The organism is Curtobacterium sp. AB451 (assembly GCF_050585845.1).
In the GTDB taxonomy this organism is placed as follows: Bacteria; Actinomycetota; Actinomycetes; order Actinomycetales; family Microbacteriaceae; genus Curtobacterium.
The window spans coordinates 1-57671 of the sequence record NZ_JBOBQG010000005.1; the positions used below are offsets into that span (position 1 = coordinate 1).

At 72.0% G+C, this 57671-nt stretch carries 50 protein-coding genes, 2 tRNA genes and 2 pseudogenes (1 of these 54 running past the window's edge); 10 read left to right on the forward strand and 44 right to left on the reverse strand.

Annotated features, from left to right (window positions below; translation table 11 throughout):
* Positions 1 to 100: 100 nt before the first annotated feature.
* From ACQXVK_RS12730 to ACQXVK_RS12755, 6 genes are all read right to left on the reverse strand, one after another.
* Positions 101 to 580 (reverse strand): DUF3145 domain-containing protein, encoded by a 480-nt coding sequence (locus ACQXVK_RS12730; protein ID WP_083295326.1) that lies wholly within the window; start codon positions 578 to 580, stop codon positions 101 to 103.
* Positions 581 to 748: 168 nt separating this feature from the next.
* Positions 749 to 1549 (reverse strand): DUF1684 domain-containing protein, encoded by an 801-nt coding sequence (locus tag ACQXVK_RS12735; protein ID WP_430853781.1) that lies wholly within the window; start codon positions 1547 to 1549, stop codon positions 749 to 751.
* Positions 1546 to 2682 carry an AI-2E family transporter gene (locus ACQXVK_RS12740; protein WP_402262308.1) on the reverse strand — a complete coding sequence of 379 codons (1137 nt, stop codon included), beginning with the start codon at positions 2680 to 2682 and terminating at the stop codon, positions 1546 to 1548. The genes ACQXVK_RS12735 and ACQXVK_RS12740 overlap by 4 nt, the downstream gene beginning before the upstream one ends.
* A gap of 55 nt (positions 2683 to 2737) precedes the next feature.
* Positions 2738 to 2812: transfer RNA gene (locus tag ACQXVK_RS12745), tRNA-Ile, on the reverse strand.
* A 13-nt stretch (positions 2813 to 2825) separates the two neighbouring features.
* The gene (locus ACQXVK_RS12750) at positions 2826 to 4037 is read right to left on the reverse strand and encodes a glycosyltransferase (RefSeq protein WP_022906382.1); all 1212 of its coding nucleotides are present in this window, start codon (positions 4035 to 4037) and stop codon (positions 2826 to 2828) included.
* A 113-nt stretch (positions 4038 to 4150) separates the two neighbouring features.
* The gene (locus ACQXVK_RS12755; protein WP_022906383.1) at positions 4151 to 5062 is read right to left on the reverse strand and encodes a DMT family transporter; all 912 of its coding nucleotides are present in this window, start codon (positions 5060 to 5062) and stop codon (positions 4151 to 4153) included.
* Between the two features lie 39 nt (positions 5063 to 5101).
* On the opposite strand from ACQXVK_RS12755, the gene def reads away from it, so the two are divergent.
* Entirely contained in the window at positions 5102 to 5677 is a 576-nt protein-coding gene (def, locus tag ACQXVK_RS12760) for a peptide deformylase (RefSeq protein ID WP_430853782.1), read from the forward strand.
* Between the two features lie 165 nt (positions 5678 to 5842).
* On the opposite strand, the gene ACQXVK_RS12765 is transcribed toward def, so the two are convergent.
* The 12 genes and pseudogenes from ACQXVK_RS12765 to dusB all read right to left on the reverse strand — a co-directional run bounded on the left by ACQXVK_RS12765 (position 5843) and on the right by dusB (position 20149).
* Positions 5843 to 6331 carry a hypothetical protein gene (locus ACQXVK_RS12765; protein WP_430853783.1) on the reverse strand — a complete coding sequence of 163 codons (489 nt, stop codon included), beginning with the start codon at positions 6329 to 6331 and terminating at the stop codon, positions 5843 to 5845.
* Positions 6332 to 6576: 245 nt separating this feature from the next.
* Positions 6577 to 6649 (reverse strand) — tRNA-Asn (locus ACQXVK_RS12770).
* 100 nt (positions 6650 to 6749) lie between these two features.
* Entirely contained in the window at positions 6750 to 7724 is a 975-nt protein-coding gene (locus ACQXVK_RS12775) for a D-isomer specific 2-hydroxyacid dehydrogenase family protein (protein ID WP_430853784.1), read from the reverse strand.
* 131 nt (positions 7725 to 7855) lie between these two features.
* Entirely contained in the window at positions 7856 to 8788 is a 933-nt protein-coding gene (locus ACQXVK_RS12780; protein WP_022906387.1) for an ATP-binding cassette domain-containing protein, read from the reverse strand.
* Between the two features lie 148 nt (positions 8789 to 8936).
* Positions 8937 to 10673 carry an ABC transporter ATP-binding protein gene (locus ACQXVK_RS12785; RefSeq protein ID WP_430853785.1) on the reverse strand — a complete coding sequence of 579 codons (1737 nt, stop codon included), beginning with the start codon at positions 10671 to 10673 and terminating at the stop codon, positions 8937 to 8939.
* Positions 10670 to 11665, reverse strand: a complete 996-nt coding sequence (locus tag ACQXVK_RS12790; protein ID WP_402262289.1) for an ABC transporter permease — start codon at positions 11663 to 11665, stop codon at positions 10670 to 10672. Before ACQXVK_RS12790 ends, ACQXVK_RS12785 begins: the two co-directional genes overlap by 4 nt.
* Positions 11666 to 11667: 2 nt before the next feature.
* A complete protein-coding gene (locus ACQXVK_RS12795; protein ID WP_402263789.1) occupies positions 11668 to 12333 on the reverse strand; it encodes an ABC transporter permease in 666 nt (221 codons plus the stop codon).
* Between the two features lie 183 nt (positions 12334 to 12516).
* Positions 12517 to 12774: pseudogene (locus tag ACQXVK_RS12800) on the reverse strand (ABC transporter permease); the annotation flags it as partial.
* An 84-nt stretch (positions 12775 to 12858) separates the two neighbouring features.
* On the reverse strand, positions 12859 to 14475 hold the full coding sequence (locus ACQXVK_RS12805) for an ABC transporter substrate-binding protein (RefSeq protein WP_430853786.1): 1617 nt from the start codon (positions 14473 to 14475) through the stop codon (positions 12859 to 12861).
* A 1026-nt stretch (positions 14476 to 15501) separates the two neighbouring features.
* Complete coding sequence (dnaG, locus tag ACQXVK_RS12810; protein WP_430853787.1) at positions 15502 to 17430, reverse strand: DNA primase; 1929 nt, start codon at positions 17428 to 17430, stop codon at positions 15502 to 15504.
* A gap of 248 nt (positions 17431 to 17678) precedes the next feature.
* Complete coding sequence (locus ACQXVK_RS12815; protein WP_402262280.1) at positions 17679 to 18980, reverse strand: deoxyguanosinetriphosphate triphosphohydrolase; 1302 nt, start codon at positions 18978 to 18980, stop codon at positions 17679 to 17681.
* Complete coding sequence (gene dusB / locus ACQXVK_RS12820; RefSeq protein ID WP_402262277.1) at positions 18977 to 20149, reverse strand: tRNA dihydrouridine synthase DusB; 1173 nt, start codon at positions 20147 to 20149, stop codon at positions 18977 to 18979. Before dusB ends, ACQXVK_RS12815 begins: the two co-directional genes overlap by 4 nt.
* Positions 20150 to 20196: 47 nt before the next feature.
* Between dusB and ACQXVK_RS12825 the strand changes: the two genes are divergently transcribed.
* On the forward strand, positions 20197 to 20679 hold the full coding sequence (locus ACQXVK_RS12825; protein WP_430853788.1) for an aminoacyl-tRNA deacylase: 483 nt from the start codon (positions 20197 to 20199) through the stop codon (positions 20677 to 20679).
* A gap of 184 nt (positions 20680 to 20863) precedes the next feature.
* Here the strand turns inward: ACQXVK_RS12825 and ACQXVK_RS12830 are convergent, their stop codons facing one another.
* The 4 genes from ACQXVK_RS12830 to ACQXVK_RS12845 all read right to left on the reverse strand — a co-directional run bounded on the left by ACQXVK_RS12830 (position 20864) and on the right by ACQXVK_RS12845 (position 24472).
* Entirely contained in the window at positions 20864 to 21034 is a 171-nt protein-coding gene (locus ACQXVK_RS12830; protein WP_430853789.1) for a hypothetical protein, read from the reverse strand.
* The gene (locus tag ACQXVK_RS12835) at positions 21031 to 21765 is read right to left on the reverse strand and encodes a DsbA family oxidoreductase (RefSeq protein ID WP_430853790.1); all 735 of its coding nucleotides are present in this window, start codon (positions 21763 to 21765) and stop codon (positions 21031 to 21033) included. The genes ACQXVK_RS12830 and ACQXVK_RS12835 overlap by 4 nt, the downstream gene beginning before the upstream one ends.
* A 156-nt stretch (positions 21766 to 21921) precedes the next feature.
* Positions 21922 to 23307 (reverse strand): glycine--tRNA ligase, encoded by a 1386-nt coding sequence (locus ACQXVK_RS12840; protein WP_430853791.1) that lies wholly within the window; start codon positions 23305 to 23307, stop codon positions 21922 to 21924.
* A 115-nt stretch (positions 23308 to 23422) separates the two neighbouring features.
* Entirely contained in the window at positions 23423 to 24472 is a 1050-nt protein-coding gene (locus tag ACQXVK_RS12845) for an aminotransferase class V-fold PLP-dependent enzyme (RefSeq protein ID WP_430853792.1), read from the reverse strand.
* Positions 24473 to 24543: 71 nt separating this feature from the next.
* Between ACQXVK_RS12845 and ACQXVK_RS12850 the strand changes: the two genes are divergently transcribed.
* Entirely contained in the window at positions 24544 to 25461 is a 918-nt protein-coding gene (locus ACQXVK_RS12850) for a LysR family transcriptional regulator (RefSeq protein ID WP_430853793.1), read from the forward strand.
* Positions 25462 to 25542: 81 nt separating this feature from the next.
* On the opposite strand, the gene ACQXVK_RS12855 is transcribed toward ACQXVK_RS12850, so the two are convergent.
* The 7 genes and pseudogenes from ACQXVK_RS12855 to ACQXVK_RS12885 all read right to left on the reverse strand — a co-directional run bounded on the left by ACQXVK_RS12855 (position 25543) and on the right by ACQXVK_RS12885 (position 33790).
* Positions 25543 to 26340 carry an isoprenyl transferase gene (locus ACQXVK_RS12855; RefSeq protein WP_402262263.1) on the reverse strand — a complete coding sequence of 266 codons (798 nt, stop codon included), beginning with the start codon at positions 26338 to 26340 and terminating at the stop codon, positions 25543 to 25545.
* A 200-nt stretch (positions 26341 to 26540) separates the two neighbouring features.
* Positions 26541 to 27263: pseudogene (gene recO / locus ACQXVK_RS12860) on the reverse strand (DNA repair protein RecO); the annotation flags it as partial.
* A 240-nt stretch (positions 27264 to 27503) separates the two neighbouring features.
* A complete protein-coding gene (gene leuA / locus ACQXVK_RS12865) occupies positions 27504 to 29273 on the reverse strand; it encodes a 2-isopropylmalate synthase (protein ID WP_402262260.1) in 1770 nt (589 codons plus the stop codon).
* Between the two features lie 277 nt (positions 29274 to 29550).
* On the reverse strand, positions 29551 to 30951 hold the full coding sequence (locus tag ACQXVK_RS12870) for an FtsX-like permease family protein (protein ID WP_430853794.1): 1401 nt from the start codon (positions 30949 to 30951) through the stop codon (positions 29551 to 29553).
* Positions 30948 to 31700: an ABC transporter ATP-binding protein gene (locus ACQXVK_RS12875; RefSeq protein WP_430853795.1), complete on the reverse strand. Its 753-nt coding sequence runs from the start codon at positions 31698 to 31700 to the stop codon at positions 30948 to 30950. The genes ACQXVK_RS12870 and ACQXVK_RS12875 overlap by 4 nt, the downstream gene beginning before the upstream one ends.
* Before the next feature lie 171 nt (positions 31701 to 31871).
* A complete protein-coding gene (locus tag ACQXVK_RS12880; protein WP_430853796.1) occupies positions 31872 to 32546 on the reverse strand; it encodes a response regulator in 675 nt (224 codons plus the stop codon).
* Entirely contained in the window at positions 32543 to 33790 is a 1248-nt protein-coding gene (locus ACQXVK_RS12885; RefSeq protein WP_402262251.1) for a sensor histidine kinase, read from the reverse strand. Before ACQXVK_RS12885 ends, ACQXVK_RS12880 begins: the two co-directional genes overlap by 4 nt.
* 127 nt (positions 33791 to 33917) lie before the next feature.
* Between ACQXVK_RS12885 and ACQXVK_RS12890 the strand changes: the two genes are divergently transcribed.
* Positions 33918 to 35981 carry an acyltransferase family protein gene (locus ACQXVK_RS12890; RefSeq protein WP_430853797.1) on the forward strand — a complete coding sequence of 688 codons (2064 nt, stop codon included), beginning with the start codon at positions 33918 to 33920 and terminating at the stop codon, positions 35979 to 35981.
* A 59-nt stretch (positions 35982 to 36040) separates the two neighbouring features.
* Here the strand turns inward: ACQXVK_RS12890 and era are convergent, their stop codons facing one another.
* From era to hrcA, 8 genes are read right to left on the reverse strand one after another with little or no spacing between them, the layout of a single operon-like run.
* Positions 36041 to 36979, reverse strand: coding sequence for a GTPase Era (gene era, locus ACQXVK_RS12895; protein WP_430853798.1), 939 nt, complete (start codon positions 36977 to 36979; stop codon positions 36041 to 36043).
* Positions 36976 to 38298: a hemolysin family protein gene (locus ACQXVK_RS12900; RefSeq protein WP_430853799.1), complete on the reverse strand. Its 1323-nt coding sequence runs from the start codon at positions 38296 to 38298 to the stop codon at positions 36976 to 36978. The genes era and ACQXVK_RS12900 overlap by 4 nt, the downstream gene beginning before the upstream one ends.
* 4 nt (positions 38299 to 38302) lie before the next feature.
* Positions 38303 to 38764, reverse strand: coding sequence for an rRNA maturation RNase YbeY (ybeY, locus tag ACQXVK_RS12905; RefSeq protein WP_022907665.1), 462 nt, complete (start codon positions 38762 to 38764; stop codon positions 38303 to 38305).
* Entirely contained in the window at positions 38761 to 39900 is a 1140-nt protein-coding gene (locus ACQXVK_RS12910) for a PhoH family protein (protein ID WP_430853800.1), read from the reverse strand. The genes ybeY and ACQXVK_RS12910 overlap by 4 nt, the downstream gene beginning before the upstream one ends.
* Positions 39890 to 40243, reverse strand: coding sequence for a histidine triad nucleotide-binding protein (locus tag ACQXVK_RS12915; RefSeq protein WP_022905722.1), 354 nt, complete (start codon positions 40241 to 40243; stop codon positions 39890 to 39892). Before ACQXVK_RS12915 ends, ACQXVK_RS12910 begins: the two co-directional genes overlap by 11 nt.
* A 50-nt stretch (positions 40244 to 40293) precedes the next feature.
* Complete coding sequence (locus ACQXVK_RS12920) at positions 40294 to 41031, reverse strand: 16S rRNA (uracil(1498)-N(3))-methyltransferase (protein ID WP_430853801.1); 738 nt, start codon at positions 41029 to 41031, stop codon at positions 40294 to 40296.
* Positions 41031 to 42146 carry a molecular chaperone DnaJ gene (gene dnaJ, locus ACQXVK_RS12925; RefSeq protein WP_022905725.1) on the reverse strand — a complete coding sequence of 372 codons (1116 nt, stop codon included), beginning with the start codon at positions 42144 to 42146 and terminating at the stop codon, positions 41031 to 41033. The genes ACQXVK_RS12920 and dnaJ overlap by 1 nt, the downstream gene beginning before the upstream one ends.
* 30 nt (positions 42147 to 42176) lie before the next feature.
* A complete protein-coding gene (gene hrcA, locus ACQXVK_RS12930) occupies positions 42177 to 43193 on the reverse strand; it encodes a heat-inducible transcriptional repressor HrcA (protein WP_022905726.1) in 1017 nt (338 codons plus the stop codon).
* 107 nt (positions 43194 to 43300) lie between these two features.
* Here hrcA and ACQXVK_RS12935 point away from each other — a divergent pair, with 107 nt between their 5' ends.
* The gene (locus ACQXVK_RS12935; RefSeq protein ID WP_022905727.1) at positions 43301 to 43699 is read left to right on the forward strand and encodes a DUF4870 domain-containing protein; all 399 of its coding nucleotides are present in this window, start codon (positions 43301 to 43303) and stop codon (positions 43697 to 43699) included.
* Between the two features lies 1 nt (position 43700).
* On the opposite strand, the gene hemW is transcribed toward ACQXVK_RS12935, so the two are convergent.
* On the reverse strand, positions 43701 to 44918 hold the full coding sequence (hemW, locus tag ACQXVK_RS12940; RefSeq protein ID WP_430853802.1) for a radical SAM family heme chaperone HemW: 1218 nt from the start codon (positions 44916 to 44918) through the stop codon (positions 43701 to 43703).
* A gap of 28 nt (positions 44919 to 44946) precedes the next feature.
* On the opposite strand from hemW, the gene ACQXVK_RS12945 reads away from it, so the two are divergent.
* A complete protein-coding gene (locus tag ACQXVK_RS12945) occupies positions 44947 to 45648 on the forward strand; it encodes an HAD family hydrolase (RefSeq protein WP_430853803.1) in 702 nt (233 codons plus the stop codon).
* Positions 45649 to 45765: 117 nt separating this feature from the next.
* Here the strand turns inward: ACQXVK_RS12945 and ACQXVK_RS12950 are convergent, their stop codons facing one another.
* Complete coding sequence (locus tag ACQXVK_RS12950) at positions 45766 to 47154, reverse strand: cation:dicarboxylate symporter family transporter (RefSeq protein WP_022905729.1); 1389 nt, start codon at positions 47152 to 47154, stop codon at positions 45766 to 45768.
* Positions 47155 to 47328: 174 nt separating this feature from the next.
* On the opposite strand from ACQXVK_RS12950, the gene ACQXVK_RS12955 reads away from it, so the two are divergent.
* Both ACQXVK_RS12955 and ACQXVK_RS12960 read left to right on the forward strand, forming a co-directional pair.
* Positions 47329 to 48846, forward strand: coding sequence for an ATPase (locus ACQXVK_RS12955; protein ID WP_430853804.1), 1518 nt, complete (start codon positions 47329 to 47331; stop codon positions 48844 to 48846).
* Positions 48843 to 49526 (forward strand): response regulator, encoded by a 684-nt coding sequence (locus ACQXVK_RS12960; protein WP_022905731.1) that lies wholly within the window; start codon positions 48843 to 48845, stop codon positions 49524 to 49526. The genes ACQXVK_RS12955 and ACQXVK_RS12960 overlap by 4 nt, the downstream gene beginning before the upstream one ends.
* A gap of 27 nt (positions 49527 to 49553) precedes the next feature.
* Here ACQXVK_RS12960 and ACQXVK_RS12965 read toward each other — a convergent pair whose 3' ends face one another.
* A complete protein-coding gene (locus ACQXVK_RS12965) occupies positions 49554 to 50201 on the reverse strand; it encodes a DUF1990 family protein (protein ID WP_031261340.1) in 648 nt (215 codons plus the stop codon).
* A gap of 132 nt (positions 50202 to 50333) precedes the next feature.
* On the opposite strand from ACQXVK_RS12965, the gene ACQXVK_RS12970 reads away from it, so the two are divergent.
* Positions 50334 to 50822, forward strand: a complete 489-nt coding sequence (locus ACQXVK_RS12970; RefSeq protein WP_430853805.1) for a hypothetical protein — start codon at positions 50334 to 50336, stop codon at positions 50820 to 50822.
* Between the two features lie 12 nt (positions 50823 to 50834).
* Here the strand turns inward: ACQXVK_RS12970 and lepA are convergent, their stop codons facing one another.
* Together lepA and ACQXVK_RS12980 are read right to left on the reverse strand one after the other, a co-directional pair.
* Entirely contained in the window at positions 50835 to 52682 is a 1848-nt protein-coding gene (gene lepA, locus ACQXVK_RS12975; protein ID WP_022905734.1) for a translation elongation factor 4, read from the reverse strand.
* Positions 52683 to 53805: 1123 nt separating this feature from the next.
* A complete protein-coding gene (locus tag ACQXVK_RS12980; protein WP_430853806.1) occupies positions 53806 to 54990 on the reverse strand; it encodes a pyridoxal phosphate-dependent aminotransferase in 1185 nt (394 codons plus the stop codon).
* Positions 54991 to 55181: 191 nt separating this feature from the next.
* On the opposite strand from ACQXVK_RS12980, the gene rpsT reads away from it, so the two are divergent.
* Entirely contained in the window at positions 55182 to 55442 is a 261-nt protein-coding gene (gene rpsT / locus ACQXVK_RS12985; RefSeq protein ID WP_022905736.1) for a 30S ribosomal protein S20, read from the forward strand.
* Positions 55443 to 55840: 398 nt separating this feature from the next.
* Here rpsT and holA read toward each other — a convergent pair whose 3' ends face one another.
* A complete protein-coding gene (holA, locus tag ACQXVK_RS12990) occupies positions 55841 to 56860 on the reverse strand; it encodes a DNA polymerase III subunit delta (protein WP_022905737.1) in 1020 nt (339 codons plus the stop codon).
* Positions 56861 to 56869: 9 nt separating this feature from the next.
* On the reverse strand, positions 56870 to 57671 hold the 3' portion of the coding sequence (locus tag ACQXVK_RS12995) for a ComEC/Rec2 family competence protein (protein WP_430853807.1). 1733 nt of this gene lie beyond the right edge of the window; only the last 802 of its 2535 coding nucleotides appear in the window; its start codon lies off the right edge, out of view — the gene reads right to left on this strand; the stop codon is at positions 56870 to 56872.

The following is a 57671-nucleotide window of genomic DNA, read 5'->3' on the forward strand; positions in this document are numbered from 1 at the left end:
AGCGCGCGGCCGCCGGGCGGCGCGCGTGCGCGGGCCGACGCGGACGCACGAACGCCGCCCCGAGGGACGGCGTTCGTGACGGAGGGAACGGTTCGGCAGGTCAGCCGACGCGGTGCAACCAGACCACCGGGTTGCCCTCGGCGGCGTGGCGGAACGGCTCGAGCTCGTCGTCCCACGCCTGGCCCAGCGCCAGTCGGAGCTCGCGGTGGAGTTCGAGCGCGTTGCTCCCGGCGACCTCCATGGCGTAGCGGACGCGGTCCTCGGGCACGACCATGTTGCCGGTGACGTCGGTCTGCGCGTAGAACACCCCGAGGTCCGGCGTGTGCATCCAGCGGCCGCCGTCGGACTCCGACGTGGGCTCCTCGGTGACCTCGTACCGGAGGTGCTCCCAACCGCGCAGGGCCGAGGCGATCGCGGCGCCCGTCCCGACGGAACCCGTCCAGGTGAACTCGGTGCGACGCGCGCCGTCCTGTGCGGGCTGGTCGAGCCACGAGAAGTTCACGGCACGACTCATGGCGCGACCTGCCGCCCATTCGACGTGCGGGCAGAGCGCGCGTGGTGCGGAGTGCACGTAGAGCACCCCGGTGGTCGTTCCGTTCACGATTCCTCCGATTCGTCAGGTGCGACTTCCCCATCGACCTGAACTGGAGGTTCTCGTTCGGAACCATCGATATCCGATTGTGATGTCCTTGCGGACACGCCCATTATGCAGCCTGCACGCTGGGAACGCCAGGTACCGCGGCGGGACTCAGTGGAAGACGTGTCCCGCGGTGTCGAGGGGATGCCGCTCCCCCGCGGTGACCGACACCGGCATGCGGTTCTCCGCCGGCGGGATCGGGCAGGCGAACTGGTACGAGAACGCGCACGGCGGCAGGACCAGCAGGTTCCAGTCCAGCGCGACGTCGGCAGGCTCGCCGGGGTCGTCGAGGTACAGGAACCGCCCCATCGAGTAGGTGCTCCCGGGGTCCTCCTCGGGGAGCGCGCTCGTGGCGTCCTGCACGATGAGCTGCAGCCGAGGGACGCCGTGGAAGGGCGCCGACCGCACCGCGAGCAGCCGGACGGCCGCGCCGTCCAGCGTGGTCTCGACGTGTCCCGCGACCTCGAGCGGATCGCCGGCGGCGTCGACGACGCTCGCCGCGCCTCCTGGCTCACCCGGCGTGTACCTGCCGGACGTGACCCAGGCGGCGGACTGCTCGAAGCGCGCGATGCGGTCGAACCGGGCGATCGCGTCCGATGCCTGGTCCCACACCCGCAGGGTGCCGCGGGAGACCGTGCCCGCGAGCCCGTCGGGGAACGCGACGGTCGAGGGGACGACGGCCTCGTCGCCGGCGACGAACGCGGTCCCGTCCACGGAGTCGCCGTCGACGAGGACCCCGTCGTCCGGGACGGCGGTGACCGTGAGCCCTCCGGGCGCCGGCGCCCACTGCCCCGGCACCGGCCACACCGGCTGGGCGTGGTCGACGCGCTGGGCGTTCACGAGCGCGAGCGGACCCCGGGCGCTCGTCGCCCACCGGTCGCGACCGGCGGCGTGTTCGGCGAGGTCGGTCACGACTGCTCTTGGCGGGGGTAGATGACCTTCTGGACGATGATGATCACCGACGCCGCCACCGGCAGGGCGACGAGGGCGCCGAGGACTCCACCGATCGTGCCGCCCGCGACCGCGGCGATGACGACGAGGGCGCCGGGGACCTGGACCGCCCGGGACATGATCCGCGGCGAGATCACGTACGCCTCGACCTGCATGTACACGAGGTAGTAGATCGCCGCGGCGAGGGCGGTCGCCGGCGACGCGAACAGGCACAGCAGCGAGATGACGATCGCCGACGCGAGCGTCCCGACGAGCGGGATGAGCGATCCCATGAAGGCGAACGATGCGAGCAGCACCGGCAGCGGCGCGCCGATGATGAGCAGGAACACGAAGCTGAGGATGCCGTTGATGAGCGCCTGCGAGATCTGTCCGACGACGTAGCGTCCGACCGCCTGCGTGATCTGCTCGCTGACGTCGATGAAGTTCTCGCGCCGCGACGCGGGCACGAACCGGTACGTCATCCGCTTCATGCCCCGCATCGACGCGAGGAAGTAGAGCATCAGGATGATGACGATGACGGCGCCGGTGAGGCCGGTCAGGATCCCGCTGCCGACGGCGAGGATTCCACCACCGAGGCTCAGCAGGTTGCCCGGGTCCTCGACGAAGGACTGCAGGGACTGCAGGGCGTGGTCGATGTCGAACGATCCGGCGAACTGCTGCGAGAGGTCCTGCACCCACTCCTGCCGCGAGACGTCCCGCACGATCTCGGGGAAGTTCTGGATGAGGTTCGTCGCCTGCTGCACCAGGATCGGCACGACCGCGAAGACCACCCCGGCGAAGGCCGCGAGGACCCCGACCACCACCACCGTGATCGCCACCCATCGCGGGACGAACCGTTCGAGGAAGGAGACGAGCGGATCGATGCCGAGCGCGAGGAACAGCGCGACACCGACGTAGACGAGCACCGTGCTGAGCTCGTTGACGATCGCACCGGCCACGACCGCGACGAGCACACCGAGCGCACCCATGAAGCCGATCCGGAACGCGTTGACGCGCACGCCGGTGCCACCGCGGGTCACCTCGAACGTCACGTTCGGCGTCGGTCCGTGGTCGTCCTGGTCCTGCGGTGCGTCGCGCTTCCTGGGGAGGTGCACGCGGGGCGGGTGCGGTCGCTTGCTGCTGCTCGGACCCGCGTCGGCTTTTGACATGTAGGGCGGGCGGGACTCGAACCCGCGAATCGTTCGGTTATGAGCCGACTGCCTTGACCAGCTTGGCTACCGCCCCTCGCCGGGGACCGTCAGTCCACCGGTTCCCCACGATACAGCGACTCGAACGTCGAGAGCGTGCGGTTGATGTCGTGTGCCTCGATCATGGCGAGACTGCGGTGACGCATCGCCACGTAGTCGTCGTCCGACGCGGTCAGCACGGCCGTGAGCTTCGCGGCCAGGTCGTGCTCGTCACCGGGTGTGAACAGGAAGCCGTTGCCGTCGATGAGGTGCGGGAGCGCCATCGAGTCCGCCGCGACGACGGGAAGTCCGGAGGCCATGCCCTCGAGCGATGCGATGCTCTGGAGCTCGGCGGTCGACGGCATCGCGAAGACGGTCGAGTTCGTGAGGGCCTGCCGCTTCGCCTCGTCGGAGACGAAGCCCAGGAACCGGACGCGGTCCTCGAGCCCGAGCTCCTTCGCCTGGTGCGTGAGCTTCGGGATCATCTCGCCGTCGCCGACGATCGTCAGCGTCGTGTCGAGCTCGGCCGGGAGAAGCGCCAGGGCCTTCACGAGGACGTCGAGGTTCTTCTCGGGTGCGACCCGGCCGACGAACACGATGTCGTTGTTCGCCGGACGCCCCTCGCGGGCGACGTACCGCGTGGCGTCGATGCCGCACGAGATCGCCAGGACCCGCTGCCCGGCGATGGCGCGGCGCAGGTAGTCGGCGGCGAGGTTCGTCGGCGTGGTGATCGCGTCGGCGAGTCGGTACGTCTTCGCCGCGTCGTTCCAGGCGATCTTCACCGCGATCGGCACGGTGCGCTTGCCGAACGGCGTGTACTCGAGGAGGTTCTCGGGCATGAAGTGGTTCGTGGCGATCACCCGGATGCCGCGCGCGTGCGCCTCGGGCACCATGCCCCGGCCGACGACGACGTGCGACTGGATGTGCAGGACGTCCGGCTGGAAGGCGTCGAGGATCGGGGCGGTCCACTTGCGGACGCTCCACGGCCAGACGAAGCGCAGCCAGGCGTGCAGCGGCCACTTGTAGGACTTCAGGCGGTGCACGACGAGGGTCACGCCGTGCAGTTCCTCGTCGAAGGTGCCGTAGTGGCGGCTCGACGCGGGGGCGACGATCTGGACCTCGTGCCCGCGTTCGGCGAGGCCGACGGCGAGCTGCTCGGCGAAGGTCGCCGCGCCGTTGACGTCGGGCGCGAACGTGTCGGCCGCGATGAGCACACGCAGCGGTCGTCGACCGCCCGTCGCACCCGTCGGTTCGGCGGTGGCGGTGGTGGCGTCGTCTGACACGGCTGGCGTCGTCCTCTCGTGGGCGAATGCTGGTCGTTCCACGACGCTACCCCACGTCGCGCGGGGCTCGCGTCCGCCTCGCGGTGGACACCGTCACCCCGTGGGACGAGCTCTCAGGCGCGGGTCTGCGGGTGGTGCTTGGCGAGCAGGAACACGCCGGTGATCGCGATCGCCGCGGCGACGAGGAAGCCGAAGACGGCGAAGACGGGCGCCCCCGAGGCCTCGTCGAGGACGACGACACCGATGCCCACGGCGACGATCGGGTCGATCACGGTGAGCCCCGCGATCACCAGGTCGGCCGAGCCGATGGAGTACGCGTTCTGCACGAAGTACCCGCCGAGCGACGCCGCGACGACGACCCCGACGATCGCCAGCACCGTCAGCCAGTCGAACGTGCCGTTCACGAACCGGTTGAGCACGACCTTGGCGAGCGTCGCGACGAAGCCGTAGAGGATGCCGGCGCCGACGATGTAGTAGAGCGCGTTCTTGTGCTTCGCCACGATCCGGAACGAGACGAGCACGAGGACCAGGACGACCGCCAGGACCACGAGCACCGTGACGAGCTGTCGGCTCGTGATCGCGCTCTCGTGCCCCACGAACGCGGCGATGCCCACGAAGATGCCGACACCGATGATGCAGGTCCACACGGCCCGCCGTGCGCGGTGGCCGAGCGGCACGCCCGAGGCCCGCGACGAGAACCACGTGGTGATCACGAGCGCCACGGCGCCGAGCGGCTGGACGACGATGAGCGGCGCGTAGGTGATGCTCACCAGCTGCAGCACGACGGCGACGCCGAGCATGAGCGTGCCGAGCACCCAGTAGCCGCTCGAGAGCAACCCGACGACGTGTCGGACGCTGAGGCCCTTCGACTGCCGGCCGAGCCGCGCTTCGACCCGCTGCACCCCGCGACTCTGGAACTGCGCCCCCAGCGACAGGAACACCGCGCCGATGAGCGCGACGGGGATCATGAGCGCCTGGAACGGCGTGAGGTTCACCGCGTCGGGCAGCTGGAGGTCCGTCGTCACGCGTCGAGGCTACCGTTCCCCGCCGGATAACCTGGGTGAATGGCCGTTCTCCCGATCCGCATCACCGGTGAACCCGTCCTGCACGCCCGTGCAGCCGAGGTCACCGACTTCGACGACGACCTGCGATCGCTGGTCGCCGACATGTTCGAGACGATGGACCTCGCACCGGGGGTCGGTTTGGCCGGCCCACAGGTCGGCGTCGGCAAGCGGCTCTTCGTGTACTCATGGACCGATGATGACGAGGTCCTGCACCGTGGCGTGGCGGTGAACCCCGTCCTGTGGACCACTCCCGCCGTGCCCGAGGCTGTGGAGGAACTCGACGACGACGAGGAGTCCGAGGGCTGCCTGTCGGTCCCCGGCGAACGCTTCCCGCTCCGTCGGTCCGAGGGTGCGCTGCTCCGCGCGGTCGACGAGCACGGCACGCCGTTCGAGGTCGAGGCGCACGGCTGGCTCGCCCGGATCTTCCAGCACGAGTACGACCACCTCGACGGGTACCTGTACGCGGACCGGCTCGTGCACCCCTACGGCAAGCAGGTCGCCAAGGCGATCCGGAAGAACAGCTGGGGCGGCCCGGGCAAGTCGTGGCTGCCGGGTCGCGACCACCCCGAGGGCTGACGGCAGGAGCCCCGGCCCGCACGGCGGTCGGTCGGTCAGCCGGTCGGCCGACCCGTCAGTCGGTTGGCCTGTCGGTGGGTCGGCCCGTCCGTCGGTCGGTTGGCCTGTCGGTGGGTCGGCCCGTCCGTCGGTCGGTTGGCCTGTCGGCCGTCCGGGAGGCACGGCTCAGCTCCGCCAGGCCGCGATCGCGTCCCGCAGGTGGCCGGTCTCCGGATGTCCCGGGCAGTACGCGAGGAGTGCTGCGGCGACGTTCGCCTCGGCCGCCGAGTCGACGGCCCGGGCCCACGGCCCGCTCCCCCGCAGTGCGCACGTCGCGGCGAGTCCTTCGAGCGTGGCGTCGCCCCGGCCGGCATCGACCGCCGCGCGCTGCTGCGAGGACATCGTCGTCCCGGTGATGCGCCGCGCCCGACAGTCGGTGCGGTCGTCCTCCCAGACGGCGGAGTAGGTCGTGTAGGTCTCCGTCCGGCCGGACACGCCCGTCTCGCACACGAAGGCGAACACGATCGGCGCGGCGCCCGAGGCTGCGACACCCGAGGTCGCGGCGGTGTCGAGCGAGTCACCGGGCTCCGACTCGGCACCGGTCGTGCACCCCGCGAGACCGATCGCCACGGTCGCCACGACGGCCGCGGCGAGGGCTCGGCGCAGGGTGATCACCTGTGAACGCTAACAGCATCCAGCCATGGGTCCGCTGCGAGCACCGGAAGCGGATGCCGCGCGCCGAACTCGCGTGCCGCACCCGCGCGACGTTTCGCGCCCACCGACACCTCACGCCCGCCGGAGCCCGTGACCTGTCGCCCAGCGCGAAACCCCGCCCACGCAGCGCGCCCCGCACGCACCCCGCGCGCCCGCCGCACCCCGCGCACGCAAAAGGCCCCCACCCGAAGGTGAGGGCCTGGCTGCTCCCCGAGTTGGACTCGAACCAACAACCTGCCGGTTAACAGCCGGCTGCTCTGCCAATTGAGCTATCGAGGATCACTGTTCGCTGGCGAATGTCGTGCGAACAACGGGTAACAGCATAGCAGGAACCCGGAGCCGCCCCGCGCATCCACCACGCATCCCGGGCGTGCCGCGCTCAGTACCCGGCGACCGGGTCCACCACGCCGACGAAGCCCTCGCCGGCGCCCCCGAGGAACGCCACGGTGTTGACCCGCACGCGCTCGGCCAGCAGCGGCGCCACCATCTCCGGCGTGTCGGCCTGGTGCGGCGTGATGATCGCACCCGGCTCGTCCCAGAGCGGATGTCCGTCCGGCAGGGGCTCCGGGTCGGTGACGTCGAGCCCGGCGGCGGCGATGGCTCCGCTCCGCAGGGCGTCCACGAGCGCGTCGGTGTCGACGAGTCCGCCGCGGGCGATGTTCACGAGCCGTGCGGACGGCTTCATGATCGCGAACTGCCGAGGCCCGAACAGCTTCGACGTCCCCGAGGTCATCGCGGCCGCGATCATCACGACGTCGGCGTCGGGCAGCACCTCGTCCAGCTGGTCGGTCGTGAGGGTCCGGTCGGCCCCGGGGACCGGCGAGGACGATCGGCGCACCACGGTGACCGAGACCTCGAAGGGTGCGAGCAGCCGGATGTACTCCAGCGCGATGCCACCGGCGCCGATGACGACCACACTCCTGCCGTAGAGCGAGACACCCTCGGGCTCGGTCGCCCAGGACCGTGCACGGGCACGCTTCTGCAGCACCCGGAGCGTCCCGAGCGTGAGGGCGAGAGCGTGCTCGGCGACGGGCTCGGCGTACGCCCCCTTGGCCGAGGTGAAGAGCACCCGGTCGCCGTGCTCGGCGATCAGCCCGGCGAAGGCGTCGACACCGGCGAACGGCAGCTGGACCCAGCCGATCGACGGCGTGGCGTCCAGGGCGTCGGCCAGGCCGGACGGGTCCCGCGGATCGAGCCACACGAGCCCGGCGGTCTCGGCACCGAGGGCACCCACGGTCCCACCGGCAGCGGCGACTGCGTCCTCGTGGAGGGCGGTGCCGTCACCGGCGGGCAGGATCGCGACCGGCCCGGCGGTCGGCGGTGCGATCGGCAGCGCGGCGCCGGCGTCGGTCACGACGGCCCGGTGCCCGCGAACACCCGAAGACGAAGTGCCCGACGACGAAGACGTGCCCGCCGAGGACGTACCCGACGACGAAGACGTGCCCGACACGGCCGCGGGCCCCCCGGACCCGGACGGTTCCGCGCTCACGCGTTCTCCTGCCGTTCCGCACGCGGTCCGGTGCCGGCGGCGACGGGCCGGCGCGGGGCCGAGGACCGTCGCGGGGCGGCCGCGACGGGCTGCCGACGCTTCACCGGACGTGCCGCCGTCGACGCGAGCGTCTTGACGTAGGGGTCGACGGGGTTGTCGAGGACCTCGTCGAAGGTGCCGAGTCCGACGAGCCGGCTCTCGGCCATGATCGCCACCCGGTCAGCGAGGGCACGGGCCTCGCGCAGGTCGCTCGACACCACGACCGCCGAGAACTGCCGGTTCCGCTGCAGGGTCGCCAGCGCCTCGAGCACCGACTGGCGGACGAGCACGTCGACGCCACGGGCGGGTTCGTCGGCGACGAGCAGCTGGGGCTCGAGCACGAGCGCCTTCGCGAGGGCGACCCGCTGCCGCTGCCCGCTCGAGAGCTCCCACGTGTTGAGCCGCATGACGCCGAGGGGCAGGTGCACGGCGTCGACCAGGCGGGCGACGATGAGGCCGGCCTCCTTGCGGTCGAACCGGCGGTCCCGCGCGTAGATCGGTTCCGCGATGGCCTCGCCGACGGTGAGGTCCGGGCTGAGCCGGTCCGCGCCGTCCTGCGGGAGGTAGCCGATGCGCCCGCTCAGTCGTTCGAGCTTGCGGGAGGTCGGCCGGAGACCGCGGGTCTTCTGCCCGAGCACGGTCAGCTCGCCGCCGATGATGTGCCGACGGTGGGCGCCGTCGCCCTCGCCGGTGGTGCCGAGCTGCCCCGCGATGGCCGCGGCGAACGTCGACTTGCCGGACCCGGACTCGCCGAGCACGGCCAGGATCTCCCCCTGACGGACCGTGAGGCTCACGCCGTCGACGGCCCGGATCGCATCCGTCCCCCGTCCGCTCCGGTACTCGATCGACACGTCGTCCGCGACGACCGCCGGTCCGTTGACCGCGATCATGGATCCCCTTCCACGCCGCCCCCTGGCGGCGGTTCGCGACGGACCGGGCTGCACCGACCGTCGTGCGCGATGTTCGAGGAGGTGACCGCCAGGAGGCGCGGCGTGCGTCGTCGACGCGCACCGCGCCTCCTGGGATGGTCGCGTCGGGTCAGGACCCGGCGTTCTCCAGTTCCACCAGCGTACGCCGTCGCTCCGCCTGTTCCGCCGGATCCGGCACCGGGAGTGACGCCAGGAGACGCTGCGTGTACGGGTGCTGCGGTGCACCGAGGACCTCGGCGGTGGTGCCCGTCTCCACCAGGTCGCCCCGGTAGAGCACGGCGATCCGGTCCGAGAGCGCCCCGACGACCGCCAGGTCGTGGCTGATGAACAGCGACGCGAACCCGAGGTCCTGCTGCAGCTCGAGGAACAGCTCCAGCACGCGCGCCTGGACGGACACGTCGAGCGCACTCGTCGGCTCGTCGGCGATGAGGAGCTTCGGCCGCAGCGCGAGCGACCGCGCGAGCGAGGCCCGCTGCCGCTGCCCGCCGGAGAGCTCGTGCGGGTACCGGTCGCCGTAGGCCGCCGGCAGCTGCACGGCCTCGAGCAGTTCGCCGACCCGCTTCCGGGCGGCACGCGGGCTCGACACCTCGCCGTGCACCACGAGCGGTTCGGCGACGCACTCCGAGATCGTCAGCAGCGGGTTGAACGAGGTCGCCGGGTCCTGGAAGACGAACCCGATGTCCTTGCGGTGCCGCTTGAAGTCCCGCTCACGGTAGCCGAGCATCTCGGTGCCCAGGACGTTCAGCGAGCCGCCGGTGATCTTCGTCAGGCCGGCGATCGCACGGCCGATGGTGGTCTTGCCGGAGCCGGACTCCCCCACCAGACCGAGGACCTCACCGGGGCGGATGTCGAGGTCGACGCCCTTGACCGCCTTGAACGCGTGCGAGCCGAGGCGACCGGGGTACTCGATCTCCAGACCCCTCGCGGACACCAGCGGCTCGACGTCCGACGTGATCGCGGCACGGCGGGCGGCACCGGTCGAGGCCTCGAGCCGGGGCACGGCCGCGAGCAGGCGCTTCGTGTAGTCGTCCTGCGGCGCCGCGAACAGCTCGCCGACCGGGGCCTCTTCCACGACCTCGCCCTGGTACATCACGGCGACGCGGTCGGCCAGGTCCGCGACCACGCCCATGTTGTGGGTGATGATCACGATCGCGGCACCGAACTCGTCGCGGCAGCGGCGGAGCAGGTCGAGGATCTCGGCCTGCACCGTCACGTCGAGGGCGGTGGTCGGCTCGTCGGCGATGATCACGCTCGGTTCGAGAGCGAGCGCACTGGCGATGACGACACGTTGCTTCTGCCCGCCGGAGAACTGGTGCGGGTAGTGGTCGACGCGGGTCTCCGGGTCGGGGATGCCGACGCGACGGAGGTAGTCGATCGCCTTCGCGCGGGCCTCATTCTTCGAGACACCGCCGTGGGCGCGGAGTCCCTCGGCGATCTGCCACCCGACCGTGAAGACCGGGTTGAGCGCCGTCGAGGGCTCCTGGAACACCATCGCGCCCGCGGTCCCGCGCAGACCCCGGAGCTTCTGCGCGCCGACGGTCACGACGTCGGTCCCGTCGAGGAACACCGCTCCGCCGAGCGTCGCGGTCTCGGGCATGAGCCGCAGGATGCTCCGCGCGGTGACCGACTTGCCCGAGCCGGACTCGCCGACGAGGGCGAGGACCTCGCCGGGTCGGACGTCGATGCTGACGCCCTTGACCGCGTCGACGGCGCCGCCGTCGGTCGCGAAGGTGACGGTCAGGTCGTCGACGACGACGACCGGTTCGGTGGTGGTGTCGCCGACCTGGAGGCGCGTGGAGGCCTTGGGCTGGTCCGTCGCGTTGGACGGGTTGGTCGCGTCCGTCATGCGGTCGCCCCTTCCGTGCTGGCCGTCTGCTTGCGGGACACCAGCTGCTTCAGCCGACGTCGTGCACGGAGGCGCGGGTCGGAGATGTCGTTGAGGCTCTCGCCGATGAACGTCACGCCGAGCACGAGCACCACGATCGCGACACCCGGGAAGACCCCCGTCCACCAGACACCGCTGGCGACGTCGGAGAGCGCACGGCTGAGGTCGTAGCCCCACTCGGCACCGCTCGTCGGACCGATGCCGAAGCCCAGGAAGCCGAGGCCGGCGAGGGTCAGGATCGCATCACTCGCGTTGAGCGTGAGGATGAGCGGCAGGGACCGGGTCGAGTTCCGCAGCACGTGGCGGGTCATGATGCGCCACGGGTTCGTGCCCATCACCCGAGCCGACTCGACGAACGCCTCGTTCTTCAGGCGCACGGCCTCGGCACGGACGACCCGGAAGTACTGCGGGACGTACACGACGGTGATCGAGATCGCCGCCGCGATGATGCCGCCCGAGTAGCTCGAGTTGCCGCCCGAGATCACGATCGACACGACGATCGCGAGGAGCAGCGACGGGAAGGCGTAGATCGCGTCCGCGACCACGACGAGGATCCGGTCGAGCCAGCCGCCGATGTAGCCGGAGACCATGCCGAGCAGCACGCCGATGATGATCGACACGACGACGGCCACGATGACCACGAGCACCGCGGTCCGCGCGCCGTAGACCACGCGGCTGAACACGTCGAAGCCGCCGACGGTGGTTCCCCAGATGTGGGTGGCGCTCGGTGCGCCGGTGCGCGGGAAGCTCTGGCCGTCAGCGCCCTGCAGCTGGCCGAAGCCGTACGGGGCGATGAGCGGCGCGGCGACCGCGACGATCAGGTAGAGGGCGCAGATGACGACGCCGGTGATGAGCATGGCGCGCTGCCAGCCCGTGCTCCTGCGGAGCTGCACCACCACGGGCAGCCGCTTCCAGAGCGGTTCGTGGCGGTCGACGAGGGAGGTGTCAGCCATCTCTAGAACCTCACTCTCGGGTCGATCAGGGCCGCGACGACGTCGACGATGAAGTTCGTCACCGCGACGATCACCGCGAGCATCGCGACGATGCCCTGGACCGCGACGAAGTCGCGGGCGGACAGGTACTGGTTGAGCTCGAAGCCGAGCCCGCGCCACCCGAAGGTGGTCTCGGTGAGGACGGAACCACCCAGGAGCATGGCGATCTGGAGTCCCATCACCGTGATGATCGGCACGAGGGCGGGACGGAAGGCGTGCGTCCGGACGAGCCGCGCCTCCCGGACACCGCGTGAGCGGGCCGCGTCGACGTACTCGGACCCGAGCGAACCGATCATGTTCGCGCGGACCAGGCGCAGGAAGATGCCGGCGGTGAGGAGGCCGAGCGTCAACGCCGGCAGGACGGCGTGCGCCAGCACGTCGCCGATGATCTGCGCGTTGCCGGTGCGCAGGGCGTCGATGAGGTAGATGCCCGTCGCGCCGGGGATGTTGTCGAGGACGAGCGACACCCGGGTCGAGGCCCGGTCGCCGAGCGGGAGCCACCCGAGCCAGACCGAGAAGACGAGCTTGAGCAGCAGGCCGCCGAAGAACACCGGCGTCGCGTAGGTCAGGATCGCGAGCGCGCGGAAGAGGACGTCCGGCCACTTGTCGCGCATGTACGCGGCGAGCATGCCGAGCGGGATGCCGAGCAGCAGCGCGACGATGAGCGCGTAGAACACGAGCTCCGCGGTGGCGCCGCCGTACGTGACGATGATCTCGGTGATCGGCCGGTTGTCGGTCGCGGTGGTCCCGAAGTCGCCGCGCAGGATGTTGCCGAGGTACTCGGCGTACTGCACGAGCACCGGGCGGTCGTAGCCGGCGGCGTGCAGGCGCTCCTGCAGCTGGCTCGGGGTCAGGCGTCCGCCGACGGAGGCGGTGATCGGGTTCCCGATGACACGCATCAGGAAGAACACGAGCGTCACCAGGATGAAGACGGTCGGGAAGATGAGGAGGAACCGGACGAGGACGTACCGGCCGAGTCCGCCGCCGCTGCTCTTGGCACTGCGCTGTGCCTCGGGCTTGGTGGGGTCGGTGGCCAGTTCCGAGCTCGCCTCTGGGGTGCTGAGGGTCACGGGGACGGGTGCCTTTCGGTGCCGTTGGGGACGCGGTCACGGGGGCGCTCCTCGTGGGAACGCCCCCGTGGGCCGGAACCGGTCTTACTTGGAGAGGGTCGCGTACCGGAACTTGTACGAGGAGTCGAGGGTCAGGCCCTTGACGTCCTTGGCCGCCACGGCGACCGACTTGCCCTGCAGCAGCGGCAGCGTCGAGATCTGCGTCGCCTCACGCTCCTGCGCCTGCTCGATGAGGTCGGCGCGCTTGTCCTTGTCGGACTCCTGCTGCTCCTCGGAGATGAGCTGCTGGATCGTCGGGTCGTCGTAGTGGTTCTGCACGAAGTTGTCCTTCGTGAAGAACGGCGACAGGTAGTTGTCGGCGTCCGAGAAGTCCGGGAACCAGCCGAGCTGGTACACCGGGTAGGCGTCCTTCGTGCGCTCCTGCGCGTAGGTCGTGTAGACCGTCGACTGGATGTTCACGGTGAACAGGCCCGAGTTCTCGAGCTGCGTCTTGAGCTCGGCGTACTCGTCGTCCGACGTCGAACCGTAGTGGTCCGGTGCGTACTGGATGTCGAGCTGGACCTTGCCGGTGACGCCCGCCTTCGACAGGGTCTCCTTCGCCTTGTCGACGTCCGCGCCGCCGTTGCCGTCGCCGTAGAGCTCCTCGAAGGGCTTCGCGGCACCGGTCAGGCCGTCCGGGACCATCGAGTAGAGCGGCGAGTAGGTGTCGTTGTAGACGTCCTTGGCGAGCTTCTCGCGGTCGACGACGTCGGCCACGGCCTGGCGCACGGCGAGGGCCTTGGTCTCGTCGGCGTCCGACTGCTTCGCGCCGAAGGGCTGCGTGTTGAAGTTGAAGACCAGGTAGCGGATCTCGCCGCCGGGGCCGTCGGTCACCTTCACCTTGTCGTCCTTGCGGAGGTCGGCGATGTCGGTCGGCGTCAGCGAGCGGTACGCCACGTCGACGTCGCCCTGCTGGACGGCGAGCTTCAGGTCGGTCTCCTTGGTGTAGTAGCTCGCCGTGACCTCGTCCGTCTTCGGCTTGCCCAGGAGGCCGTCGTAGTTCTTGTTCGCCTTGTACTGGATCGTGTCGTTCTCCTTGTAGGAGGAGATCTCGTACTGCCCGGCGAACGCCTTGCCCTTGACGATGTCGGCCGCCGGCGTGAGCTTGTCGGCCGAGAAGACCTGCTCGTCGACGATCGGGCCGGCGGGGCTCGAGAGCACCTGCGGCCAGGTCTGGTCGGCGTGGTCGAGGTTGAACACCACGGTCGTGTCGTCCGGGGTGTCGATGCTCTTGAGGTTGGCGAGCAGGGACTGCGGGCCGTTCTCGTTGTTGATCTTCAGCTCGCGCTCGAACGAGAACTTCACGTCGCTCGACGTCAGGTCGTGGCCGTTGGCGAACTTCAGTCCGCTCTTGAGCTTGACCGTGTACGTCGTGTCGTTGGTGAACTCACCGCTCTCCGCGATGTCCGGCTTCACGTCGGGGCTGCCCACCGGCGTGTTCATCAGGAACGGGAAGACCTGGTTCTGCACGGCGAACGAGCCGTTGTCGTACGAGCCCGCCGGGTCGAGCGACGTGATCTTGTCCGTCGTCCCGATGCTGATGCCGTTCAGGGCGGTGTCGCTCACGCTGCTGCTCGCGCAGCCGCTGAGCACCAGCGCCGTCGCTGCCACTCCGGCGCCGAGCGCGATGCCGCGCTTGCCCCACTTGGTCACGGATGCCATGTCCGATGCCTCTCTTGGTGATGAATGCAAGGGTCCTGGGCGGGAGGTCGATCGTCTGTGTGCCCGGCCAGGAACGCTCATTGCTACCACCCTGTCACGGAACTCCACGAACCGAGGGAGATTTGTTTACACCGCTGTAATGCGCGGGAGCGCCTGGTGGCGCATCATCCGTGCGTCGGAGTGCGGCGCGCCGCGCACGATTGTTGCGTCCTGCAACGCCGGGGCCGGCGGCCTGGGTGGGCCCGGCGGTCGCCGCGGCGCGCGAGCGGGCGAAGTACGTCCCGCTCGCGCCCGGTACCCGGCCCGTTCCGCCCGCTCGGCGCCCCGCACGCGGCGCATCCCGCCCGCTCGGCGCCCCGCACGCGGCGCGTCCCGCCCGCTCGACGCCCCGCGCGCGAGCGGGCCGCCCACTCGACGCCCCGCACGCGAGCGGGCGAAGTACGTCCCGCTCGCGCCCGGTACCCGGCCCGTTCCGCCCGCTCGACGCCCCGCACGCGGCGTGTTCCGCCCGCTCGACGCCCCGCACGCGGCGTGTTCCGCCCGCTCGACGCCCCGCACGCGGCGTGTTCCGCCCGCTCGGCGCCCCGCGCGCGAGCGGGCGAAGTACGTCCCGCTCGCGCCCGGTACCCGGCCCGTTCCGCCCGCTCGACGCCCCGCACGCGGCGTGTTCCGCCCGCTCGGCGACTGGCACGTGGCGCGTCGTGCGACCTCGGCGGCCCGCCGGGCACCCTGGAGGCGCGGCGCCCGTCCGCACCGCACCCCCTCGTGACGCTCCGGTCACCTCGCCCGCGTGCACGCTCGCGTCGCGCGCGTGGCCGGCTCGAGGTCGCACGAAGTGCCGCTCCGAGCGCTCCCGACCGGCCGTTCGTGCGACCTCGGCGGCACGCAGGTGGCGCGTCGTGCGACCTCGGCGGGGCGACCTCGGCACTCGACCTCGGCGACACGCGCGTGGCGTGTCACGCGACCTCCGCGACACGCAGACGACGCGTCGTGCGACCTCGGCCCGACCGGAGGCGCGGCGGGCGCCTACGAGTTCGCTGCCGCCTCGGCGTCCGCGCGCAACCGCATCCGCTGCGCGTCGATGTCCACGAGCTGCCGCTGGATCTCCGCGCGACGGTCGGCCTGCTCGTTCGGGTCCGCCCGCTGCAGCTGCCCGAGGAGCGATGCCTTGCGCGCCAACAGGTCCCGCTCGACCAGCGCGACGACGATGCTCCGCGCGTAGAGCGCGAGGTCCTCGTCGGTGCGGGCCGGGATCGGCGCGAGCGCGAGCTCCTGCACGAGTCCCCGGAACGGCCCCGGCACGTCCTGCAGCAGGCGTTCGAGCCAGTCCCCCGCGCCGATCGCGTCGACGTTCGCGACCACGGCGTCGCGGACCACGGACAGCATCGGTGCCGAGAAGGTCGCGGCCGCCGCGAGCCCGAGGAGCGGCGCGCCGACGTGCCCGGGCTGCTGCACCATCGCCATCACCGCGTCCCGCTCCATGCGCGTGATCGGGTCGTTCGGCAGGAGCCGGAGCCCGGCCACGGGCTCGTCGGGGACGGCGACCGCCTCGCCACTGGAGCCGGTGTGCGTGGCCGGTGCCGTGCCTCCTGGGCGGTGGTCGTTCGACGAGGACCCCGCGCGCTGGCGGGCGTTCTCGACCGCGCGGCGGACCTCGGGGATGTCCAGGCCGAGCCACTTGGCGGTCTCGCGCGTGTAGGCGGTGGCGAGCGTGCGGTCGCGGATGCCGGCGACGACCGGTGCGGCGTCGCGGAGCCCGGCGACGCGCCCCTCGGCCGTCTCGATGTCGTGTGCTGCCAGGCGGCGACGGATGATGAACTCGAACATCGGCCGCTTGGTCTCGATGAGCCGGGTGACGGCGGCGTCTCCCCGCGCCAGCCGGAGGTCGCACGGGTCGAGTCCGCCCGGCGCCACCGCGACGTAGGTCTGCGAGGCGAAGCGGCTCTCTTCCGCGAAGGCCCGCGAGGCCGCGCGCTGCCCGGCCTCGTCCGGGTCGAACGTGAACACGATGTTGCCGAGCTGCGAGAGGTCGCGGCTCGCGGAGTCGCCGAGCATCGGCCGCAGCACCTTGATGTGGTCGACGCCGAAGGACGTGCCACATGTGGCGACCGCGGTCGTGATGCCGGCGAGGTGGCAGGCCATCACGTCGGTGTACCCCTCGACGATGACGACCTGCTTCTGCTTCGAGATGTCCCGCCGTGCGAGGTCGAGTCCGTAGAGCACCTGGCTCTTGTGGTAGATCGGGGTCTCGGGCGTGTTGAGGTACTTCGGTCCCTTGTCGTCGTCGAGCAGCCGCCGCGCGCCGAAGCCGATCGTCGCCCCGGTGACGTCGCGGATCGGCCACATCAGCCGCCCGCGGAACCGGTCGTACGGCGAGCGGTCGCCCTGGCTGACGAGTCCGGCCGAGACGATCTCGTCGATCGTGAACCCACGGCCGCGCAGGTGGTCCCGGAGCGCGTCGTACGACTTCGGGGCGAACCCGACGCCGAATTGCTGCGCCGCCGCCGGGTCGAACCCGCGCTCACCGAGGAACTGGCGTGCCGGCTCGGCCGCCGCCGTGGTGAGCTGCGACACGTAGAACTGCTGCGCCGCCTCGTTCGCGGCGATGAGCCGGGCCCGGGCGTTGTAGTCGGTCCGGGGGCCGTCGCCCTCTTCGTAGTGGAGCGTGAAGCCGATCTTCGCGGCCATCCGCTCGACGGCTTCCTGGAAGGTGGTGTGGTCCTGCTTGATGACGAAGTCGAAGACGTCGCCGTCCTCACCGCAGCCGAAGCAGTGGTACCGGCCGACCTGCGGACGGACGTGGAACGACGGGGAGCGTTCGTCGTGGAAGGGGCAGAGGCCCTTGAGCGACCCCACCCCGGCCGACTTCAGGGTCACGTAGTCGCCGACGACGTCGGCGATGTTGACACGCGAGCGGACCTCGTCGATGTCGTTCCGCGCGATCCTCCCAGCCACCCCTCGATCCTAGTTCCCGCCGCTGACGACGGCTGACCGTCGCGGGATCTGTGGACAGGGCCGGGAGGCGCGGCTCGGCCCCGCCACGCGGGTGAGGCACCGCCCGTGGTCGGGTCCGGAGCACGACCCACCACCCCGGCTCGGGTCCAGGGCGCGACGCCCCGTCCGGCCGCCCCGACTCGGGGCCCTGGCGCGACCCACCGCCCCGGCTCGCGACCGGGGCGCTACGCCCGTCCGGCCGCCCCGGGTCAGACCGGGATGTGCACGCGCTCGCGGTCCCCGACCACGAGCCGTTTGTGCCACGCCAACGCACCCTGGTCGGTCAGGCTCGCGACCTGGTCCACCACGGCCCGCAGCCGGCCGGCATCGTCCGACGCCTCGCGCCAGTCCGCCGCGAAGCCCGGCTCGAGGTCGGCGCTGCCGGTCGCCGCGAGGGCATCGAGGAGCTCGGTGAGGATCCGCCGTTGGTCCTCGTACACGGGCTGCCGGTCGCCCTGCGTCATCACGAACGCCGCGACGATGCCCTTGAGCACCGCGATCTCGCCGATGATCTCGGGCGGCGTCACGACCGACGCCGCGAACCGCACGAGGGAGCCCGACGCGTAGGACTCCCGCGTCGCCGCCGTCGCCGTCCGCGCGAACCGACCGATCAACTGCGAGGTGAGGTTCTTCAACCGCGCGAGGTCCCGACGCGACCCGTCGTAGGACGTCATCCACAGCGGCAGCGAGCGGAGCCGGTCGAAGGCCTCGAGCAGCTCGTCACGACTGAGGTCCGACCCGACCCAGGCGTGCATCGCCGACACGATGTCGTTCTCACCGACGCGGTCCCCGAGCGCCGCGACGTCGATGAAGCCCGCCACGACGGCGTCCTCGAAGTCGTGCACCGAGTACGCGATGTCGTCGGACAGGTCCATCACCTGCGCCTCGATGCAGCGCTGCCGGCGCGGAGCCCCCGCGCGGAGCCACTCGAACGCGTCGTGGTCGTCGTCGTAGAAGCCGAACTTGGTGCGACCCGAGGACGACTCGGACACGCCCTGGGCCGCCGGCCACGGGTACTTGCAGCTGGCGTCGAGCGAGGCCCGGGTCAGGTTCAGCCCGTACGGACGGTCCTCGTCGTCCGGAGCACCGGCCCGGGGGCCGTACACCTTCGGCTCGAGCCGGGTGAGCAGCCGCAGGGTCTGCGCGTTGCCCTCGAATCCGCCGATACCCGCCGCCCACGCGTTCACGGCGGTCTCGCCGTTGTGCCCGAACGGCGGGTGGCCGATGTCGTGCGCGAGGCAGGCGGTGTCCACCACGTCGGGGTCGAGCCCCAGCGAGTCGGCGAGCTCGCGGCCGACCTGGGCGACCTCGAGCGAGTGGGTCAGGCGGTTCCGTGCGAAGTCGAGGCCGGTCGTCGGGCTGAGCACCTGGGTCTTCGCGGCGAGCCGCCGGAGCGCGCTCGAGTGCAGGAGCCGGGCACGGTCGCGCGCGAAGTCGGACCGACGGTTCCCGTGGGTCTCGGGCAGCCAGCGCTCGGCGTCGGCGGGCCCGTACGAGGCGGTGGCGCTCATCCGCCGCTGTGGTGCAGCTCGGCGGCGGCGAGGACCTTGCGGAACTCGCTGTCGACGTCGCGGGACTCGAGCCAGCGGTCCGGCAGGGCCGTGCGCTTCGGGTGCCCGGCGCGACCGCGGGGACCCTCGGCATCGGCGCCCGGGTACGGCGCGTCGTGGTCGAGCTGGCCGAGCAGGTCGTCGATCTCCTGCAGGCTGGACGCCATCGCGAGCCCGGACCGGACGTCACCGCCGATCGGGTACCCCTTGAAGTACCACGCGACGTGCTTGCGGACGTCCCGGCAGCCGTGCTCCTCGCTGCCGAAGAACTCGACGAGCAGTTCGGCGTGCCGCTTGAACGCGACCGCGACCTCGCCGAGGGTCGGCATGTAGCGCAGCCCCTCGCCACGGAACGCCGCCGCGAGGTCGCCGAACAGCCACGGCCGCCCGAGGCACCCGCGACCGACGACCACGCCGTCCGCGCCGGTCTCGTCGACCATGCGCAGGGCGTCGGCGGCGGACCAGATGTCCCCGTTGCCGAGCACCGGGATGTCGGTGATGGTCTCCTTCAGGGTCGCGATCGCCGACCAGTCCGCGTGCCCCGAGTAGTGCTCGTTCGCGGTACGGGCGTGCAGGGAGACGGCCGCGACCCCGGCGTCCCGCGCGATGCGGGCGGCGTCGAGGTAGGTCAGGTGGTCGCCGTCGATGCCCTTGCGCATCTTCACGGTGACGGGAACGTCGCCGGCAGCACGGACCGTCTTCGTGACGAGTTCCTCGAACAGGTCGAGCTTCCACGGCAGGGCTGCTCCCCCGCCCTTCCGCGTCACCTTCGGCACCGGGCACCCGAAGTTGAGGTCGATGTGGTCGGCACGGTCTTCGCCCACGAGGATCGTCGCCGCCTCGGCCACCGTGTTCGGCTCGACGCCGTACAGCTGGATGGACCGCGGTGTCTCGGACTCGTGGTGCTGGATGAGCTGCATCGACACGGGCGTCCGCTCGACGAGCGCGCGTGAGGTGATCATCTCGCAGACGTAGAGTCCTGCGCCGTACTCGCGGCAGAGCCGGCGGTACGCCATGTTCGTGATGCCCGCCATCGGCGCGAGCACGACCGGCACGTCGACCTCGATGGGGCCGATGCGCAGGGGCTTCGCCGGACGGGTCGCCGTCCCGGGTGCGTCAGTGATCGTCATACGGCTCCCATTCTCCCACGTCGGTGCGCGCCGGTAGCGTTCTCCACATGACGACCGACGCCATCACCCGGTTCGACGCCGACGCACGGGCCCGTGGCCTCCGGGTCGACGTCGTCGAACGCCCAGCGGCGGGCTCCCTGCACGAGGCAGCAGCGCTGCTCGGCATCGAGCCCGGTGACATCGTGAAGACCCTGGTCGTGAAGCGGCACGACGGCGGTTTCCTCCTCGTCCTCGTGCCCGGCGGCCGCGCCATCGCCTGGAAGAAGCTCCGCACCGTCGTCGGCGTCAACAAGCTGTCCATGCCGGATGCGGCGACGGCGCTCGAGGCCTCGGGTTACGAGCGCGGCACGATCACCCCGATCGGTGCGACGGGCGACCTGCCGGTCTACGCCGACGAGCGCATCGTCGGACGCCGGGTCGCGCTCGGCGCCGGCCGGCACGGCGCGAGCGCCTTCGTCGCCGCCGACGACCTGGTCGCCGCGTACGGCGCGACGGTCGCCGACATCACCGACGAGGAGCCCGCCCGCTAGCACCCGCGCAGTCGTCACCGTCCGGCGCCGCGCGACGCCGCGTGCGAACGGTCCTGGTGGCCGGACTGCGCCCTCCCACGAACACTGCGCCTCCGACGAACACCGCGCCCCGCGACGACGGGGCGCAGTGTTCGACACGGGCGCGGCAGGCACTCGCCGACGCCGGAGCGCCGCGAGCGCCCGCTCAGTCGGGGACCTCGGTCCAGTCGCCCTCGGCGCCGGGCACCAAGCACGAGTCACCCTCGCAGACCGGCGCACCGCCGGGCGTGACGAGCGTGAGCAGGGCGGGTCGCGCCTCCTGGCCGTCGGACTGGAGGCGCGGCTCGGCCGAGCCGTCGACCCGCACGTCCGTCATCGGGTCGCCTCCGCGTCCGCTGCCGCGTCCTCGGCGGACCGCTGCTCGGCCTCGGCGACGTCCGACGGGGTCGTGGCACGGAGGGCGACGACCTGCGTCAGCACCTGCTCGAACGCCGCCGGGTCCTGCGCGCCCGAGACGCCGTACTTGCCGTCGATGACGAAGAACGGGACGCCGTTGATGCCGTAGGACTGCGCCTGGGCCTGATCGGCACGGACCGCCGCGAGCTGCGAGTCGTCGCGGAGGGTCGCGCGGACCTTGTCGGGGTCGAGGCCGATCTCGGCCGCGAGGGACGCCAGCGACTCGTCCTGGCCGACGTGCTCACCGCGCTCGAAGTAGGCGGCGAAGAGGCGTTCCACCATCTCGAGCTGCTTGCCCTGCTCCTTGGCGAGGTGGATCACCTGGTGTGCCTTGACCGTGTTGGTGTGGTGCATCGACTCGAAGTCGTAGTCGAGGCCGACGCTCGCGGCGATGCCGGCGACCTGGTCGAGCATCTGCTGCGCCTGCTCGACGGGCATGCCCTTGTGGCCCGAGAGGAACTCGGCCTCGGTGCCCTCGAAGTCCACCGGGGTGTCGGGGCTCAGTTCGAAGGAGTGGTACTCGACCTCGACCGGGGCGCCGTTCGGTGTCGAGGCGAACGCGGCGACGCCGGCCTCGAACTTCCGCTTGCCGATGTAGCACCAGGGGCAGGCGATGTCCGACCAGACATCGACCTTCACAGAGTCGTTCATGCTGGGCGCAACCGGGCCCGCGGCGGACGCATTCCCGCGCCGCCCTGGCCCGCTGTCACGGCGTAGAACCAGGAATCCGACACCGAACCACGGCCAAGGCCCGGTTCGATGTCGGATTCGTGGTTCAACCCGGCCGCAACGACGCGCCGCCAGCGCCTAGGCGCCGAGCAGCCGCGCCGCGAGGTACCCCTGCAGCTGGTCGAGCGCGACCCGCTCCTGCGACATCGTGTCGCGCTCGCGCACCGTCACGGCCTTGTCGTCGAGGGTGTCGAAGTCGACCGTGATGCAGAACGGCGTGCCGATCTCGTCGTGGCGACGGTAGCGGCGACCGATCGCCCCCGCGTCGTCGAAGTCGACGTTCCAGAACTTCCGCAGGTCGTCCGCGAGGCCGCGGGCCACCGGCGACAGCTGCTCGTTGCGGGACAGCGGCAGCACCGCGGCCTTGACCGGGGCCAGGCGCGGGTCGAGGCGCAGGACCGTGCGCTTGTCGACGCCGCCCTTCGCGTTCGGCGCCTCGTCCTCGTGGTAGGCGTCGAGCAGGAACGCCATGAGCGCACGGGTCAGGCCGAACGACGGCTCGATGACGTACGGCACGTACTTCTCGTTCGCGGCCTGGTCGAAGTAGCGGAGGTCCTTGCCGGACGACTCGATGTGGTTGTTGAGGTCGAAGTCGGTGCGGTTCGCGACGCCCATGAGCTCGCCCCACTCGGTGCCCGCGAAGCCGAAGCGGTACTCGATGTCGGCGGTGGCGTCGGAGTAGTGCGCGCGTTCGCCGTCCGGGACGTCGAAGCGGCGGAGGTTCTCCGGGTCGATGCCGAGGTCGGTGAAGAAGGCGACCGAGTCGGCGATCCACTGCTCGTAGTGTTCCCCGGCCTCGGCCGGCGGGACGAAGTACTCGATCTCCATCTGCTCGAACTCGCGCGTCCGGAAGATGAAGTTGCCGGGCGTGATCTCGTTCCGGAACGCCTTGCCGACCTGCCCGATGCCGAACGGGGGCTTCATGCGGCTGGTCGTCACGACCTGCGCGAAGTCGACGAAGATGCCCTGCGCCGTCTCGGGGCGGAGGAAGTTCAGGCCCTCCTCCGACTCGACCGGGCCGAGGTAGGTCTTGAGCATGCCGGAGAACTCACGGGGCTCGGTCCACTGCCCGCGGGTCCCGCAGTTCGGGCACGCGATCTCGGCCATGCCGCCCTCGGGCTGCCGGTCCTTCTTCGCCACGAAGGCCTCGACGAGGTGGTCTTCGCGGAAGCGGTGGTGGCAGTGCAGGCACTCGACCAGCGGGTCGGTGAAGGTCGCGACGTGCCCGGACGCCTCCCACACCTTGCGCGGCAGGACCACGGCGGAGTCGAGGCCGACCATGTCGCCACGGCCGCGGACGAACCGCTGCCACCACTGGCGCTTGATGTTCTCCTTCAGCTCGACGCCGAGGGGCCCGTAGTCCCACGCGGAGCGCGATCCACCGTAGATCTCCCCCGACTGGAAGACGAAGCCACGGCCCTTGGCCAGGGCGATGACGCTGTCGAGACGGGAGGACTGTGCCACGTGATGCTCCAGAGGTCGCCGAGCTGGGTGCCCGGTTCGGTGAACGTACCGGGCAAGCGTACCGGCCTCGTGGACCTCGTCGGACGCCATGCGCGGTGCCTGTGGAGAACGCCCCTCACCCCTCCGGTCTGAAGCCGTCGACCGCCGCGAGTGCGTCCGCCACGCGGGCCACGTCCTCCTCGTCGTTCCACCGGTGGAACGCCAGCCGGAGCCGGCCGGCACGGCCGCTCGCGGTGATGCCCGCCGCCGCGAGGGCGCCCAGGGCCGCGCCGTCGGCGTCCGGGAACGTCGTGATCGCCTGTCCGCTCCGAGGCGACCCGAGCGTGTCGGCGAGCCGGTCCGTGAGCCGCGTGGCGTGCCTCCAGGACGACGCCGTGTCGAGCGAGGCCAGGTGCCGGAGCGCCGCGACCGCCCCGGGCCAGGCCTGCCACGCCGGCGAGACGTCGAACCGACGCGCGTCGTCCGCGAGTGCCATCGTGGGTCCGTAGCACGACGCCCACACGTCGGCACCTGCGTACCACCCGGCCTGCACGGGCCGGAGCCGGTCGAGCGCGGCGTCGGAGAACGTCGAGAACGCGACCCCGCGCGGCGCGCACAGCCACTTGTAGGCGTGCGTCACCGTGACGTCGAACGGCCGCGCGTTGACCGGGAGCACGCCGGCTGCCTGCGTGAGGTCGCACAGCGTGAGCGCCCCGACCGACCGGGCGGCGTCGAGGACGGGCTGCGGGTCGGTGACCCTCCCCGTCGACGACTGCACCGCCGACCAGGCGACGAGCGCGGTACCGGGCCGGACGGCGTCGGCGAGCGAGTCGAGCGGGACGCTCCGCACCCGGATCCCGCGGTGCGCGCCGGCCAGGAACGGGAACACGAGCGAGCTGAAGTCGCCGTCGGGGACCACGACCTCGGCACCGTCCGGCAGCGCGGCGGCGACCACCGCGACCATCGCGGAGGTCTGCGATCCCGTCGCCACCCGGGCCGGCTCGACGCCGACGAGGTCCGCGAACAGCGATCGTCCCGTCTCCACGAGAGCGCCGTACGCGACGGGCGAGGACGCCTGGCGCTCCCACTCGTCGAGGTCGGCGCGCATCGCCCGCAGGGTGCCGTACGTGGGGAGGCCAGCGGTGCAGGCGGCGAGGTACCCGGAGCCGTCGACGAAGGAGTCCATGCCGACCACCGTGGTGCGTGCCGGTCCATCACACCAGAGCAGGTTCCTTCGATCCCCCATAACATCGAGTTGTGGACGACCTCGACCCCCAGCTGCTCCGCGTCCTGCGCGCCGTCCGCGACGCGGGCTCGATCAGCCGCGCGGCCGCCGCGCTCGGGTACAGCCAGCCCGCCGTCAGCCAGCTGCTTGCTCGCGCCGAACGCCGGACGGGGCACGAACTCGTGCTCCGCGGTGCCCGGGGCGTGACCCTGACCGAGTCCGGGCACGTCCTCGCCGACCACGCACTCGCCGTGCAGGCCGCCCTGGCCGCGGCGCGAGAGGACCTCGACGCGGTCGGGAGCCTCGCCCGCGGACGGGTCCGGATCGCGGGGTTCCCGAGCGCGTCGTCGACCCTCGTGCCGGCGGTGCTCGCGACCATGGCGCGGGAGACCCCGGGGGTGACGACCTCGTACGTCGAGGCGGAGCCACCCGAGGCCGTCGAGCTCCTCCGGCGCGGGGACGTCGACGTCGCACTGACGTTCTCGCACGCCCTGCAGGGGGACGACGTCGCCGCGGACCCGACGCTCACCTCGCGCGTCCTCGGTCGGGACCCGCTCGCGCTCGTCACGCCCGCCGCTGCTCCGGGTCACACGCTCGGCGAGGTCGCGGACCTCGCGGCGTTCCGTGACGAGCGGTGGATCGGCGGGTGCCCACGCTGTCGCGGGCACCTCCTCGCGTCGTGCGCGGCGTCCGGGTTCACGCCAGACATCGTGCTCGAGACCGACAACGCCGCAGCGGTCGTCGGGCTGGTCGCGGCCGGGCTCGGCGTGGCGCTGCTCCCCCGGCTCGCCCTGACCACAACGGTCGTGCCGCCCGGTGTCGAGGTCACGCCGGCGGGCGACGAGCTCGCGCGGCGCGTCGAGGTCGTGGTGGCGAGGGGTGCCGACCGGGTGCCGAGTGTCCGGGCGACGCTCGACGCGGTCGGCGGTGCGGCGCACCTGCTCGGCTGAGGCGCCGGCGCCGGCGCGCGTCTCGCGGAGCCGGGACACGCAGGACTGGAGGCGCGGGGCGGCGCCGACCCGCGCCTCCCGTCAGGCGGTCGGTGCGTCCACGGCCCCGCCGAACCGTCGGTCGCGGCGCGCGTACTGCTCGATCGCTCCCCAGAGGTCGGTGCGGCGGAAGTCCGGCCACAGCCGGTCGAGGAACACCATCTCGGCGTAGGCCGACTGCCAGAGCATGAAGTTCGAGGTCCGCTGCTCCCCCGAGCTGCGGAGGAACAGGTCGACGTCGGGCAGGTCCGGCACGTACAACCGCTTCGCGAGGGCCTTCTCGGTGACCTGGCTCGGCTTCATGCGCCCGGCCGCGACGTCCTCGGCCATGCCCCGGACGGCGTCGACGATCTCGTTCCGGCCGCCGTAGTTCACGCACATCGTCAGCGTGAGACGAGTGTTGTGGGCGGTCATCCGCTCGGCGGTCTGCAGCTCGTCGACCACGCTGCGCCAGAGCCGGGGTCGGCGCCCCGCCCATCGGATCCGCACGCCCCACGCGTCGAGCTGGTCGCGGCGGCGGTGCAGGACCTCGCGGTTGAAGCCCATCAGGAACCGGACCTCGTCCGGGGAGCGCTTCCAGTTCTCCGTCGAGAACGCGTAGGCCGACACGTGCTTGACGCCGATCTGGACGGCACCGGCGACGACGTCGAGGAGCGAGGCCTCGCCCGCGCGGTGCCCCTCGACCCGGGTCAGGCCGCGCTGGTTCGCCCAGCGCCCGTTGCCGTCCATGACGATCGCGACGTGCTCGGGGACGAACTGCACCGGGATCGCCGGGGGCTGCTCACCCGTCCAGTCGACGGGCTGCAGCGGCTCGGACTCGGCGTAGCGGCGCGGGCTCATGCAGGGGTTCCTCCGTGGTCGGGCACGTGGGTCGGGTCCGGCGACGTGCGGACCGGGTTCGCGGCGGTCGGCTCCGCCGGCGTCGGCGTCGGTGTCGGTGTCGGGGTTTCGTCGACGGGCTCCGGCAGTGCGGGTGCCGGGGTCGCCGCGACCGCTGCCGGCACGCCCCCGGGTGTGGGAGCCACCGGCGACGGGCGCTCGGTGCGGTCGACGTGCGGCAGCGACCGGAGCGATCGTTCCAGGTGCCACTGGGCGTACGCCGCCACCACGCCGGAGGCCCGGGAGCGGGTGCGCTCGTCCGACGCGTCCACCGTGCCCCAGTCGCCGGCGAGCAGCGAGCCGAGCAGGTGCAGGGTCTCGGGGTCGAGCCGCGGTGTCCCCGGAGGCGCCGCGTGGTCGGCCACCACGCCGCCGAGCTGCACGACGAACGCCGAGTGCGGGCCGGGTTCGCCCGTCACCGCACAGTCACGGAACGAGGGCGCCCACCCGGCGATGCTCATCGCGCGCAGCAGGTAGGAGTCGAGCGTGGCGGTGGTCACGTGCTCGCCGCGCGCGAGGGAACGCAGGGCCCCGACGAGCAGCAGGTACTGCTGGAGTCCGGCGTCCGCCTCGCTCAGGCGGTCGGCCGTCTCGACCATCGCACTCGCGGCCGTGTAGGCCCCGTAGTCCGCGACGATCTGCGCGCCGTACGACCCGAGGGACTCGGCCTGCGTGACGATGTCGAGCGAGCGGCCCTCGTAGAACTGTGCGTCGACGACCATGAACGGCTCGAGGCGGGACCCGAACTTCGACGCGGTCCGCCGGACGCCCTTCGCGACGGCGCGGATCTTGCCGTGCTGCCGGCTCAGCATCGTCACGATGCGGTCGGCTTCACCGAGCTTGTGGGTGCGCAACACGACGCACTCGTCCCGGTACAGCGGCATTGGACCAGTATCCCCCTCCCCACCGACGCTCGGCGCGCCGGGGCCCGCGCGCGCCGCGGTACCTGCCGGTTTCGGGCGTACCTGCCGGTTTCGGGCGTACCTGGTCGGAAGGAACGACCAGGTACGCCCGATTCGACCTCCCATCGCACCCGTTCTGGGAAGGAACGCGCACGACGTGACCACACACAGGAGGCGCGGCGCGGGACCAGCCCGCACCGCGCCTCCTGGCCTGGCCGCGTCTCAGGCGGAGACGAGCTCCGACGCGCCGGACGCCGCCCCCGCGCGCACCGCGCGGTTCACCGCCGACACGATCGCCTTGAGGGACGCCGTCGCGATGTCCGCGTCGATCCCGACACCCCAGAGCCGCACGCCGTCGACGTCGAGCTCGACGTAGGACGCGGCCTGGGCGTCACCGGAGGCGCTCATCGTGTGCTCCGAGTAGTCGTAGAGCGTCACGTCGACACCCTGCTCCCGCATCACCGTGAGGAACGCGTCGATCGGACCGGTGCCGACGGCCTCGGACACGACCGAGCCGTCGTCGACGCGCAGGGCGACCGAGAGCTTCGTCGTGCCGTCGAAGTCGCTCGACGTCGCCGTCTTCGTGATCTCGTAGCGGCCCCACTTGTCGGACTCGTCGGCGGCGGGCAGGTACTCGTCGCGGAAGAGGTCCCAGATGCGCTCGGACGAGAACTCGCCGCCCTCGGCGTCGGTGTGCTGCTGAACGACCCCGGAGAACTCGATCTGGAGCTTACGGGGCAGGTCGATCGCGTGGTCCGTCTTGAGCAGGTAGGCGACACCACCCTTGCCGGATTGCGAGTTGACGCGGATGACGGCCTCGTAGGAGCGGCCGATGTCCTTCGGGTCGACGGGCAGGTAGGGCACCGCCCACGCGATCTCGTCGACGTCCTTGCCGGCGGCGGCGGCCTTGGCCTTCATCGCCTCGAAGCCCTTGTTGATGGCGTCCTGGTGCGAGCCGCTGAACGCCGTGTAGACGAGGTCGCCCGCCCACGGCTGCCGCTCCGGCACCGGCAGCTGGTTGCAGTACTCGACGGTGCGCTTGACCTGGTCGATGTCCGAGAAGTCGATCTCGGGGTCGATCCCCTGCGTGAACAGGTTCATCCCGAGGGCGACGAGGTCGACGTTGCCGGTGCGCTCCCCGTTGCCGAACAGGCACCCCTCGATGCGGTCGGCACCGGCCATGTACCCGAGCTCGGCGGCCGCGACGGCGGTCCCGCGGTCGTTGTGCGGGTGCAGGGAGAGGATGACGTCCTCGCGGTGGGCCAGGTTGCGGGACATCCACTCGATCGAGTCGGCGTAGACGTTCGGCGTCGCCATCTCGACGGTGGCCGGCAGGTTGATGATCACCTTGCGGTCGGGCGTCGGCTCGAAGACCTCGAGCACGGCGTTGCAGATCCGGACGGCGACCTCGAGCTCGGTGCCCGTGTACGACTCGGGCGAGTACTCGTAGAAGACCTTCGTGTCGTGCTGCAGGTTCGCCTCGGCCGCGCGGCACAGCTCGGCGCCGGACACCGCGATGTCGACGACGCCCTGCACGTCGGTGCGGAACACGACCTCGCGCTGGACGATCGACGTCGAGTTGTACAGGTGCACGATGGCCTGCTTCGCACCGTCGATCGCCTCGTACGTGCGGTTGATGAGGTGCTCGCGCGCCTGGGTCAGCACCTGGATGGTGACGTCGTCCGGGATGGCGCCCTCGTCGATGAGGGACCGCACGAAGTCGAAGTCGGTCTGCGAGGCGCTCGGGAAGCCGACCTCGATCTCCTTGTAGCCCATCCGGACGAGCAGGTCGAACATCGCGCGCTTGCGCTCGGAGTCCATCGGGTCGATGAGGGCCTGGTTGCCGTCGCGCAGGTCGACCGCACACCAGCGGGGCGCGGCGTCGATGCGCTTCGTCGGCCAGGTGCGGTCCGGGAGGTCGACACGGATCTGCTCGTGGAACGGGACGTACTTGTGGATCGGCATCCCCGAGGGGCGCTGGGTGTTCTGCATCGTTTCGTCGCTTTCGTCGTCAGGGGTGGTTCAGGCCACGACGGACTCCGCGACGAGGTGGGCCGTTGTGTCAGGCCTCGTCGCGGCAGCGAAGGAGGAGGAGCGCCGAGTACATCGGGACCACCGTAGCACCGGGCACGGTGCGTGTGACAGCACCGACCGGACGGGAGGCGCGGGCGGTCCCGCACCGCGCCTCCCGTCCGGCACCGCGCCGCCCGCTGGCACCGCGCCGCCCGTCCCGCGCCGCGCCCTCCCGCACCGACGGGCGACCCGGGGGTCAGTCCACCGCGAGCGCCTCGGTCGGCGGGACGCGCATCGCGCGTCGCACGGGCGCGATCGTCGCGACCACCGCGAGGACGAGCGCTCCGACCACCACGATCCCGACGGTCAACGGCGGCAGGACCGGCGTCGTCGCGAAGCCGAGCGAGCCGAGCAGCGTCTGCCCGCCGACCCAGCCGTAGAACGTGCCGAGCACGAGTCCCGTGACCACGGCCGCGACGACCATCTGGACCGCCTCGGTCACGATCATCCGACGCACCTGTGCCCCGGTGAGCCCGAGCACCCGCAGCAGTCCGAGCTCGCGGCGGCGCTGGAGCACCCCGAGCGCGAGCGCGTTCACGACGCCCACAGCGGCGATCACCGCCGAGAACCCGACGATGACGCTCACCACCGCGTTGAGCTGCACGAAGAAGTCCCGCTGCCCCTGGACCATCTCGGTCGTCGTCTGCCCCTGTCCGACGGCCTGCAGCTGGGCTTCGAGCACGTGCTGCATGATCCCGAGCGCGACGGCGAAGGTGACGAGCAGGGTGACGCCGATGACGAGCCCGATCGTGGCCCGCGCGGACCGACCCGGTGCGCGCATGGCGTTCCGCCCGGCGAGCAGGACGACGGGGTCGCGCGAACCGATCCGGCCGATCAGCTGCAGCACGGGCGGCATGACGATCGTCGCCCCGACGGCCACCCCGGCGAACGACACGAAGCCGCCGAGCGCCGCCGGCAGGACCGCGACCGGCGAGAGCCCGCTCGCGAGCAACCCGACGAGCACGAGCAGCCCGCCGGTGGCCATGAGCACGATGGCCCACACCGTGCGGGCGATCCCGGAGCGGACGTCGTCGTGGCTCGGCTCGACGCTCGACGAGAGCGCCTCGAGCGGGGTGACGGTGAGCACCCGGCGCGACCCAGCCGCGAACGCACCCCACGTGGCGAGGACGACCGCCGCGACCGGGAGTACGAGCTCCCACGGCACCATCGTGTAGGCGGTGTCCGGCAGGAACCCGTCGGCGCGCAGCACGAGGACGAACACCGCGCAGAGGCCCGTGCCGACGACCGCGCCGATCAGCCCGCCGACCACGCCGACGACGAGACCGGTGCGGGTGATCCGCGCACGCAGCGAGGGTCCGGTCGCGCCGACCAGCCGCTGCAGCGCGATGATGCGCGTCTGCCCGGCGATGAGGGTCGCGCACGTGTTCGCGGTGACGATCGCACCGACGTACAGCGCGATGCCGAGGAAGAGCCACCCGACGACCGAGAGGATCGCCTTCACCGGCCCGAGCTCGGCGAGCCCCGAGGCGCCGAGGGCCTCGGTCACGATGCCCGGCGCGATGACGAGCGCCGATCCGAAGGTGGTGCCGAGGGCCGCGACGAGGACGGTCGGCGCGAAGGCACGGAGCCCGTTCACGCTGCGGCCTCCATCCCGAGCATCGTGGTGGAGATCGACGCGGCGTCCATCGCCGGTCGGTCCCCCACCACACGGCCGTCGGCGAGGAACAGGATCCGGTCCGCGTTCGCCGCGGCCACCGGGTCGTGCGTGACCATCACCACGCTCTGCCCCCAGTCGGTCACCGCACCGCGCAGGATCTGCAGCACATCCCTGCCCGTCCGCGAGTCGAGCGCGCCGGTCGGCTCGTCCGCGACGACCACCGCCGGCCGCGAGGCCAGCGCCCGGGCGATCGCCACCCGCTGCTGCTGTCCGCCCGACAGCTGGTGCGGCCGGTGCGTCAGCCGGTTCCCCAGCCCGAGCATCTGGACGAGACGGTCGATCCAGGCCGACTCCTCGCGCGTCGGCTTGTGCCCGCCGAGCAGGAACGGCAGCCGGATGTTCTCCTGCACGTCGAGCGTCGGCACCAGGTTGAACGACTGGAACACGAACCCCAGCCGACGACGACGCAGTTCCGTCAGGTCCTTGTCGCCCAACGCGGTGATGTCGACGCCGTCGATCCGGATGCGACCGGACGAGACCTGGTCGAGCCCGGCGGCGACGTGCATCAGGGTCGACTTGCCGGAGCCCGACGGGCCCATCACCGCGGTGAACTCCCCCGCGCCGATGTCGACGCTCACGTCGTCGAGCGCCGTGACCCGTCGCGCGGCGTCGCCGTAGTGCTTCGAGACGTGGTCGAGACGGATGATCGGTGTGCTGCTCGTGGTCATGACTCCACGATGACGGCCGGGAGGCACGCCCCGCGTCCGTCGCGCGGCTCCTGTGGATCGTCCGCTCGACTCCACTGCCTGGGGAGGAGTCATCCGCTCGGATGACGGTCCGTCAGACGAACCACCCCGCCCCGCGGGCGGGCGCGGGCCGCCGCGCGAGCGCGCCCGCGGTCAGTCGGCCTTCGCGACCAACCCGTGCTCGTGCGCGAACACGACGAGCCGCACCCGGTCGCGCAGCTCGAGCTTCGTGAGGACCCGCGAGATGTGGGTCTTCACCGTCGCCTCGCTCACGTACTCGTGCTGCGCGATCTCGCTGTTGCTGAACCCGCGCGCCGCCAGGTCGAAGATCTCGCGCTCGCGGGGGGTCAGCTCTTCGAAGGCGGCCGGCACCGAGGCCGCCTGCTCGCTCGTGTCCTCGTAGCGGCGCAGGAGCTCGCGGGTCGCCGACGCCGCGAACACGGCCGTCCCGGCGTGCACCGTGCGGATCGCGGCGAGCAGGAACTCGGGGTCGGCGTCCTTCAGCACGAACCCGCTCGCGCCGGCCCGGATCGCCTTCGCCGCGGCCTCGTCGAAGTCGAACGTGGTGAGCACGAGCACCTTCGCGCCGTCCGCGCCGCTGTCCTCGACGATGCGGGCGGTGGCGGTGATGCCGTCCATCACGGGCATGCGCACGTCCATCAGCACGACGTCGGGTCGGCCGCGCCGCACGAGTTCGACACCCTCGGCACCATCGCCGGCCTCGCCCACGAACTGCAGGTCGGCCTGCGAGTCGATGAGCATCCGGATGCCGGTGCGGAACAGTGCCTGGTCGTCGACGAGCGCGACGCGGATCGGGGTGTCGTTCATCGGCCGGTGCGCTCCTGCAGGGTCTGGGGTGGGATCGGGACGAGCCCGCGCGGCATCTGGCCGCTCGCGGGGACGGAGGGCATCCGGACCGCGACCGCGAAGTCGTCGCCACGCGGTCCGGCCGTCATCGTCCCCCCGGTCATGGTGGCACGCTCGCGCATGCCGACCAGGCCGTGTCCGGTGCCGGGCCCGCGCGTGCCGTCGTCGGCGCGCCGGTTCACGACCGTGATCTCGACGGTGTCGGGCCGGTACGTGAGGGTGGCGTGCACCGGCGTGTTCGGCTCACCGTGCTTCCACGCGTTCGTCAGGCTCTCCTGCACGATCCGGTACACGGCGAGCTGGGTCGTCGTCGGGAGTCCGGCGCCGTCGCCCTCGCGCTCGACCCGCACGTCGAGGCCCATCCCCCGCATCTCGCGGACGAGGCGGTCGATGTCGTCGATCTCCGGGGTCGGCGCGGTGCCCTGCTCGTGTCGTAGTGCCCCGAGCAGTTCGCGGACGTCCCCGAGTGCACGTCGTGCGGTGCTCGAGATCGTGCCGAGCGCCTCGTCGGCGATCGCCGGGTCCGCCTTCAACGCGTACCGCGCGCCGTCGGCCTGCGCGATCACGACCGCGAGCGAGTGCGCGACGATGTCGTGCATGTCCCGGGCGATCCGGACGCGCTCCTGCTCGACCGCGACCGCCCGGTCGGCGCGCGCGGCGTCGCGCTCGGCGAGGAGCTGGGCCTCGCGGCTCATGCTCGCGGAGCGGCGGGTGCGGAGCACGAGACCGGCGAGCCACGGCAGCAGGAGCAGCAGCAGCACGATCGCGAAGTACGCGACCGCGACCTTCAGCGACTCCTGCTCCGGCGTCGTCGCCGTCTGGATGCCCAGCCGCTCGCGGTAGTCGTCGAGTCCGAGGTAGACGGCCGCGATCACCGGACCGCCGATCGACGACAGGAGCCCGGCCAGCCGCACCCGACTGCTGCCGTACCGACTGGTCGCGTAGACCACGCCGGCGATGAACGCGTTCGACAGGTCCGGCATCTGCAGCGTGACCATCTCGATGACGGCGAACACCCACGCCACGCCGAGTGCGAGCCCCGGCGACAGCCGTCGGAGCGCCAGCGCTGCCGTCATCCCGACCACCGTCAGGAACGCGAAGGGCGAGTCCATCCCACGGGCCGTCAGCACGAGCACCAGGCCACCGAGGACGACCGCGATCACGACGTCGGTGATGACCTGCGCGCGCAGCATGGGACGGAACACCGCTCCACGGTACGTCCAGGAGGCGCGGTGCGCGTCCGCCTGCAGGTTGACGTCCGCGGGCGGCCGGGTCAGCAGCCCGGCGATAGCGACCCGTTGGCTGCCATTCAATATGTGATATATTTACATGGTGCACACGAAGCGACGCGACATCCAGGGGCTCCGAGCGCTGGCGATCACGGCCGTCGTCCTCGAGCACGTCTTCGGGTCACCAGTGGGCGGGTTCCTCGGTGTCGACGTGTTCTTCGTCGTGTCCGGGTTCCTGATCACGCGCTCGCTGCTCGACATGGTCTCGCGGACCGGTCGGGTCGACCTCCGCGCGTTCTGGACCCGACGAGCGCTCCGCCTCGCGCCGGCGTTCGTCGTGGTCGCCGCGACGACCGCCACCGTGTTCGTCGTCTGCTTCCCCTCGGCCGATCCTCGGTCGGTCCTGGAGCCCCTCGCCGCTGCCTCGGTCTCGATGTCCAACTGGTGGTTCGTCCACGAGGGCACCGACTACTTCGGGGCACACGCCGCCGTCTCGCCGTTCCTGCACACCTGGTCGCTGGCGGTCGAGGAGCAGTTCTACGTCGTCTGGCCGGCGCTCATCGCCCTGACGCTCTGGCTGCTCCGGCGGCGTTCGGCGGCCGGTCGCGGCGCCGGCTGGTCGGAGCCGGTCCCGCCGCGTGGCACCGAACGACGCGCGCGACTCGGCATGCTCGTCGTCCTCGGTCTGGTCGTCTGCGCCTCGATCGCCGCCGCGGGCCTCGCGGGTACCGGGGACGCAGGCTACTTCTCGACCGTCACCAGGGCGTGGGAGCTCGCGATGGGTGCCGTGGTCGCCGTCGGCCTCGTCGGGACCGCCCGCCCGTCGTCGCGGATCGGTCTGCCCGTGACGGTACTCGGCATCGTGCTGATCGTCACGAGCGTCGTCCTCGTCGGGTCGGACGCCGGGGTCCCCTTCCCGGGCGCGGTCCCCGCCGTGCTCGGCACCGCCATGGTGCTCGTCGGCGGAGGCTCCCCGGCCGGTGGAACGATCGTGCTCGAGAACCCGGTCTCGGACTGGCTTGGCGGCATCAGCTACTCGCTCTACCTGTGGCACTTCCCCGTCCTCGTGTTCGTCGGCGCCGTCGCACCGGACGCCACGTGGACCGCGGTCCCCGTGGCCCTCGCGGCAGCACAGCTGTCCACGTACGCGATCGAACGCCCCTTCCTGACTCGGGACCGGTCGAGCTCGGGCGCGTGGTGGGTCCGACGCATCCGCACCGGGACGACGGTGCTGGTGGTCTGCACGACCGCGGCGCTGACCGCCGCTGCCGTCGTCCCCGCGACGCCGGTGCCGTCCGCGGCGGTCGCGGACGCTCCGCCGAACGGTGCGCTGCCCCACGTCGCCGCCGACCGGGGCGAGCTCGCCGAGGCGCTCCGTGCGGACAGCTGGTCGACGGCACTCACCCACCGCGGCACGCCGACCGACAGCGCGACCGCACCCCGCCCCTGTGGGGTGATCGGGACCAGCCGGACCGAGGAGTCCTGCACGTTCGGGCCCACGGACGCACCGCACACCGCCGTCCTCGTCGGGGACTCCGTCGCCGGGGCCTGGTCGGAGGCCCTCGTCGAGTGGATGCGGACCGATCGACCCGGATGGCGGCTCGTCGTCCTGGCACGCAACGGGTGTCCGTTCATCACCACCGACGTCCAGCCGGGCGTCCCGTGCGCCGAGCTGCAACAGGGTGTCGTCGATCGCATCGACGAGCTCTCCCCCGACGCCGTGATCGTGGCGACCCGGTTCGACGGCATCCCCTTCGAGCGCGCGTACGGCGGCGGCACACTGACCCCGACGGAGTTCGAACACGCGTCCGCGGCGATGATCGACCGGGTCGCGGCCCGCACTCCCGTGGTCGTCCAGCTCGCTGCGCCGCCCGCCGGGGCCGACCCCAGCCGATGCCACCTGCGCTTCGGGACGCCCAGGTCGTGCATCCGACCGGTGTCCGACGAGTGGCGCTCCCGGATGGCGTCCACCGAGCGGGTCGCGACGGCGCACGGTGTCCGACTCGTCGACACGAGTCCCCTCGTCGCGGTGGACGGCCGCACCCCGGCCACGATCGGTGGCGAGCTGCTGCGGATCGACGGCGTGCACCTCACCCCGTCCGCGTCGACCGCCGCCGGTCCGGCGCTCGGCGAGCTCATCACCGCAGCGGGCGGGTTGGAACGCTGACGCGGGTCAGGAGGCGCGGTGCGCGTCCGCCTGCAGGTCGACGTCCGCAGGTGGCCGGGTCAGAAGCCGAGGCGACCGAGCTGCTTCGGGTCGCGCTGCCACTCCTTCGCGACCTTCACCCGGATGTTGAGGTACACGTGGCGGCCGCCGAGCAGCGCCTCGATCTCGGTGCGGGCACGCGACCCGACGTCCTTCAGGCGCTCGCCCTTGCGGCCGATGACGATCGCCTTCTGGCTGTCCCGCTCGACGAACAGGTTCGCGAAGATCCGCAGCGGGCCGTCCGGGTCGTCGTCCGCGTCGGGTTCGACCACGTCCTCGATCACGACGGCGAGCGAGTGCGGCAGCTCGTCGCGCACGCCCTCGAGCGCGGCTTCGCGGATGAGCTCGCCGATCCGCTCCTCGTCGGTCTCCTCGGTCACGGCCGAGTCGTCGTAGAGCTGCGGCGACTCGGGCAGCAGCGACGTGATCACGCCGAGCAGGTCCTCGAGCTGCAGGCCCCTCGTGCCCGAGGTCGGCACGATGGCGTCCCACTCGCGCAGCTTCGACACGGCGAGCAGCTGCTCCCCGACCCGGTCCTTGGCGGCCTGGTCCATCTTCGTGACGATGGCGATCTTCTTCGCCCGCGGGTACTGGTCGAGCGTGTCGTTGATGAACCGGTCCCCCGGGCCGACCGGCTCGTTCGCCGGCACGCAGAACCCGATGACGTCGACGTCCCCGAGCGTGGACTGCACGAGGTCGTTCAGCCGCTCGCCCAGCAGGGTGCGCGGACGGTGCACACCGGGGGTGTCGACGATGATGACCTGGCCGTTCGGCCGGTGCACGATGCCCCGGATCGCCCGACGGGTGGTCTGCGGCTTCGAGGACGTGATCGCGACCTTCTGGCCGACGAGCGCGTTCGTCAGTGTGGACTTCCCGACGTTCGGGCGACCGACGAAGGAGACGAACCCGGCTCGGTAGGGCTCGGTCGGTCCGGCGGCGGCTGGCGTGGTGTCGGTCATGCGGTGGTGGTTCCCGTCGTGGTGGATGCGGCGTCGTCGAAGGCGTCCTCGACGTCCGCGAGTCCCGGTGTGCGCTCGGCGAGCACGGTGATGAGGTGGCGGCGCTTGCCCTCGACCCGGTCGGCCGTCAGTTCCAGGCCGGACACGGTGACACGCTCGCCGCTCACGGCCAGGTGGCCGAGCTCCTTGGTGAGCAGGCCTCCGGCGGTGTCGACGTCGTCGTCCTCGAGCTCGATGCCGAACAGGTCGCCGAGGTCGTCGATCGGCAGTCGCGCCGAGATCCGCCAGACGCCGGGCCCGACCTCGACCCGGTCGACGACGGCGCGGTCGTACTCGTCGGAGATGTCCCCGACGAGTTCCTCGATGAGGTCCTCCATCGTGACGAGCCCGGCGACGCCGCCGTACTCGTCGACGACGAGCACGAGGTGGTTCTTGGCGACCTGCATGTGGCGCAGGGTGTCGTCGGCGGCCTTCGACTCCGGGACGAACTCGGCCGGACGCAGGAGCGTCGTGACCCGCTGCGCGCCGGACCCAGGCCGCTCGTAGAGTGCGCGGGCGACGTCGCGGAGGTACAGGACCCCGAGCACGTCGTCGCTGCCCCGACCGGTGACGGGCATGCGGGACACACCGGAGGCCAGGAACTGTTCCATGCCGCTCGCGAGGGTGTCCGCGCCGTCCACGGTGAGCATGTCGGTGCGCGGGACCATGACCTCGCGCACCAGGGTGTCGCTGAACTCGAACACCGAGTGGATGAGCTCGCGGTCGTCCTGCTCGAGGACGTTGCTCTCGGTCGCCTCGTCGACGAGCGAGAGCAGCTGCTCCTCGCTCGACACCGTCGACGCGCTGCCCCCGCGCCCCGGCGTGACGCGGTCGCCGATCGCCACGAGGAGCCCGGCGAGCGGGCCGAGCACGATGCGGACGCCCCGGACGAGCCCACCGGTCGTGGCGATGAGGCGTTCGGCGTGTGCACGCCCGACGCTGCGGGGACTCGACCCGACCAGCACGAACGACACCGCGGTCATGATGGCAGCCGCCACGATGAGGGCGACCCACCAGGTGTCGAACACCATCACGAGCGCGATCGTGACGAGGACGGCCGCCGCGGTCTCCGCCAGCACGCGGAAGAAGTTGAGCGCGTTGACGTGCGCGCCGACGTCGTCTCCGATCGCCTCGATCGCGCGTCGGTGCCCGCTCTCGCGGGCGATCTCGTCGAGGTCGGCCCGGGACAGCACGGACAGCGCTGCGTCGGACGCGGCGAGCAGCCCGCCGACGACGACCAGCACGAACGCGACCGTCAGCATGCCGACGACGAGCAGCATCAGCTCACCGCCCTCGGCGCTGGGCGGCGAACGCCGTGAGGATCTCGCCCTGCAGCCCGAACATCTCGGCCTTCTCTTCCGGTTCGGCGTGGTCGAACCCGAGCAGGTGCAGGATGCCGTGGCACGTCAGCAGGAGCATCTCGTCGGTGCTCGAGTGCCCGGCGGTCTTCGCCTGTTCCTCGGCCACCTGCGGGCAGAGCACGATGTCGCCGAGCAGGCCCGCCGGGGTCGGCTCGTCCTCGGTGCCGGGGCGGAGCTCGTCCATCGGGAAGCTCAGCACGTCGGTCGGGCCGGGCTCGTCCATCCACCGGACGTGCAGCTGCTCCATCGCGCCCTCGTCGACGAGCACGATCGCGAGCTCCGCGTCGGCATGGACGTGGAGCGCGTCGAGCGCGAAGGCGGCGAGGCGCTGGATGGCGGCCTCGTCGACCTCGACGCCGGACTCGTTGTTGAGCTCGATGCTCACCGGTTCCCTCCTCGGGGGTCGTTCTGGGGGTACGGGGAGCGCTGACGGTCCTGCGGCGGACGCCCCCGTCGCTCGGCGCGGTTGGCACCGGCGGGGTTCGGCGTGGCCGCGCTGCCCCGGCCGCCCGGGCGGTACCCGGACTGCTCGGCGAGGCGTTCCTCGTCGTAGACGGTGTAGGCGTCGACGATCCGGCCGACGAGCGTGTGCCGGACGACGTCCTCGCTGCCGAGGCGGGCGAAGTGGATGTCGTCGACCTCGCCGAGGATGCGCGTCACGAGCCGGAGCCCGGACAGGTTGCCCGGCAGGTCGACCTGGGTGATGTCGCCCGTGACGACCATCTTCGACCCGAACCCGAGCCGCGTCAGGAACATCTTCATCTGCTCGGGCGTGGTGTTCTGCGCCTCGTCGAGGACGACGAACGAGTCGTTCAGCGTGCGCCCGCGCATGTACGCCAGCGGTGCCACCTCGACCGTGCCGGCCGCCAGGAGCTTCGGGACGAGCTCGGGGTCCATCATCTCGTTGAGCGCGTCGTACAGCGGCCGCAGGTACGGGTCGATCTTGTCGGTGAGGGTGCCCGGCAGGAAGCCGAGCCGCTCGCCGGCCTCGACCGCGGGACGGGTCAGGATGATCCGGGTGACCTCGCGCCGCTGCAGCGCCTGGACGGCCTTCGCCATCGCCAGGTAGGTCTTGCCGGTGCCGGCGGGACCGATGCCGAAGGTGATCGTGTTCTCGTCGATTGCGTCGACGTAGGCCCGCTGCCCGTCGGTCTTCGGCCGGACGGACTTGCCGCGGCTCGACACGATCGGCGTGCCGAAGGTGTCGGAGGGCTTGCGGTCCTCGTCGAGGAGCTTCGCCGACACCGGGATGTCGGCCGGGCCGATGTCCTGCCCGCGCCGGACCATGCCGACGAGTTCGTCGACGAGGGCGTGTGCGCGCGTGACGTCGCGCTCGGGACCGGTCAGCGAGACCTCGTTGCCGCGCACGAGGACGCGGACACCGGGGTACTGGCGTTCGACGGTCTTGAGCAGCCGGTCCTGGGGGCCGAGCAGCTGCACCATGGCGATGCCGTCGACCTGGATCGAGGCCGACACGTCCGTCGGGTCGGCCGGGGTGGGTGCGGGTTCGTTAGCCGGCAAGGGTGCCTTCCTGCAGTTCACCTGCGAGTACGTGCGCGTGCACGTGGAACACGGTCTGACCGGCGGCTTCGCCGGTGTTGAAGACGAGTCGGAACTGGCCGCCGGCGCGCTCGTCGGCGATGCGCTGCGCGGTGGCGACCAGGTGGGCGAGGAGGTCCGGGTCGCCGGCGGCGAGCTCGGTGACGTTCCGGTACTGCTCGGTCTTGGGGATGACGAGCACGTGGACGGGTGCCTTCGGCGCGATGTCCTCGATGGCGATCACGCGGTCGTCCTCGGCGACGACCGTCGCCGGGATCTCGCGCGCGATGATCCGGGAGAAGATGCTGGGCGTGCTGGTGCTCATGGCTCCATCGTAGAACGCGGCGCCGACGCCACGCCTTCCCGATCCGCGCGCTACCAGCGCCCGAGCCGCGTCTGCAGGACCGCCAGCGCGGCCGGACCGGCCGTGGACGTCCGGAGCACGGTGTCGCCGAGCCGGACCCGGACGGCGCCCGCGGCGACGAGCCGGTCGAGCTCGGAGCCGTCGATGCCGCCCTCCGGCCCCACCACCAGGGCGATCTCGTCGAGGTCGGCCGGCGGCTCCCACTCGGAGAGCCGGACGTCGCCGACGGGGTCCAGCACGAGGACGACCCGCCCAGCGCCCGGGAACGTGGCGAGCTGCGCCGTGGTGACCGGGGCGTCGACGTCCGGGATCCGCGACCGCACGGCCTGCTTCGACGCCTCGTGCGCGATCGACGCCCACCGCGCGCGGCCCTTGTCGACCTTCGGGCCGTCCCACCGGGACACGCTGCGCGCGGCCGACCACGGGACGATCCGGTCGACGCCGATCTCGGTCGCGGCCTGCACCGCCATCTCGTCGCGGCCGCCCTTCGCCAGCGCCTGCACGAGGGTCAGCGAGGGGCTCGGCGCCGGCTCGACCGCGACGGTCCCGACCGTGAGCGTCAGGGTGTCCCGACCGACGGTCTCCACCGCACCGGTCACGACGGCACCGTGCCCGTCGCCGATCCGCAGGGTCTCGCCCAAGCGGACACGGGCCACGGACACCGCGTGGCGCCCCTCGACCCCGTCGAGCACGACGGGGTCGCCGACCGAGACGCCGTCGAGCGAACCGACGAAGTAGAGCGACGCCATCAGTGGTTGAAGAAGCGGTCGCGGAGCTTGCCGAACATGCCCTGCTGGAAGCGTGCGAGCTGCGGCTTCCCGGGCTTGATCGACTTCGCGAGCTGCTCGACGAGCTGGCGTTCCTTGTGCGAGAGCTTCGTCGGCGTCACGACCTGGACCCCCACGCGGAGGTCGCCCCGGCCGTTGCCGCGCAGCTTCGTGACGCCGCGGTCCTTCAGCACGAGGACGTCGGCGCTCTGCACGCCCGGACGGACCTCGAGCTCGACCGGTCCGTCGAGCCCGTCGATCGTCGTGGTCGTCCCGAGCACGGCGTCGGTCATCGCGACCTCGAGCGTGGCGAGCAGGTCGTCCCCGTCGCGGCTGAACACGTCGTGGTGGCGGACCCGGATCTCGAGGTACAGGTCACCGGAGGGACCGCCGGCCGGGCCGACCTCGCCCTGACCGGGCATCTGCAGGCGGAGACCGGAGTCGACGCCCGCGGGGACGTCCACCGGCACCGTGCGGCGGGCACGGATGCGGCCCTGGCCCTGGCACGTCGGGCACGGGTTCGGGATGACGGTGCCGTACCCGCGGCAGGTCCCGCAGGGCGCGCTCGTCACGACGTTGCCGAGGAGCGAGCGGACCTGGCGCTGGATGTGACCGGTCCCGCCGCAGATGTCGCACGTGCGGGGGCTCGTGCCGGGCGCGCAGCAGGACCCGCCGCAGGTCTCGCAGAGCACGGCCGTGTCGACCTCGACGTCCTTGTGGGTGCCGAAGACGACCTCGTCGAGGTCGACGTCGATGCGCAGCAGGGCGTCCTGCCCGCGCTCGGCGCGACTGCGCGGACCGTTGCCGCGTCCGCCGCCGGCACCCCCGCCGAAGAAGGCGTCGAAGATGTCGCTGAAGCCGCCGGCGGCGCCGCCACCGAACGGGCTGTCGGCCTGCGGGCCGGCGTCGTACCGGCGGCGCTGCTCCGGGTCGCTCAGCACGTCGTAGGCGTGCGTGACGTCCTTGAACCGCTCGGCCGCGTCCGGGCTCGGGTTCACGTCCGGGTGCAGTTCGCGCGCCAGACGGCGGTACGCCTTCTTGATGTCGGCATCGGAGGCGTCCGGCTGGACGCCGAGGACGTCGTAGTGGTCTGCCACGTATCCCTCAGTCGGTTGGGTTCGGATCGGTCAATGTTCGCCCAGGAGTTTGGACAGGTACCGTGCGACGGCGCGCACGGCGGCCATGTTCGTGCCGTAGTCCATGCGGGTCGGCCCGAGCACGCCGAGACGGGCGAGCTCACCGCCGGCGAGGTACCCGCCGGCGACGATGCTCGTCGCGTCGAGCCCGTACTCGGCGTTCTCCACGCCGATCCGGGCCGCGACACCGTCGTCGATCTGCATCTCGCCGAACAACCGGAGCAGGGTCACCTGTTCCTCGATCGCCTCGAGCACGGGGAAGAGGCCGCCGGAGAAGTCCTGCTCGCTCTTGGCGAGGTTCGCCGCGCCGGCCATCACCAGGCGGTCCTGCCGGTTGGCGGCGACCTGCTCGATGAGCGTCGCGACGACGACCCCGGCCAGGGGCTGGACGTCCGGACGGATCTGCTGCGGCACTGCGCGGAGCGCCGCCGCGACGTCCTGCAGGAGCAGGCCGACGCTCGCGCCGTTCACCACGGCACGGAGTTCGGTGAGCGCGGTCTCGTCGAGCGCGACGTCGGTCTCGACGACGCGCTGCTCGACACGGGCGGTGTCGGTGATGAGCACGACCATCAGGCGGTTGTCGCCGAGACGGACGAGCTCGACGTGCTGCACCCGTGCACGGACCATCGAGGGGTACTGCACGAGGGCGACCTGGTTCGTGAGCTGGCTGAGCAGCCGGACGGTCCGACCGAGGACCTCGTCGAGGTCGTTCGGCGCACCGAGGAACGTCTCGATCGCGTGCCGCTGGGCGCTCGACAGCGGCCGAGCACCCGCGAGGTGGTCGACGAAGACCCGGTACCCCTTGTCGGTCGGGACCCGACCGGACGAGGTGTGCGGGGCCGCGATGAGCTGCTCGTCCTCGAGCTGGGCCATGTCGTTGCGTATGGTGGCGGCGCTGACCCCGAACGCGTGCCGCTCGACGATCGTCTTCGAACCGACCGGCTCGCGCGAGGCGACGTAGTCCCGCACGATGGCCTTGAGGACCTCGAGGCTGCGTTCGCTGACCACCCGGACCCCTTCCACTCGTACTGGCACTCGGACGTGTCGACTGCTGATCCTACGCCCGACCACCGACCGACCGGGACTTCTCCCCAGCCGACGGATACGCTTCGGGCATGACCTACGGACAGCAGCCCCAGCAGCCCGGCGGCCCGCAGTACCCCGGTGGGTACACCCCGCCGCAGCCGATGTCGCCCGAGGACCAGCGCCTCTGGGCCACGCTCACGCACATCGGCGGCATCTTCTTCAACTTCATCGCGCCGCTGGTGGCCTACCTGGTCCTGCGCGACCGCGGCGGGTTCGTCCGCGAGCACACGCGCGTCGCGCTGAACTTCCACATCACGATGGCGATCGCGTACGCGGTCGGGTCGATCACGTCGTTCCTCGGCATCGGCGTCCTGATCATCCTCGCGGCCTGGGTGCTCTCGATCGTGTTCGGGATCCAGGCGGCGATCGCGGCGAACCGCGGGCAGTTCTACCGCTACCCGCTCTCCATCGAGTTCATCAAGCAGTAGCTCAGTCGAGCAGCTCGCGGACCACCGCGTCCGCGAGCAGCCGTCCCTGCAGGGTCAACTCGATCCGTCCCCGCACCGCGGCCGACCCGTCCACGAGTCCACGTGCGATGAGGCCGGCCACCCGGCCCCGCGCCTCCTGGCCCAGCTCGCCGGTCGCGAGCTCACCGCGCACCCGCGCGGCGAGCAGCACGCGCTCGACGTACCGGGTCTCGGCGTCGAGGGTCTCGCGTCCGGCCGCGGGCGACTCCCCCGCCAGCACCCGGTTCGCGTACGCGGCCGGGTGCTTCACGTTCCACCAGCGGGTGCCGGCCACCGCGGAGTGCGCGCCGGGGCCCACGCCCCACCAGTCGTGGCCCGTCCAGTAGGACAGGTTGTGCCGACTCCGGTGCTGGTCGCCGCGGGCCCAGTTCGAGACCTCGTACCAGGCGTAGCCGGCGTCACCGAGGACCCGGTCCGCCAGCTCGTACATGTCCGCCGCGAGGTCGTCGTCCGGCGCCGGCAGCTCGCCGCGCGCGACCATCCGGCCCATCGCGGTGCCCTCCTCGACGATGAGCGAGTAGGCCGACACGTGGTCCGGCTCGCACGCCAGGGCCGCGTCGAGCGAGGTGCGCCAGTCGTCGAGCGACTCGCCGGGCGTCGAGTAGATGAGGTCGAGCGAGACGTCGAGGCCCTGCTGCTTCGCGAGGTCCACCACGAGGGGCACGCGCTCGGGGTCGTGCGTCCGGTCGAGCGTCGCGAGCACGTGCGGCACCGCGGACTGCATGCCGTAGCTCACCCGGGTGAAGCCGCCGTCGGCGAGGGTCCGCAACGCGTCCTCGTCCACGGAGTCGGGGTTCGCCTCGGTCGTGACCTCGGCACCGGGCACGATCCCCCAGGTGTCGTCGATCGCGCGGAGGATCATCACCAGGTCGGAGGCGGGCAGCATCGTCGGGGTGCCGCCGCCGAAGAACACCGTCGACACCGGTCGACGGGCGACGCCCGAGCGGTCGAGGACGCTCGCGGCCCACTCGATCTCGCGCACCGCGTGTCCGGCGTAGTCGTCCCGACGGACCCCGCGGAGCTCCGACGCCGTGTACGTGTTGAAGTCGCAGTAGCCGCAGCGGACCCGACAGAACGGCACGTGCACGTACACGCCGAAGGGGACGTCGCCGGCACCGGACGCCGGGGTGACCAGGCCGTCCGCGGGTGCGGGGTCGGCGATCGGGAGAGCACTCGGCATGGACTCCATTGTCCGTCATGATGGAGGCATGGAGCACCACACCGTCCCCACCACGGTGCTGTGGGACATCGACGGCACCCTCGTGTTGAACGCCTCGTCGCCGGGCAACCTGTACCACCTCGCGCTCGAGCGGGCGATCGGCCGCGACCTCGTCCTGCGCGTCGGTCACCAGCACGGCCGCACCGACGCCGGGCTCATCGCCGAGCACGTCCGGGCGCACGACCTGGACGACACGCTCATCCCCACCGTGAGCCGGCACCTGCGCGACCTGACCGAGGAGCGGCACGTGTCCGGGGACCGCCGCAGTCCGGCGCCGGGCGCGATCGGTCTCGTCCGGCGGTTCGCCGAGCTCGGCTGGCGCAACGGTCTGCTCACCGGCAACTCCCCCTACCGGGCCCGCGTCAAGCTGCAGGGTGCCGGCTTCGACGTGGACGCGTTCGACTGGGACCACTCGTTCTTCGGCGACACCGAGGTCGAGCGCACCGGGGTGACCGCGCGCGCGGCCGAGGCACTCGCCGGCACCCGGGCCGTGATCGTCGGGGACACCCCGCGGGACGGCGAGGCGGCGGACGCGGTCGGCATCCCGTTCCTCGCGGTGGCGACCGGCGTGTACGACGTCGAGGCGCTCCGGGCGACCAGCGCCGTGACCGTCGCCCGCGACTGCGTCGAGGACGCCCGGCTCATCGAGGACGCGATCGCCGCGCTGCCGCCGCTCCGCCCGGTCGGCTGACCGGCCGCGGCCCCGGCCCGGCCGCGGCCCCGGCCCCGGCCGCGGCGGCGGTCCCGCCGGCCCGCCGGCCCCGCCGCCCCGCCGCCCCGCCGCCCCGCCGGCCCGCCGGCCCCGCGGTCAGGCGGAGACCCGCTCCGGCTCGCGCTCCCGCTCGGCCTCGGCGGCGGATGCGTCCTCGCCCCCGTCGTGACCGTCGTGCCCCTGCACCGCCGACTCGTCGAACGGCAGCGCCCCGGCCAGCACCCGGCGCGCACGCTCGGCATCGAACTGCCGCGTCCACCGGCCCACCAGGATCGTCGCCACGGCGTTGCCGGTGAAGTTCGTCAGCGCACGTCCCTCGGACATGAAGCGGTCGACGCCGACGATCACGCCGACACCGTTCACGAGGTCCGGACGGTACGCCTGCAGTCCCCCGGCCAGGGTGGCGAGCCCGGCCCCGCTCACCCCGGCGGCCCCCTTCGACGCGATCACCATGAAGACGAGCAGCCCGATCTGCTCCCCGACGCTCATCGGCTCGCCCATGCCGTTCGCGATGAACAGCGACGCCATCGTGAGGTAGATCGCGGTGCCGTCGAGGTTGAACGAGTACCCGGTCGGGACCGTGATGCCGACGACCGGCTTCGCGACGCCGAGGTGCTCCATCTTGGCGATGAGTCGGGGCAGGGCGGACTCCGACGACGACGTCCCGACGATGAGCAGGTACTCCTTGCCGAGGTACTGCACGAGCCGCAGCACGTTGATGCGCGCGACCACCCAGAGCAGCGAGCCGAGCACGACGACGATGAACAGCACGCAGGTGACGTAGAACGCGACCATCAGGAGCCCGAGGCTCGCGATCGCGCCGGCACCGGTCGCGCCGACCACCGCGGCCATCGCACCGAAGGCGCCGACCGGGGCCACCCAGAGCACCATCCCGAGGATCCGGAAGACGACCTCCTGCAGCTTCCGCACGACGCGCATCACGGGCTCGCCGCGGGCGCCCATCCGCTGCACGGCGAACCCGACGAGCAGGGCGACGAACAGCACCTGGAGCACGCTGCCGTCGGTGAAGGCGGAGAACAGGCTCGTCGGGATGATCCCGAGCACGAACTCGTGGGTGGACGACGCCTCGCCGGTCGCCTGGTAGGTCGAGCCCCGCATGTCGAGGTGGTCGCCGGGGTGCACGAGGTTGCCGACAACCAGGCCGATCGCCAGCGCGACGGTCGACATCACGAGGAAGTACCCGAGCGCGAGGCCACCGATCTTCCCGACCGTCGCCGCCTTGGCGATGGACCCGACCCCGACGACGATCGTGCAGAAGATGATGGGCGCGATCATCATGTGGATGAGCGCGACGAAGCCGTCGCCGAGGGGCTTGAGCGTCTGCGCGAACGCGGGGAACACGAGCCCGACGAGTGCGCCGAGCACCACGGCGGCGATCACGGACAGGTAGAGCCAGGTGTGCGGTGCCGGGCGCCGGCGGGCAGAGCCCGTGCGACGGGGGCTGACCGTGCGGTCGAGAGCCATCGTTGCCTCCTTCGGGGACGTCGTCGTCCGCCGGACAGCATCGTGCCGGCACCGACCCGCACGCGAGTTGTGGTCGAATTGGTCGCAGGACACCGACGTCTGGAGGACACCATGGGCGGCCCCCGCACCCCGGCGCGCACCGCTGCCGCACGGTCGCCCCGCACGCGCGCCGCTGTGCGCCGTCCTCCGACCGGCAGCACCGCCGGCCGTGTCTTCCTCGTCGTGACCGCCGCCGTCGTGCTCGTCAGCGCCCTGCTGGCGGTGCTGCTCGTCCTCGACGCCCGCAGGGCGGCCGAGACCGGGGCGGCGAGCGTCACGCGCGCCGTCGCCACGGGGCTCGCGACTGACCCGAGGACCGTCGCGGCCCTGCAGGAGGAGCCGAGCCGCGCCTCCAGGACCCTGCAGCCCGTCGCGACGCGGGCCGAGCGTGCCAGCGGCGCCGCCTTCGTCACCATCATGACCGCCGCGGGGATCCGCGTGACCCACCCTGACCCGGACGAGGTCGGCCGGCACTACATCGGGACCATCCCGGGCACGCCGCGGTCGCTCACCGAGCGCTCGACCGGCACGCTCGGACCGTCCGTCCGGACGATCGTGCCGGTGCGCGCCGACGGCCGGGTCGTCGGCTGGGTCGCGGCGGGCGTCACGGTCGACCGGATCGGCGCGCAGGTCGCCGAACGGCTGCCGTTCGCCGTGCTCGTCGCCGCGGCCGTGTTCCTCGCCGGCGTCCTGTCCGCGCTGGTGGCACGACGGTCGACCAGGCGCGTCCTCGGCGACCTGCCGCCGGGAGCGGTCCGCGACGCGGTCGCCTCGTACGAGTCGGTGCGCACCCTCGGTGAGGCGCTGCGCGCGCAGCAGCACGAGCACGCGAACCGGGTGCACACCGCCGTGACGCTCATCGAGCTGGACCGGAGCGACGAGGCGGTCACGCTCCTGACCGAGGGTGCCCGGGACGCACAGCACCTCGTGGACCACGTCCACGGTGGCGACCGCACCGTCGCGGCGCTCCTGCTCGGGAAGGCCTCGCAGGCCGCCGAACGCCACGTCGGGTGGCGCGCCGAGGTCGAGCCCGACGTGCCGGAGCCGGCCGTGCGGCCGGTGGACCTGGTCGCCGTCGTCGGGAACCTGGTCGACAACGCGCTGGACGCGGCGGCATCCGGTCCGGCACCCCGGTGGGTGCGGGTGGCGGTCCGTCGGGCGGACGGTCCGGGAGGCGCGGTGCGCGACACGCGGTCGGCCCGCGTCGGCGACGGCGTGCGCCCGGCGACCGGGCGGTCGGGCGGGCTGGCGGGTGGGCGGTCTGGCGGGCAGTCGGGCGCGCAGGTGGTCGGTCGGTCGGGCGCGCCGGTGGGCCGCTCCCCCGCGGGTGCGGCGGCGCTCGAGATCGAGGTCGTCGACAGCGGGGCGGGGATCGCCGACGCGGACCTGGCGCGGGTCTTCGACCGGGGCTGGAGCACGAAGCCGGTGGCGACCGAGGACCCCCACGGCGAGCCGGGCCCCGCCGCAGCCCCGGCACCGGCCCCCGTCCCGGCGCTCGCTCCGGTCGCGGCTCCGGCTCCGGGCGTGCCGTCGACGCGGGGCATCGGCCTCGCCCTCGTCCGGTCCGTCGTCGACCAGGCGCGGGGCACGGTCGAGGTGCACCGCGACCCCACCCGCTTCGTCGTCCGTCTGCCCGCGGAGCCCACGCCGTGATCGGCGTCATGGTCGTCGAGGACGACCCGCTCACCCTCGAGCTCCACCGGACCCTCGTCGAACGCGTCGAGGGCTTCCGGGTGACCGCGGAGTGCACGACGGCGCGGGCGGTCCTCACCGCACTCCGCGACCCGGCGGTGATGGCGCGCGTCGACCTCGCCCTGGTCGACGTCACCCTGCCGGACGGCTCCGGCCTCGACCTCGTGCGGGCGCTGCGCGGCTCGGGAGCGCGCGTCGACGTGTTCGCCGTCACCGCGGTCCGCGATGCCGACACCGTCCGACGGATGGCGGCCCTCGGCGTCGCGCACTACCTGGTGAAGCCGTTCACCGCCGGGGACCTGCACGAGCGGCTCGAGCAGTACCGGGCGTACCACCGGCGCGCCACCGACACCGGGAGCCTGCCGACCCAGCACGAGATCGACGCCCTGTTCGGCGCACTGCGTCCCGTCCGACGATCGACCCTGCCGAAGGGGCTGGCGGAGGAGACCCTCGACCTCGTGGCCGGCGCCCTCCGCGGTGCCGACGGACTCTCCGCCGCCGAGACCGGCGCGCACCTCGGGCTCTCCCGGGTGGTCGCCCGGCGCTACCTCGAGCACCTCGTCGGGACCGGGGCCGCGGAGCGCCGATCACGGTACGGCGCACCGGGTCGGCCGGTGTCCGAGTACCGCTGGCTCGGCTGAGCCGTCACCGACGGCCGGTGCGGGTCGTCAGTCGCCGCGGAGCGCTTCGAGGTACTTCTGCGCCATGACCTTCTGCTGCCGGCGGAGCAACGGGGCCACGAACTGCCACTTCCGGCTCGACGGCTGCGAGAACTGCCGGATCTGCAGCCACACCGATCCGTCCGGCGTCCGCTCGACGACGAACGACTCCTCACCCGAGAGCGGGTGCCCCTCGAGCGTCCCGTACGCGAAGCCCTTGCGGTCGGTCTCGTCGATGATCGACACGACCCGCACCGGCGCCAGGACCGTCCGGCCGAAGGCGTGCATCGTCAGCGTCGCGCTCGTGCCCGCCGTGACGAGCGGCGTGCCGTCGGGGGCGAACTTCTCGACCCGGGGCGTCCCGATCGAGGCCGGAGCGATCGGCACGCCCTGCTCGTCGAAGGTCACCGGGTTGTAGCGGACCTCGTCGTCGTCGGGCTGGTCCTCGACGTGCACGCGGATGCCGCTGCGCTCCTGGATCTGCCACGTCAGTGCCTGCGTGACCGCGGTCTCGAAGCGCTGGTCGCCGTGGCCGATCCGGGACCGCGACTCGGACGGGACGAACCCCTCCGGCGGGTACGTCATGAGGTCCGACGCCTGGGTCGCACCCACGGCTCCGTACGTCAGGGCGGTCCGGTAGCTCCCGCGGGTACTCATGCGGCCCACTGTACTGGCCCCTCGTGCCCCGGACCGAACCGGGACGGTCCGGACGGCGGGCCACCCGTCCGGTTCCCGCGCGCCCCGAACGGGAGGCCCGACACGCGTCCGCCACGCCCCTATCGTTGGTGCGTGCCCCGCTCCGCCCTCGACCGCGCACGGTCCGTCGACCGCACCACGGTCTCGTTCGCCGTCCTGACGCTCGCGGCGTTCGGGCTGGCCGCGACGGCCCGGGCCGCGGTCGCATGGGCGACCGCCGGACTCGGCGCCCCCGCGCGGTACGCCACGACGGCACCGGGGGACGCGGACGTCTTCGAGACGGCGAACGCCATCGCGGTGTTCGGGGCGTGCAGCGCGGGCGTGGGCGTGATCCTGTTCGGGGTCACCCTCGTGCTCGCGGTCCGTCGGCACGCGGCCCGTCGGCTGCCCTCCGTGCTCGGGCTCTGCACGCTGGCGATGGTCGTCGGCGCCGTGGTGGCCGGGTTCGCCGCGGGGTCGGAGACCGACTACGACGCGGCCGCCGGACTCGTCATCCTGCGGACCGCACTCGTGGGACTGGCCGCGGCGAGCCTCCCGGCCCTGGGCCTGGCCGTGCTGCGGGCTCGCGCCCGCCGCGCCTGACCGGCCCCGCCGCTACTTCTTCTTCTCTTCGACGTCGCCGGAGAGCGCCGCGATGAAGGCTTCCTGCGGGACCTCGACGCGACCCACCATCTTCATGCGCTTCTTGCCCTCCTTCTGCTTCTCGAGGAGCTTGCGCTTGCGGGTGATGTCACCGCCGTAGCACTTCGCGAGGACGTCCTTGCGCATCGCCCGGATGCTCTCGCGGGCGATGATGCGCGCGCCGATGGCGGCCTGGATCGGCACCTCGAACTGCTGGCGCGGGATGAGCTTCCGGAGCCGTTCGGTCATGAGCGTGCCGTAGGCGTACGCCTTGTCGCGGTGCACGATGGCACTGAAGGCGTCGACCTGTTCGCCCTGCAGCAGGATGTCGACCTTCACGAGGTCGGCAGCCTGGTCGCCCGTGGGTTCGTAGTCGAGCGACGCGTAGCCCTGGGTCTTGCTCTTGAGCTGGTCGAAGAAGTCGAAGACGATCTCGCCGAGCGGCATCTCGTAGCGGATCTCGACGCGGTCCTCGCCGAGGTACTCCATGCCGAGCAGCGACCCGCGACGTGACTGGCAGAGCTCCATGATCGCGCCGACGTAGTCCTTCGGGGCGAGGATGGCCGCGCGGACCATCGGCTCGCGGACCTCGACGATGCGGCCGCCGGGGAACTCGGACGGGTTCGTGACCTCGGTCACCGTGTCGTCCTCGTTCGTGACCTCGTAGATCACGCTCGGGGCGGTGGTGATGAGGTCCAGCCCGAACTCGCGGCTGAGGCGCTCGGTGATGATCTCGAGGTGGAGCAGGCCGAGGAACCCGCAGCGGAAGCCGAAGCCGAGCGCCACCGACGTCTCGGGCTCGTACACGAGGGCCGCGTCGGACAGCTTGAGCTTGTCGAGCGCCTCGCGGAGGTCCGGGTAGTCGGAGCCGTCGATCGGGTACAGGCCCGAGAACACCATCGGCTTCGGGTCGGTGTACCCGGCCAGCGCCTCGGTCGCGGGCTTCTGCGCCGTGGTCACCGTGTCGCCGACCTTCGACTGGCGGACGTCCTTCACGCCGGTGATGAGGTAGCCGACCTCGCCGACGCTGAGGCCCTTCGTCGGCTTCGGCTCGGGCGACGACACACCGATCTCGAGGATCTCGTGCGTCGACTTGGTCGACATCATCTGGACCTTCTCGCGCGGGTGGATCGTGCCGTCCACCATCCGCACGTAGGTCACGACGCCGCGGTAGCTGTCGTACACCGAGTCGAAGATCATCGCGCGGGGCGCCGCGTCGACGTCACCGACGGGCGGCGGCACCGACCCGACCACACGGTCGAGGAGCTCGGCCACGCCGACGCCGGTCTTGCCGGAGACGCGGAGGACGTCCTCCGGCTTGCCGCCGATGAGCTGCGCGAGCTCGGCCGCGTACTTGTCGGGCTCTGCTGCCGGCAGGTCGATCTTGTTCAGCACCGGGATGATCTCGAGGTCGTTCTCGAGCGCCAGGTAGAGGTTCGCGAGGGTCTGCGCCTCGATCCCCTGCGCCGCGTCGACCAGGAGGATCGCACCCTCGCACGCGGCGAGCGACCGGGACACCTCGTACGAGAAGTCCACGTGTCCGGGCGTGTCGATCATGTTGAGCGCGAAGGTCTGCCCGTCGAGCTCCCACGGCATGCGCACGGCCTGCGACTTGATCGTGATGCCGCGCTCGCGTTCGATGTCCATGCGGTCGAGGTACTGCGCGCGCATGGCGCGGTCCTCGACGATGCCGGTGATCTGCAGCATGCGGTCGGCCAGCGTGGACTTGCCGTGGTCGATGTGCGCGATGATGCAGAAGTTGCGGATCGCGTCGGCCGGGGTCGAGGCGGGCTCGAGCGGCGCGGATGCTTGTGGGCTCACGGTTCCTCGGGGTGGGTCGGACGGTCGAACGATTGTCCCACGTCCGCGCGGCGGCTGGCGCACGGTGCGAGGTTCGCCGCCCGCGGCGGCGGCGTCCGGTCGGCGCACGGTGCGAGGTTCGTCGCCCGCAGCGGCGGCGATCGCCCCCGTGCGCGCTTCCAGCGCCGCACCATGCAACCAACCGCGCACCAGCTGACGGACCACGCACCGTGCGCAGCGCGGCGAACGCGCACCGCGCCTCCAGGCCAGGAGGCGCGGCCGCGGCCGAGCAGGCCGCGCACGCAAGTCAGGAGGCGCGGCGCGGCCGGGTAGGTCGCCGCACGGTGCGAGGTTCGTCACCCGCGGCGGCGTCGATCGCCCCGTGCGCGCTTCCTGCGCCGCACCAAGCAACCAACACTGCACCAGCCGACGGACCACGCACCGTGCGCAGCGCGTCGGACGCGCATCGTGCCTCCTGGCCAGGAGGGACGGCGCGGCAGAGCAGGCCGCGCCTGCAGGTCAGGAGGCACGGCGCGTCTGGGTGGACCGGCGCACGGTGCGAGGTTCGTCACCCGGGACGGCGGCGACCGCTCCGTGCGCGCTTTCACCGCCGCACCATGCAACCAACCGCGCACCAGCTGACGGACCACGCACCGTGCGCAGCGCGGCGAACCCGCACCGCGCCTCCAGAACAGGAGGCACGGCGCGGCCGGTCCGGCCGGCGCACGGTGCGAGGTTCGCCGCCTGCAGCGGCGTCCGGCCGGCGCACGGTGCGAGGTTGGTCACTCTGAACGGCGGTGACCGCTCCGTGCGCGCTTCCGGCGCCGCACCACGCCACCAATAGCGCACCAGCTGACGGACCCCGCACCGTGCGCGGCGCGCCGAACGCACGCCGCGCCTCCAGGCGAGGAGGCGCGGCCGCGGCCGAGCGGGCCGCGCCTCCGGGTCAGGAGGCGCGGCGCGGCCGGGCAGGCCGGCGCACGGTGCGAGGTTCGTCACCCGCGACAGCGGCGACCGCTCCGTGCCCGCTTTCAGCGCCGCACCATGCAACCAACCGCGCACCAGCTGGCGGACCAAGCACGGTGCGCGGCGCGCCGGACGCGCACCGCGCCTCCAGGCCAGGACAGGCCCGACGCACGCCGCGTCAGACGGCGACGCGCTCCGGCGCCGGCAGTGCACCCAGCCCGCGGCGCAGGTCCGCCGCGGTCGCCGCGAGGCAGACACGGATCCACCCCTCACCGGTCCGGCCGAAGGCGCTCCCCGGCGCGACCGCGACACGCTCGCGCTGCAGGAACGCGAGCGCCCACTCCGCGACGTCGCCCTCGGTGACGTGGGACATGTCGATCCAGAGGTAGAACGCGCCGCGCGGGTCGAGGTACCGGATGCCGGCGGCGTCGAGGACCTCCTTCGCGACGTCGAGGTTGGCGCGGTAGTGCTCCCGGGCCTCCTGCACGGCGGAGTGGTCCCCCACGATGGCCGCGAGGGCCGCCCACTGGTCGGGTTCGGCGACGCAGCTGATCATCGCCTCCTGGGTGGTGCGCATCGTCGCGCCGAGGCCCTTCGGCGTGACGAGGTACCCGACCCGGACGCCCGTCATCGCGTACGTCTTGCTCAGCGAGAAGGCGGTGAAGACCCGGTCGTCCTCGTCGAGGCTCGCCAGGCTGACGTGGCGGGTGCCGTAGGTGAAGTACTCGTAGACCTCGTCGCTGATCACCCAGAGGTCGTGGCGCTTCGCCAATGCCAGCAGGTCGCGGAGGGTCTGGTCGCCGAACACCGAGCCGAGCGGGTTCGACGGGGAGTTCACCACGAGGACGCGGGTGCGCTCGGTGATGCTCGCCTCGAGGGCCTGCAGGTCCGGCTCGAACCCGTGCTGCGGTTCGAGGCGGTACGGCACCGGGGTCGCCCCGATGATGTGCGCGTTCATCGTGAAGGTCGTGTAGCCGGGGTCGGGGACGAGGACCTCGTCGCCCGGGCTCAGCACGAGGGTCATCGCCTGGAACAGCGCCTGCGTCGCCCCGATCGTCATCCAGATCTGCTCGAGGTCGACCTCGATGCGGTTCTCGCGGCGGAGCTTCTCGCGGATGGCCGCCCGCAGCGGGGCGATGCCGCCGTTCGGCGTGTAGTCGGTGCGGTCCTCGGTCCAGGCGCGACGGGCGGCCTCACCGATGTGGGCGGCGACGGGCACGTCCGGCTCGCCGATGACCAGCATCGCGATGTCGGCCTCGGTGCCACGGTCGGCCGCGTCCGACTGCATGCGGGCTGCTTGCTCGAACACCCGGCGGATGCCGGAGGCGGGGACGGTCTCGATGCGGGGCGCGAGCGATGGCATGCTCGTCACGGTAGCGAACGGTTGTTGCGGCACGGTTTCGGCGTTTCGGTGCTTTGGTCCAGACGCTCCGGCCTGGTAATGTTGGGGGCTGGCTTCCGCGTTCCCCGCCCACGGGTGGAACGCGATGCGACCAAGGGCCCCTCTACCCAGCGGTCGCGACCACCCGTAGAGACGAACAAGGAGCAACACGCATGGCGAACATCAAGTCGCAGATCAAGCGCATCAAGACCAACCTCAAGGCCCAGGAGCGCAACAAGGCCTACCGTTCCGAGCTCAAGACGGTCATCCGTCACACCAACGAGGCCGTCGTCGCCGGCGACAAGGACAAGGCCGTCGCGGCCCTGACACTCGCCTCGAAGAAGCTCGACAAGGCCGTGAGCAAGGGCGTCATCCACAAGAACCAGGCCGCGAACCGCAAGTCGGCCATCGCGAAGAAGGTCGCGTCGCTCTGACGCACGGACCCTCTGGTCCGAAGGCCCCGCACCGTTCGGTGCGGGGCCTTCGTCGTTCGCGCGGTGCGGGTTCGCCACGCGGAGGGCGGGGTGTGCCGGCGCGGGCGGGGTGTGCCGGCGCGGGCGGTGGTGTGCCGGCGCCGGCGGGGTGTGCTGGCGCCGGCGGTGAGCGGGCAGTGTTCGTCCCGCTCGGCGTGCGCGCGCAGCAGGTACCGCCCGATGGGCGGAGCTGAGCGGCGGGTCGTGCCCGGTCGCCATGCCGATCCGAGCGGTCCGGATCGCCGGCTCGGGTCTGGCAGGTCGGCCGCGGACCGTCGGCTCCAGCGGAGCAGCTCGGACGGAGCAGCTCCGGCGGGTGGGCTGTCGCACGTCGGTGCTTCCTGGAGGCGCGGCTCGGCTCAGCGCGCCTCGCCGCGCCGGGCGATGGTCCGGACCATGACCTCGAGCGCGTAGTGGGCGTCGCGCGACCCGCCCTTCACCGCGGTGTCGGCCTCGGCGATGCTGATGATCGCGTTCGCGAGACCGGATTCGCTCCACCCGGCGACGTCACGCTGAGCGCGCTGCACCTGCCACGGCGCCATGCCGAGCGCCGACGCCGCCTGCCCGCTCGGGCCGCGGAAGGCGCTGACCTTCGCCATCGTGCGGATCTTCGAGGCGAACGCCGCGACGATCGGCACCGGGGCCTCGCCGGTGGACAGCGCGTGCCGGAGTTCGACGATGGCCGGTGCCGAACGCCCCGCGAGCGCGATGTCGGCGACCTTGAACGCGTTGGTCTCGACGCGGCCGCCGTAGTACTTGTCGACGACCTTGTCCGTGATCTCCGCCGCCTCGTCGGCGAGGAGCTGCCGGCACGCCGCGGCGAGCTCGGCCAGATCGTCGGCGAAGGCCGCGACGAGGGTGCGCACCGCCGACGGGGCGATCTTGCGCCGGGCAGCCCGGAACTCGGCGGTGACGAAGTCGATCCGGTCCGTCTCGCGCTTGAGTTCGTCGCACAGCACCTCGATGCCGCCGCCCACACCGCTGCGGATCGTGTCGAGGAGCTTCTTCCCTCGCACGCCGCCGCCGTGTCGCAGGACGAGGGTGACGTCGTCCGCCGGCGCACCGAGGTACGAGATGGTCTCGGTGATGAACGCGTCGGTGCACTTCTCGACGTTGGTGACCCGGACCAGACGCGGCTCGCCGAACAGGGACGGGCTCGCGAGGGTCGCCAAGAGCCCCGGCGCGTACTGGTCGGCTTCGAGGTCGTGGACCTCGAGCGCGGGGTCTTCACCCACGAGCAGGTCGCGGAGCACGCCGCTCGCACGCTCGGCGAGGAACGACTCGGGCCCGGTGACGAGCACGACCGGCGCCGGGCGGATCCCCGACCAGGGGACCTGGTCGATCTTCGCTGCGGCGCGTGCGGGCTTCTTGGCGGGCATGTCTCGATCCTACGGGCGACGGCCGACGCCGAGCGCTCCGCCCGGACGCCCCTCGCCGACACCGGACGCCGCGCAGACGCCGGACACCGACCTGACACCGGACACCGCCCCCGCACCGGACACCGCGCCGGCGGCCTGCCACCGACGTCGGGAGTCCCGACCCGGTGCGAGCGCAGGGACCGACGGATCGCGCTGCGGGGCCCCGGGAGCACCCCGCGGGGACCCGGGAGCCGAGCGCTCGGTCCACACCCGGAGCCCGCCCGAACCGTCCCGCCCGACCACGATCGTCCCGAGCAGATCGGTCCGGTACGCCCGGGTCCCGGCGGCGTCGAGCATCTCGAGCGCCGACCGGGTCGGGTGCCCGTACGTGTTGTCAGCACCGACACCGATGAGCCCGACCGCTGCCGCCGTCTCGTGGTACAGGAGCGGGTCCTGGTCGGCGGATCCGTGGTGTGAGACCTTGACGACGTCGATCGGGACCCGGTCGGCAGCGTCCTCAGCGTCGAGGACACCCCGGAGCCGCCGCTGCGCCGTCTCCCCCAGGTCGCCGAGGAACAACCCGCTCACGCACGACGGGCAGTCGGGTCCGGGCTCCGTGCGGAGGACGAGGCTTGCAGCGTTGCCGCTCTCCCCCGCTCCCGCACGCGGCCACAGCAGCCGCCACCGCAGGGGCCCGAGCGTGCCCGCGGTGGTGTCGTCAGCCGTCCGGACGTCGATGCCCGCGTCCACGAGCGACCGGCGGACCCGCTCGTCCTCGGGGCGGCCGGTGGGCCCGACCAGCGCCGTCCTCACACGGTCCGTCACCGATGCC

Excerpts from the sequence above, each read along its gene's own strand:
- ACQXVK_RS12935 (WP_022905727.1), top strand. The coding sequence starts at position 43,301 with ATGACCTACGGACAGCAGCCCCAGCAGCCCGGCGGCCCGCAGTACCCC.
- ACQXVK_RS12825 (WP_430853788.1), top strand. The coding sequence starts at position 20,197 with ATGACGACCGACGCCATCACCCGGTTCGACGCCGACGCACGGGCCCGT.
- holA (WP_022905737.1), bottom strand. The coding sequence starts at position 56,860 with ATGCCCGCCAAGAAGCCCGCACGCGCCGCAGCGAAGATCGACCAGGTC.
- dusB (WP_402262277.1), bottom strand. The coding sequence starts at position 20,149 with ATGACGATCACTGACGCACCCGGGACGGCGACCCGTCCGGCGAAGCCC.
- ACQXVK_RS12835 (WP_430853790.1), bottom strand. The coding sequence starts at position 21,765 with ATGAACGACTCTGTGAAGGTCGATGTCTGGTCGGACATCGCCTGCCCC.
- ACQXVK_RS12780 (WP_022906387.1), bottom strand. The coding sequence starts at position 8,788 with ATGATCGCGGTCAACGGACCGGCGGTCGTCGCGGACGACGTGTCGATC.
- ACQXVK_RS12950 (WP_022905729.1), bottom strand. The coding sequence starts at position 47,154 with ATGGCTCTCGACCGCACGGTCAGCCCCCGTCGCACGGGCTCTGCCCGC.
- era (WP_430853798.1), bottom strand. The coding sequence starts at position 36,979 with ATGACCGACACCACGCCAGCCGCCGCCGGACCGACCGAGCCCTACCGA.
- ACQXVK_RS12815 (WP_402262280.1), bottom strand. The coding sequence starts at position 18,980 with ATGAGCGCCACCGCCTCGTACGGGCCCGCCGACGCCGAGCGCTGGCTG.
- ACQXVK_RS12855 (WP_402262263.1), bottom strand. The coding sequence starts at position 26,340 with ATGAGCCCGCGCCGCTACGCCGAGTCCGAGCCGCTGCAGCCCGTCGAC.
- ACQXVK_RS12880 (WP_430853796.1), bottom strand. The coding sequence starts at position 32,546 with ATGAACGACACCCCGATCCGCGTCGCGCTCGTCGACGACCAGGCACTG.
- ACQXVK_RS12965 (WP_031261340.1), bottom strand. The coding sequence starts at position 50,201 with ATGAGTACCCGCGGGAGCTACCGGACCGCCCTGACGTACGGAGCCGTG.
- ACQXVK_RS12900 (WP_430853799.1), bottom strand. The coding sequence starts at position 38,298 with ATGCTGCTCGTCGTCGGCATGCTGACGGTCGCGTTCGTGCTGGTCGTC.
- hemW (WP_430853802.1), bottom strand. The coding sequence starts at position 44,918 with ATGCCGAGTGCTCTCCCGATCGCCGACCCCGCACCCGCGGACGGCCTG.
- ACQXVK_RS12805 (WP_430853786.1), bottom strand. The coding sequence starts at position 14,475 with ATGGCATCCGTGACCAAGTGGGGCAAGCGCGGCATCGCGCTCGGCGCC.
- ACQXVK_RS12915 (WP_022905722.1), bottom strand. The coding sequence starts at position 40,243 with ATGAGCACCAGCACGCCCAGCATCTTCTCCCGGATCATCGCGCGCGAG.
- ACQXVK_RS12845 (WP_430853792.1), bottom strand. The coding sequence starts at position 24,472 with ATGGACTCCTTCGTCGACGGCTCCGGGTACCTCGCCGCCTGCACCGCT.
- ACQXVK_RS12920 (WP_430853801.1), bottom strand. The coding sequence starts at position 41,031 with ATGGCGTCGCTCTACTTCGTCGGTTCGCTCGACGGCGTCTCGGTCGGC.
- ACQXVK_RS12980 (WP_430853806.1), bottom strand. The coding sequence starts at position 54,990 with ATGCCATCGCTCGCGCCCCGCATCGAGACCGTCCCCGCCTCCGGCATC.
- ACQXVK_RS12875 (WP_430853795.1), bottom strand. The coding sequence starts at position 31,700 with ATGACCACGAGCAGCACACCGATCATCCGTCTCGACCACGTCTCGAAG.
- ACQXVK_RS12790 (WP_402262289.1), bottom strand. The coding sequence starts at position 11,665 with ATGGCTGACACCTCCCTCGTCGACCGCCACGAACCGCTCTGGAAGCGG.
- ACQXVK_RS12785 (WP_430853785.1), bottom strand. The coding sequence starts at position 10,673 with ATGACGGACGCGACCAACCCGTCCAACGCGACGGACCAGCCCAAGGCC.
- leuA (WP_402262260.1), bottom strand. The coding sequence starts at position 29,273 with ATGCAGAACACCCAGCGCCCCTCGGGGATGCCGATCCACAAGTACGTC.
- rpsT (WP_022905736.1), top strand. The coding sequence starts at position 55,182 with ATGGCGAACATCAAGTCGCAGATCAAGCGCATCAAGACCAACCTCAAG.
- ACQXVK_RS12795 (WP_402263789.1), bottom strand. The coding sequence starts at position 12,333 with ATGCTCGCCGCGTACATGCGCGACAAGTGGCCGGACGTCCTCTTCCGC.
- ACQXVK_RS12945 (WP_430853803.1), top strand. The coding sequence starts at position 44,947 with ATGGAGCACCACACCGTCCCCACCACGGTGCTGTGGGACATCGACGGC.
- ACQXVK_RS12830 (WP_430853789.1), bottom strand. The coding sequence starts at position 21,034 with ATGACGGACGTGCGGGTCGACGGCTCGGCCGAGCCGCGCCTCCAGTCC.
- def (WP_430853782.1), top strand. The coding sequence starts at position 5,102 with ATGGCCGTTCTCCCGATCCGCATCACCGGTGAACCCGTCCTGCACGCC.